56 protein-coding genes and 1 pseudogene (1 of these 57 running past the window's edge) are annotated in these 55,854 nt (G+C 64.0%); 23 read left to right on the forward strand and 34 right to left on the reverse strand.

Translation table 11 applies throughout. The features are described 5' to 3' along the window. Positions 1-37: the final stretch of a GGDEF domain-containing protein gene (locus N0B28_RS14050; protein ID WP_080922866.1), read on the forward strand. The gene continues 1,142 nt to the left of window position 1, outside the view; only the last 37 of its 1,179 coding nucleotides appear in the window; its start codon lies off the left edge, out of view; it ends in the stop codon at positions 35-37. Positions 38-68: 31 nt separating this feature from the next. Next, a complete protein-coding gene (locus N0B28_RS14055) occupies positions 69-590 on the forward strand; it encodes a GNAT family N-acetyltransferase (protein ID WP_043861419.1) in 522 nt (173 codons plus the stop codon). Between the two features lie 35 nt (positions 591-625). Here the strand turns inward: N0B28_RS14055 and N0B28_RS14060 are convergent, their stop codons facing one another. Continuing rightward, positions 626-1,225, reverse strand: a complete 600-nt coding sequence (locus tag N0B28_RS14060; protein WP_058540104.1) for a DMP19 family protein — start codon at positions 1,223-1,225, stop codon at positions 626-628. A gap of 184 nt (positions 1,226-1,409) precedes the next feature. Here N0B28_RS14060 and N0B28_RS14065 point away from each other — a divergent pair. The 7 genes and pseudogenes from N0B28_RS14065 to N0B28_RS14095 all read left to right on the forward strand — a co-directional run. Next, positions 1,410-1,940 (forward strand): annotated as a pseudogene (locus tag N0B28_RS14065) (GNAT family N-acetyltransferase); the annotation flags it as partial. Between the two features lie 81 nt (positions 1,941-2,021). Then, entirely contained in the window at positions 2,022-2,321 is a 300-nt protein-coding gene (locus N0B28_RS14070; RefSeq protein ID WP_258662893.1) for a nuclear transport factor 2 family protein, read from the forward strand. A 90-nt stretch (positions 2,322-2,411) separates the two neighbouring features. After that, positions 2,412-3,035, forward strand: a complete 624-nt coding sequence (locus N0B28_RS14075) for an SMI1/KNR4 family protein (protein ID WP_104572351.1) — start codon at positions 2,412-2,414, stop codon at positions 3,033-3,035. Positions 3,036-3,054: 19 nt separating this feature from the next. Next, positions 3,055-3,573, forward strand: coding sequence for a GrpB family protein (locus tag N0B28_RS14080; RefSeq protein ID WP_043861382.1), 519 nt, complete (start codon positions 3,055-3,057; stop codon positions 3,571-3,573). A gap of 100 nt (positions 3,574-3,673) precedes the next feature. Beyond that, positions 3,674-4,255, forward strand: coding sequence for a hypothetical protein (locus N0B28_RS14085; protein WP_104572350.1), 582 nt, complete (start codon positions 3,674-3,676; stop codon positions 4,253-4,255). 174 nt (positions 4,256-4,429) lie between these two features. Beyond that, a complete protein-coding gene (locus N0B28_RS14090; RefSeq protein ID WP_275726848.1) occupies positions 4,430-4,726 on the forward strand; it encodes a hypothetical protein in 297 nt (98 codons plus the stop codon). 97 nt (positions 4,727-4,823) lie between these two features. After that, the gene (locus N0B28_RS14095; protein WP_275726849.1) at positions 4,824-5,348 is read left to right on the forward strand and encodes a M15 family metallopeptidase; all 525 of its coding nucleotides are present in this window, start codon (positions 4,824-4,826) and stop codon (positions 5,346-5,348) included. A 1-nt stretch (position 5,349) separates the two neighbouring features. Here the strand turns inward: N0B28_RS14095 and N0B28_RS14100 are convergent, their stop codons facing one another. Beyond that, positions 5,350-6,555 (reverse strand): MFS transporter, encoded by a 1,206-nt coding sequence (locus N0B28_RS14100; RefSeq protein WP_275726851.1) that lies wholly within the window; start codon positions 6,553-6,555, stop codon positions 5,350-5,352. Positions 6,556-6,692: 137 nt separating this feature from the next. Between N0B28_RS14100 and N0B28_RS14105 the strand changes: the two genes are divergently transcribed. After that, complete coding sequence (locus N0B28_RS14105) at positions 6,693-7,280, forward strand: TetR/AcrR family transcriptional regulator (protein ID WP_275726853.1); 588 nt, start codon at positions 6,693-6,695, stop codon at positions 7,278-7,280. Between the two features lie 48 nt (positions 7,281-7,328). Here the strand turns inward: N0B28_RS14105 and N0B28_RS14110 are convergent, their stop codons facing one another. Genes N0B28_RS14110 through N0B28_RS14125 form a run of 4 tightly spaced genes read right to left on the reverse strand, consistent with a single transcriptional unit; the run spans position 7,329 to position 13,396 of the window. Further along, on the reverse strand, positions 7,329-7,814 hold the full coding sequence (locus tag N0B28_RS14110; RefSeq protein WP_244988634.1) for a DUF2165 family protein: 486 nt from the start codon (positions 7,812-7,814) through the stop codon (positions 7,329-7,331). A 13-nt stretch (positions 7,815-7,827) separates the two neighbouring features. Beyond that, positions 7,828-9,264, reverse strand: coding sequence for an efflux transporter outer membrane subunit (locus tag N0B28_RS14115; protein WP_213605686.1), 1,437 nt, complete (start codon positions 9,262-9,264; stop codon positions 7,828-7,830). Then, positions 9,261-12,362 (reverse strand): MexW/MexI family multidrug efflux RND transporter permease subunit, encoded by a 3,102-nt coding sequence (locus tag N0B28_RS14120; RefSeq protein ID WP_275726858.1) that lies wholly within the window; start codon positions 12,360-12,362, stop codon positions 9,261-9,263. The genes N0B28_RS14115 and N0B28_RS14120 overlap by 4 nt, the downstream gene beginning before the upstream one ends. Then, a complete protein-coding gene (locus N0B28_RS14125; protein WP_275726860.1) occupies positions 12,359-13,396 on the reverse strand; it encodes an efflux RND transporter periplasmic adaptor subunit in 1,038 nt (345 codons plus the stop codon). The genes N0B28_RS14120 and N0B28_RS14125 overlap by 4 nt, the downstream gene beginning before the upstream one ends. A 215-nt stretch (positions 13,397-13,611) precedes the next feature. Here N0B28_RS14125 and soxR point away from each other — a divergent pair, with 215 nt between their 5' ends. Continuing rightward, positions 13,612-14,064 carry a redox-sensitive transcriptional activator SoxR gene (gene soxR / locus N0B28_RS14130; RefSeq protein WP_058540094.1) on the forward strand — a complete coding sequence of 151 codons (453 nt, stop codon included), beginning with the start codon at positions 13,612-13,614 and terminating at the stop codon, positions 14,062-14,064. A gap of 245 nt (positions 14,065-14,309) precedes the next feature. On the opposite strand, the gene N0B28_RS14135 is transcribed toward soxR, so the two are convergent. The 7 genes from N0B28_RS14135 to N0B28_RS14165 form a co-directional block, all read right to left on the reverse strand. Then, on the reverse strand, positions 14,310-14,453 hold the full coding sequence (locus tag N0B28_RS14135) for a hypothetical protein (RefSeq protein WP_275726863.1): 144 nt from the start codon (positions 14,451-14,453) through the stop codon (positions 14,310-14,312). A gap of 31 nt (positions 14,454-14,484) precedes the next feature. Continuing rightward, positions 14,485-15,705, reverse strand: coding sequence for a hypothetical protein (locus tag N0B28_RS14140; protein ID WP_210015375.1), 1,221 nt, complete (start codon positions 15,703-15,705; stop codon positions 14,485-14,487). A 29-nt stretch (positions 15,706-15,734) separates the two neighbouring features. Continuing rightward, on the reverse strand, positions 15,735-15,878 hold the full coding sequence (locus N0B28_RS14145) for a hypothetical protein (protein WP_167400193.1): 144 nt from the start codon (positions 15,876-15,878) through the stop codon (positions 15,735-15,737). Continuing rightward, on the reverse strand, positions 15,875-16,693 hold the full coding sequence (locus tag N0B28_RS14150; RefSeq protein WP_043861395.1) for a zinc-ribbon domain-containing protein: 819 nt from the start codon (positions 16,691-16,693) through the stop codon (positions 15,875-15,877). Before N0B28_RS14150 ends, N0B28_RS14145 begins: the two co-directional genes overlap by 4 nt. Positions 16,694-16,718: 25 nt before the next feature. Beyond that, entirely contained in the window at positions 16,719-17,336 is a 618-nt protein-coding gene (locus N0B28_RS14155) for a helix-turn-helix transcriptional regulator (protein ID WP_043861396.1), read from the reverse strand. Between the two features lie 108 nt (positions 17,337-17,444). Next, the gene (locus tag N0B28_RS14160) at positions 17,445-18,245 is read right to left on the reverse strand and encodes an aminoglycoside phosphotransferase family protein (protein WP_210015376.1); all 801 of its coding nucleotides are present in this window, start codon (positions 18,243-18,245) and stop codon (positions 17,445-17,447) included. Further along, the gene (locus N0B28_RS14165; protein ID WP_275726871.1) at positions 18,238-18,852 is read right to left on the reverse strand and encodes a hypothetical protein; all 615 of its coding nucleotides are present in this window, start codon (positions 18,850-18,852) and stop codon (positions 18,238-18,240) included. The genes N0B28_RS14160 and N0B28_RS14165 overlap by 8 nt, the downstream gene beginning before the upstream one ends. A 217-nt stretch (positions 18,853-19,069) precedes the next feature. On the opposite strand from N0B28_RS14165, the gene N0B28_RS14170 reads away from it, so the two are divergent. Further along, on the forward strand, positions 19,070-19,759 hold the full coding sequence (locus N0B28_RS14170) for a B3/4 domain-containing protein (RefSeq protein WP_275726873.1): 690 nt from the start codon (positions 19,070-19,072) through the stop codon (positions 19,757-19,759). 17 nt (positions 19,760-19,776) lie between these two features. Here N0B28_RS14170 and N0B28_RS14175 read toward each other — a convergent pair whose 3' ends face one another. From N0B28_RS14175 to N0B28_RS14190, 4 genes are all read right to left on the reverse strand, one after another. After that, the gene (locus tag N0B28_RS14175; RefSeq protein ID WP_275726875.1) at positions 19,777-20,262 is read right to left on the reverse strand and encodes an ATP-binding protein; all 486 of its coding nucleotides are present in this window, start codon (positions 20,260-20,262) and stop codon (positions 19,777-19,779) included. Between the two features lie 69 nt (positions 20,263-20,331). Next, on the reverse strand, positions 20,332-20,763 hold the full coding sequence (locus tag N0B28_RS14180) for a carboxymuconolactone decarboxylase family protein (protein ID WP_043861401.1): 432 nt from the start codon (positions 20,761-20,763) through the stop codon (positions 20,332-20,334). Between the two features lie 27 nt (positions 20,764-20,790). After that, entirely contained in the window at positions 20,791-21,411 is a 621-nt protein-coding gene (locus N0B28_RS14185) for an NAD(P)H-dependent oxidoreductase (protein WP_275726879.1), read from the reverse strand. Beyond that, positions 21,408-21,854, reverse strand: a complete 447-nt coding sequence (locus N0B28_RS14190) for a GNAT family N-acetyltransferase (RefSeq protein WP_275726882.1) — start codon at positions 21,852-21,854, stop codon at positions 21,408-21,410. Before N0B28_RS14190 ends, N0B28_RS14185 begins: the two co-directional genes overlap by 4 nt. 89 nt (positions 21,855-21,943) lie before the next feature. Here N0B28_RS14190 and N0B28_RS14195 point away from each other — a divergent pair, with 89 nt between their 5' ends. Both N0B28_RS14195 and N0B28_RS14200 read left to right on the forward strand, forming a co-directional pair. Beyond that, positions 21,944-23,341, forward strand: coding sequence for a PLP-dependent aminotransferase family protein (locus tag N0B28_RS14195; protein ID WP_100632831.1), 1,398 nt, complete (start codon positions 21,944-21,946; stop codon positions 23,339-23,341). A 95-nt stretch (positions 23,342-23,436) separates the two neighbouring features. Continuing rightward, on the forward strand, positions 23,437-24,306 hold the full coding sequence (locus tag N0B28_RS14200) for an AraC family transcriptional regulator (protein WP_229589495.1): 870 nt from the start codon (positions 23,437-23,439) through the stop codon (positions 24,304-24,306). Between the two features lie 124 nt (positions 24,307-24,430). On the opposite strand, the gene N0B28_RS14205 is transcribed toward N0B28_RS14200, so the two are convergent. Next, positions 24,431-25,378, reverse strand: coding sequence for a FecR domain-containing protein (locus N0B28_RS14205; protein WP_275726887.1), 948 nt, complete (start codon positions 25,376-25,378; stop codon positions 24,431-24,433). Beyond that, entirely contained in the window at positions 25,375-25,890 is a 516-nt protein-coding gene (locus N0B28_RS14210) for a sigma-70 family RNA polymerase sigma factor (protein WP_043861406.1), read from the reverse strand. Before N0B28_RS14210 ends, N0B28_RS14205 begins: the two co-directional genes overlap by 4 nt. A gap of 187 nt (positions 25,891-26,077) precedes the next feature. On the opposite strand from N0B28_RS14210, the gene N0B28_RS14215 reads away from it, so the two are divergent. Then, positions 26,078-28,525: a TonB-dependent receptor gene (locus N0B28_RS14215; RefSeq protein WP_275726889.1), complete on the forward strand. Its 2,448-nt coding sequence runs from the start codon at positions 26,078-26,080 to the stop codon at positions 28,523-28,525. A gap of 173 nt (positions 28,526-28,698) precedes the next feature. Here the strand turns inward: N0B28_RS14215 and N0B28_RS14220 are convergent, their stop codons facing one another. The 4 genes from N0B28_RS14220 to N0B28_RS14235 all read right to left on the reverse strand — a co-directional run bounded on the left by N0B28_RS14220 (position 28,699) and on the right by N0B28_RS14235 (position 31,442). After that, the gene (locus N0B28_RS14220) at positions 28,699-29,922 is read right to left on the reverse strand and encodes an amidohydrolase family protein (RefSeq protein ID WP_275726891.1); all 1,224 of its coding nucleotides are present in this window, start codon (positions 29,920-29,922) and stop codon (positions 28,699-28,701) included. A 61-nt stretch (positions 29,923-29,983) separates the two neighbouring features. Continuing rightward, positions 29,984-30,223: a DUF2790 domain-containing protein gene (locus N0B28_RS14225; RefSeq protein WP_078480313.1), complete on the reverse strand. Its 240-nt coding sequence runs from the start codon at positions 30,221-30,223 to the stop codon at positions 29,984-29,986. A 77-nt stretch (positions 30,224-30,300) separates the two neighbouring features. Continuing rightward, positions 30,301-30,771: a cyanase gene (gene cynS / locus N0B28_RS14230; protein WP_043861410.1), complete on the reverse strand. Its 471-nt coding sequence runs from the start codon at positions 30,769-30,771 to the stop codon at positions 30,301-30,303. A gap of 29 nt (positions 30,772-30,800) precedes the next feature. Then, positions 30,801-31,442, reverse strand: a complete 642-nt coding sequence (locus tag N0B28_RS14235; protein ID WP_054914637.1) for a carbonic anhydrase — start codon at positions 31,440-31,442, stop codon at positions 30,801-30,803. Positions 31,443-31,553: 111 nt separating this feature from the next. On the opposite strand from N0B28_RS14235, the gene cynR reads away from it, so the two are divergent. The 4 genes from cynR (at position 31,554) to N0B28_RS14255 (ending at position 37,314) form a co-directional block, all read left to right on the forward strand. Further along, positions 31,554-32,453, forward strand: coding sequence for a transcriptional regulator CynR (cynR, locus tag N0B28_RS14240; RefSeq protein ID WP_043861412.1), 900 nt, complete (start codon positions 31,554-31,556; stop codon positions 32,451-32,453). Positions 32,454-32,589: 136 nt separating this feature from the next. Beyond that, positions 32,590-33,594, forward strand: a complete 1,005-nt coding sequence (locus N0B28_RS14245; RefSeq protein WP_275726939.1) for a sensor domain-containing diguanylate cyclase — start codon at positions 32,590-32,592, stop codon at positions 33,592-33,594. A 210-nt stretch (positions 33,595-33,804) separates the two neighbouring features. Next, complete coding sequence (locus tag N0B28_RS14250; protein ID WP_078480310.1) at positions 33,805-34,173, forward strand: hypothetical protein; 369 nt, start codon at positions 33,805-33,807, stop codon at positions 34,171-34,173. Positions 34,174-34,878: 705 nt separating this feature from the next. Continuing rightward, complete coding sequence (locus N0B28_RS14255; protein WP_196932442.1) at positions 34,879-37,314, forward strand: membrane-bound PQQ-dependent dehydrogenase, glucose/quinate/shikimate family; 2,436 nt, start codon at positions 34,879-34,881, stop codon at positions 37,312-37,314. A gap of 65 nt (positions 37,315-37,379) precedes the next feature. Here N0B28_RS14255 and N0B28_RS14260 read toward each other — a convergent pair whose 3' ends face one another. From N0B28_RS14260 to N0B28_RS14280, 5 genes are all read right to left on the reverse strand, one after another. Continuing rightward, entirely contained in the window at positions 37,380-38,834 is a 1,455-nt protein-coding gene (locus N0B28_RS14260) for a TolC family protein (protein WP_275726944.1), read from the reverse strand. Further along, on the reverse strand, positions 38,831-42,007 hold the full coding sequence (locus tag N0B28_RS14265) for a multidrug efflux RND transporter permease subunit (protein ID WP_275726946.1): 3,177 nt from the start codon (positions 42,005-42,007) through the stop codon (positions 38,831-38,833). The genes N0B28_RS14260 and N0B28_RS14265 overlap by 4 nt, the downstream gene beginning before the upstream one ends. Then, entirely contained in the window at positions 42,004-43,161 is a 1,158-nt protein-coding gene (locus N0B28_RS14270) for an efflux RND transporter periplasmic adaptor subunit (protein ID WP_213605698.1), read from the reverse strand. Before N0B28_RS14270 ends, N0B28_RS14265 begins: the two co-directional genes overlap by 4 nt. A gap of 120 nt (positions 43,162-43,281) precedes the next feature. Further along, on the reverse strand, positions 43,282-44,184 hold the full coding sequence (locus N0B28_RS14275; RefSeq protein WP_054916663.1) for a GGDEF domain-containing protein: 903 nt from the start codon (positions 44,182-44,184) through the stop codon (positions 43,282-43,284). A 177-nt stretch (positions 44,185-44,361) separates the two neighbouring features. Further along, complete coding sequence (locus N0B28_RS14280; protein ID WP_043859950.1) at positions 44,362-45,234, reverse strand: universal stress protein; 873 nt, start codon at positions 45,232-45,234, stop codon at positions 44,362-44,364. Positions 45,235-45,567: 333 nt separating this feature from the next. Here N0B28_RS14280 and N0B28_RS14285 point away from each other — a divergent pair, with 333 nt between their 5' ends. The 3 genes from N0B28_RS14285 (at position 45,568) to N0B28_RS14295 (ending at position 47,525) form a co-directional block, all read left to right on the forward strand. Next, positions 45,568-45,990, forward strand: coding sequence for an NUDIX domain-containing protein (locus N0B28_RS14285; RefSeq protein WP_104572328.1), 423 nt, complete (start codon positions 45,568-45,570; stop codon positions 45,988-45,990). A gap of 310 nt (positions 45,991-46,300) precedes the next feature. Beyond that, on the forward strand, positions 46,301-46,948 hold the full coding sequence (locus N0B28_RS14290; protein WP_275726950.1) for a hypothetical protein: 648 nt from the start codon (positions 46,301-46,303) through the stop codon (positions 46,946-46,948). Further along, a complete protein-coding gene (locus tag N0B28_RS14295) occupies positions 46,941-47,525 on the forward strand; it encodes a hypothetical protein (RefSeq protein ID WP_143516649.1) in 585 nt (194 codons plus the stop codon). The genes N0B28_RS14290 and N0B28_RS14295 overlap by 8 nt, the downstream gene beginning before the upstream one ends. Before the next feature lie 100 nt (positions 47,526-47,625). Here the strand turns inward: N0B28_RS14295 and N0B28_RS14300 are convergent, their stop codons facing one another. Continuing rightward, entirely contained in the window at positions 47,626-48,852 is a 1,227-nt protein-coding gene (locus tag N0B28_RS14300) for an MFS transporter (RefSeq protein WP_043859956.1), read from the reverse strand. A gap of 353 nt (positions 48,853-49,205) precedes the next feature. On the opposite strand from N0B28_RS14300, the gene N0B28_RS14305 reads away from it, so the two are divergent. After that, entirely contained in the window at positions 49,206-49,454 is a 249-nt protein-coding gene (locus tag N0B28_RS14305; RefSeq protein ID WP_231390615.1) for a hypothetical protein, read from the forward strand. A 59-nt stretch (positions 49,455-49,513) separates the two neighbouring features. Here the strand turns inward: N0B28_RS14305 and N0B28_RS14310 are convergent, their stop codons facing one another. The 5 genes from N0B28_RS14310 to N0B28_RS14330 form a co-directional block, all read right to left on the reverse strand. Continuing rightward, positions 49,514-50,083 (reverse strand): DJ-1/PfpI family protein, encoded by a 570-nt coding sequence (locus tag N0B28_RS14310; protein ID WP_275726954.1) that lies wholly within the window; start codon positions 50,081-50,083, stop codon positions 49,514-49,516. A gap of 86 nt (positions 50,084-50,169) precedes the next feature. After that, positions 50,170-51,504, reverse strand: coding sequence for a di-heme oxidoredictase family protein (locus tag N0B28_RS14315; protein ID WP_275726955.1), 1,335 nt, complete (start codon positions 51,502-51,504; stop codon positions 50,170-50,172). After that, positions 51,501-52,802, reverse strand: coding sequence for an extracellular solute-binding protein (locus N0B28_RS14320; protein ID WP_275726958.1), 1,302 nt, complete (start codon positions 52,800-52,802; stop codon positions 51,501-51,503). The genes N0B28_RS14315 and N0B28_RS14320 overlap by 4 nt, the downstream gene beginning before the upstream one ends. After that, positions 52,789-54,831: a TonB-dependent receptor gene (locus N0B28_RS14325; RefSeq protein ID WP_275726961.1), complete on the reverse strand. Its 2,043-nt coding sequence runs from the start codon at positions 54,829-54,831 to the stop codon at positions 52,789-52,791. Before N0B28_RS14325 ends, N0B28_RS14320 begins: the two co-directional genes overlap by 14 nt. 316 nt (positions 54,832-55,147) lie before the next feature. Next, positions 55,148-55,600 carry a hypothetical protein gene (locus N0B28_RS14330; protein WP_275726964.1) on the reverse strand — a complete coding sequence of 151 codons (453 nt, stop codon included), beginning with the start codon at positions 55,598-55,600 and terminating at the stop codon, positions 55,148-55,150. Between the last annotated feature and the right edge of the window lie 254 nt (positions 55,601-55,854).

The following is a 55,854-nucleotide window of genomic DNA, read 5'->3' on the forward strand; positions in this document are numbered from 1 at the left end:
CACCGCAGCCGCTGGCGAACCCCTGCACACGCCTTGAGGCAGTACCAATGGACAAGGTGAACAGCAGCATGATCGCCACAACAGCACTCGAACCCTCGCACTGGCCGCTGTACCGCGACCTGCGCCTGCAGTCACTGCAGGACTCGCCGGATGCGTTCGGCAGCACCTACGGCTCGGAGGCCACGCGCACCGATGAAGACTGGTCGGCGCGCTTGCAGGCGGCGGCAAGCTCCGGCCAGGGCCGTGCGTTTGTTGCGCTGGAGGGCGAAGCGCCCTGTGGGCTGGTGTGGTGCAAGCTGGCCGGTGCAGGGCCCGGCGTTGCCGAGATCTTCCAGATGTGGGTCGACCCGGCCTGCCGCGGGCGCGGCGCCGGACGGGCACTGCTGCAGGCAGCGCTGGACTGGGCCCGCCGCCACGACATGCAGCGGGTACGGCTGGGGGTCACGATTCAGGACAGCCCTGCCATGCACCTGTACACCGCGCTGGGCTTCAAGCCGATTGGGCCACCCGAACCGCTGCGCGCGGGCAGCGCGCTGATGTCCCAGGGCATGGAGCTGGTACTGGATACCGTGCAGGCCCGCAACGACTGACACCGCGCGCCCCTGGCAGAACAGGATCCCGAAACCTAATCGGCAGCAAACAGCTGCTGTTGCCGCGCATACGCCACCAGGCGCTCCTCCAGCTGGTCGGGGTCGAGGTAGAAGCGAGTGTCCAGTGCATCCAGCGCGGCCTCGCAGGCCAGGTCGGGCTCATCGGCATAGGTGGGCATGCGCAACTGACGCTCGCCCTGCTCGGCAGGCACTGCCTGGGCGCCGAACAACAGGCCCTTGGCCTCCTCCAGCAGCGCGAGGGTCTGCAACGCGCCGAGTTCGCGCAGCCCCGCGCACGCGCTGGCGTAGTGATCGCCCGAGGAGTTGCCGAAGTACTGGTCGAAACCGCCGTTGTACACCTCGCCCTGCAGCACGTTGACCGCGTAATAGTGCTGCTCGGCCAGTGCCAGCCCGGCAAACCCCTGGGGCGTGCGGAACACCCGGTCGACCAGCGCAGACCAGTACAGCGCCTGCGGGCTGGCCAGGTACTGCTTGCGCTCCTGGGCGTAGCGCTTGCCGTTCTCGATGTTCTCCCGGTAGCCGCCCTTGCAGGGCATGCACAACCCGCCGGTGCGCGCTGCGGTGCTTGCCAGGATCACGTTGCCGCAGACGCGGCAGGGTTGGTTGTCGCTCATGCGCCCCCCATGGTCATTGCGTGGTGAGGGCGCGCCCCTTGCGCGTCGCGCCCAACGTGGCGCACATGCTACAGCGTGCCGGCCTGCGCGATCCAATCGCCTTGGCGCATGGGTTTGGTTTACCCTCGGTGCCGACACCTTGCCCACCCTCGCCCACCCCATGCATTACCGCTTCGAGGCCAAGATGAACCGCATCCCTACCTTCACCACCGCGCGCCTGCAGCTCACGCCCCTGCAATTGAGCGACGCTGCGGCGATCCAGCAACTGTTCCCGCAGTGGGAGGTGGTGCGTTATCTCGACAGCCGCGTGCCTTGGCCGTACCCGGACGACGGCGCACTGACGTATGTGCGCGACCTGGCGCTACCCGCCATGGCGCGTGGCGAGGAATGGCACTGGATGATCCGCCTGGTGCAGAACCCGCTGCAGTGCATCGGCAGCGTGTCGCTGCACGATACCCCCGGTAACCACCGCGGTTTCTGGCTGGCGCCGCAGTGGCAAGGCAAGGGCTACATGCGCGAGGTGTGCGAGGTGATCAACCGCTTCTGGTTCGACACCTTGAATCGCCCGACCCTGCAAGTGCCCAAGGCCGTGAGCAACCTGGCGTCACGGCGCATATCGCTGCGCGAGGGCATGCACCTGCTGCACGTGCAGCCCGGCAATTTCGTCAGTGGGCCGATGCCCCAGGAAACCTGGGAGCTGACGCAGGATGAATGGCGCAAGCGCCGCGGCGACGCCAGCCCCGCAACGCAACCCGCTGGCGAGCTGGAAGCCACCCTGCACTACCTGGAGCAACGCCTGCTGCAGCAGGACGTACGCTGCAACACGGCCTTGCTGTCGACGCTGCTGGCCGATGACTTCATGGAGATTGGCGCCAGCGGCAAGGCCTGGCACAAGGCGGATGTGCTCTCCAGCCTGCCCGTCCAGGCATTCAGGGTGCGCACGATCAGCGATTTTCAGGTACGCCCCCTGGCGCCGGACGTTGCGCTGGTGACCTATACCTGCCACAGCGACACCGCGTCGCTGCGCAGCTCGGTATGGCGCAGGCTCGATGGCCATTGGCAGATGACCTTTCATCAAGGCACCCCGGCCGCGTAATGCCGCAAACGGTGCGGCCCCACCCGCGCCGTTTGCCTGCGGCGCCCATGCGCGGCATCATCTGCCGCCCCTGTACAGCGAGCCACCTCGATGACCGATTACCGCGGGCTGATGCTCGAAGACACCCGGCAAGGCGCCAGCGACGCTGCGCTTGCACAGCTGGAGGCCAGCCTTGGCGCGCCCCTGCCGGCTGACTACCGTGAATTTCTCACGACCTGCAACGGCGCCTACGTCGAGTACGACGTGGCGGTCACCCTGGCCAGCGGCGAACGCGAGCTGATGAGCTTCTCGCTGTACGGGCTGGACCTGGACGGCGAATGGGAGTCGAACCCCTACGAGCTGGAACGCGCACGCCAGCGCCCTGGCTACCCTGCCCACGGCCTGCTGCCGATCGGGCGTGACGGCGGCGCCAGCCTGTTGCTGCTGGACCTGCGCGAGGGGCGCCAGCAGGTGGCCGCGATGGTCGCCGCCCTGCCCGCCTGGACCGGCCGCCGCCAGCAAGGCGACGAATACGTGGTGCTGGCCGAAAGTTTCAACGACTACCTGGCCCTGCTGCATGTGGCCGAAGAGACCATCGTCAACCATATCGACAGCTTCATCATCAGCCAGGACAGTGTGCAGGCCACCCTCGCCTGGCTCGATTCCGGCAGCCGCGGCTGGCGCGAACGCCACCGTGAGCGCTGGAACGCACGGGTAAGCGACTGGCCAATATGACTCCCAGGGAAACACCGCAATGAAGCTGACCAGTCAGATCCGCCCCTACGACAACCAATGGCCCGAGCGCTACCTGGCCGCCAGGGCAGGCATCGCCCAGGGTTTTGGCAGTGAACTGATCGACATCCATCATGTGGGCAGCACGGGCGTACCCGGCCTTGCCGCCAAGCCGGAGATCGACGTGCTGGTGGTGGTCCAGGCGCATCGGGAAACCGCAGCACGCCACGCCCACATGCAGGCTCTGGGGTACGTGCGCGGCTCCGACCTGTCGCCGGGCCACCACTTCTACCGTCGTGATGTCGACGGTATCCGTACCCACAAGGTGCACGTGTGTGCCCAGGGCCACCCACAGATTGCCTGGATGCTGCGCTTTCGCGACCTGCTGCGCAGCGATGACGACCTTCGCCAGCGCTACCAGGCGTTGAAGCTTGAGCTTGAAGCAACCAATCGTGACGGTATCGGCGAGTACCTGGCCGGCAAGGCGCCATTCATCGAGGCCGCGATGCGTGGCCAGGTGCAGTCGCAGGGCGGCGTCTAACGGGCATATCCGCAATCAGTGGCTATGCTTTGCGCGTGATCCACGCACGTTGCGTCATGCGTTGTTCCGCTCATTCAGCCATTACATGGAATGCAGGCTTATGAAATCGATTCGCTCCCTCGCCCACGCCGTTGCCCTCGCCTCACTCATGACCACTGCCAGCTTTGCGGCCCACGCCGCCGAACTGCCGCTGGGCAGCGAAGCGCTGCAAGACCACATCAGCACCCAGGTGCTGGCCGTGGACCCGGGCAACTTCCGGGTCACGATCGAAGGCCCGAACAACAGCCAGGTGCCTATCCAGCTGACCAAACAGGCCAAGGACCTGCACAACCTGAAGGTGGGCGACAAGGTCGACATCACGGTGACCCGTGCCGTGGCCTATGTGCTCAACACCAGTGAGGGCGGCGCGCCGAAGGTCACCGACGAGGCCGGCACCGTGCGCGCCACCAAGGACAACCCCAACCCGGGCGGCGAAGCTTTCCGCCAGGTGCGCGTCACCTCCAAGATCACCGCCATCGACCTCAACGCCCATGAAGTGACCCTGCTGCCGCCCCAGGGCAAGGTGAAGGTGGTGAAGGTCGAGGACCCTGAACTGCAGGCGCGCATGAAGAACCTCAAGGTCGGCCAGACGGTCGACGTGGTGTACACCGAAGTGCTGACCGTGAAAACCTCGCGCCCGTGAGGTATGCTCGCCGAGTCGACTGACTCGAACGGCTCTGGCGCGCCGTTCCCGGCCGGATTTCCCCGGCCAGGAACGCACCGCCCACCACCCGATGGCCAGCCGCGCCTGCCACGGGTATTCCATTGGAACACCCCCCTTTTTCACGTCGCTTGACCGTTGCACAGGGGAACCGGGATGAACGCAAAAACAGTGCCTGGCCGCTTGTCATGGGGCCTGCCCTGCCTGCTTGCATTCGCCCTGCTGCTGACCGGCGGCTGCGCCGGCAAGACGGCCGCCAATCGTTATGCCGCCCAGGGTTCCAACTGCTACGCAAAGGCGGTGCCCAGCACTGGCGAAGGCGGCCTGGCCTGGGGCTCGACCCTGGGCCAGGCCCGCAAGAAATCCATGGTCAACTGCATGCGCTACGCCAGCCGCTCCGGTGGCACGCCCAGGACCTGCCAGGTGGTACTGGCCCAGTGCAAGGGCCAGTAACGCATCGGCAAGGCGAACCTGTTTGAACGGACGACGCCCCATCGCACCACGTCTTCACTGCTAGGCTGGATTGATACCCACTGCCCAGGTCAGCCCCATGCCCTACTCCCCCGCCGCATTGCAGATGCTCGAACAGCTCGGCATACCGTTGAACGCGGTGATCGAGCGCCATCTGCAGGAGTTCGTCGAAGCCAGCCTGCTGCAGTGGGCCGAGACCGGCCAGGACAACCGAAGGCACGAACTGGTCGCCGTGGCCGCTCAGGCCTGGCGCCAGTTGAAAGCGGCTGCCGGTGCCGAGGGCGTGGCGCTTTACCTGGTGTCGGCCTTCAGAAGCGTCGAACGGCAGAAGAGCATCATCCAGCGCAAGCTGGACAAGGGGCAGAGCATCGAGCAGATCCTTGCGGTCTCGGCCCCGCCGTTCTTCAGCGAGCATCACACCGGGCGTGCCGTCGACATAGGCACCCCCGGCTGCACCGACCTGGAGCCCGAATTCGAAGCGACACCGGCATTCAGATGGTTGACCCGCAACGCAGCGACCTACGGCTTCGAGCTGTCGTACCCGCCCGACAATGGCGCAGGCTACGTGTATGAGCCCTGGCACTGGCGCCATGTAGCCAGCTGATTCAGGCGGGCTGCGACGTCGCCGCCCGTGCAACCAGGCGCCGGTGGGCCCACACAGCCACCAGCAGCACCAGGGCACCGGCCACCAGCGCCACACCGAAGCCGGCCCGTGCACCGCTGCCATCCACCACCTGCCCCGCTACCGCCGCCCCCACGGCCACACCGATGTTCAAGCCGGCCAGCAGCCAGGTCATGCCCTCGGTCAGACGATGTTCGGGCACCAGCCGCTCGACCAGGGTCATGGCCACGATCAGGGTCGGCGCAAAGAACAGCCCCGCCACCAGCACCGCCACACCCAGGCCCGGCAGGCTGGCGACCAGCAACAGCGGCAGGGTCGTGGCAGCGGTTGCCAGCCCACCCAGCAACAGCAGGCGCGGCAAGGGCACCTGCAGCTTGAGCGCACCGAACAGCAGCCCCGCCACGCACGACCCCACGGCATAGGCCGACAGCACCAGGCTGGCCGCCGCCGGCTGGCCGCGTTGCTCGGCAAAGGCCACGCTGACGATATCCACGGTGCCGACGATCATGCCCATCGCCACCATCAGCAGGGTCAGCAGGCGCACGTTGGCCAGGCGGATCACCGAGCCCGAACGATCCCCGGCAGCTTCCCGGGGCTGGATCGGCGGCTCGGTACTGCGCTGGATGACCAGGGCGAACACACCCAGCACCAGCAACAGTGCGGCCGCAAGCAGGCCCGCCTGAGGCAATACCACCACCGCCAGGCCCACCGACAGCGGCGGCCCGGCAATGAAGCTGACCTCATCGAACACCGTCTCCAGCGAATACGCCGCTTGCAACTGCGGCTGGCCACGGTACAGGGCCGTCCAGCGCGCGCGCACCATCGCCGACACGCTCGGCATGCACCCTGCCAGCACCGCCCCGATGAACAGCGCCCAGTCGCCAGCCCGTTGCCAGGTGCTGGCCAGCACCAGCAGCAGGCCGAGGAGGCTGATGGCGGTGGCCGCAGGCAACACGCGGCGTTGCCCGAGGCGATCCACCAGGCGCGATACCTGTGGCGACAACAGCGCATAGCTCAGCACGAAGGCCGCCGCCACTGCCCCGGCCAGTGCGTAGCTGCCACGCAATTGCGACAGCAAGGTGATGATGCCGATGCCTGTCATCGGCAGTGCGGTACGCGCCAGCAGCCCGGCCAAGGCAAAGCCCAGGGCGCCCGGCGCGGCAAAAAGGTCTCGATAAGGGTTGGCCATCTGATGCTCCAGGGCGGTGAATTGGCCGCTGACACGGCAGCGCGACAAGTTACATACGGCATGTATGTATAAAAAGCGTATATTCATACGCACCGAATGTAAATAATCATACGCACCGTATGTAAGGAGACACGCCCATGGCTCGCCGCACCCGTGCCGAAATGGAAGAAACCCGCGCCACCTTGCTCGCCACCGCCCGCAGCGTGTTCAGCGACCGCGGCTATGCCGATACCTCGATGGATGACCTGACCGCCCAGGCCGGGCTGACCCGCGGCGCGTTGTATCACCACTTCGGCGACAAGCAGGGGCTGCTGGCGGCCGTGGTGGCGTCGATCGACGCCGAGATGGATGCACGCCTGCAGGCGCTCTCCGACACTGCCCGCACGCCCTGGGAAGGCTTTCGCCAGCGGTGCCGGGCGTATCTGGAAATGGCGCTGGAGCCGGATTACCAGCGCATCGTGCTGCGCGATGCCCCAGCCGTGCTGGGGGGCACCTCGACGGACGCGCAACGCCATTGCATCGCGTCGATCCAGGCACTGCTGGAACGGTTGATCGAACAAGGCGTGGTGGCCGAGGCCGACCCGCAGGCCCTGGCCTCGCTGGTCTACGGCAGCCTGGCCGAGGCTGCGGTGTGGATCGCCCAGGGTGATGACGGCGATGCGCGACTGGCGCGCAGCACCGGCGCACTGGAACTGCTGCTGCGCGGGCTGCTGGCCAAACCATAGGGCATCAAGGCCACGCGAGGGTGGCCCGATTGGGGTGACAGCGGCGCACTAGCCCCACTGCAGGTTGAACACCATGAAGTTCAGCACCACCCACACCACCAGTGCCAGGTGAGTGAGCTGCAGGCCCTCCTGGCGTATCCAGTAGCCGAACCACAGCCCCCCGAGCAGCATGGCGAAAAGAAAGCCCAGGGCTGCGCTAAGCGCCAGGTTCAACCAGGGCCGGGCTGCGTCCAGGCCGCTGCCCAGCAGCAGGTGGTAGCAGCCCGCCCAGGCGGCCAGCACCGCCCCCGCCTGCAGCAGCACCACGACCATCAATGCCGCCCGGTGCACGGCGGGCGAGTGGATGGCCCGCGAGCACAGGGGCAGGTCGATCGCCGGGGCCTGGCGCAGGGGCGCCATCGACAGCGTGCCCCCGACGGCCGCCGCCGAACTGGTAAAAGCCTGCAGGTTGTTGACCAGGGCAATGCTCAACCACAGGGTGAACCCTGCGGCCAGTACCATCTGAAACATCAGCAGTGAAGTTGCAGTATCCACGAAGCGGTCCTCATCAGTTGTTCAGGGTGTTTGCGCTAAGCGTCCTGCCGGCAGGCGCGCGCCAGGCCAGGGCCTTGTACAGGTCCACCGCGTTGCCATAGGAGGCGGCCTGTGCCCGCGCGATGTCCTGGCGCAGACGCAACAGGTCGCGCTGGCTGTCCTTGACCGCCAGGTAGCTGCCCGAACCTGCGCCATAGCGCTGCTGGGCGATGGCGAACGCCGCCTCGCCATGCCGCGCCGCCTGCACCAGGCCGAGCAGGTGGCGCTGGTGCTCGGCCAACTGCGTGACTGCGCCCTCCACCTCTTCCACCGCCACCAGCAGCACCTGCTCGAAGTGCGCTGCCTCACCCTGGGCCAGCGCTTGGGTACCGCGCAGGCGCGCCCGCACCGAGCCCAGGTCGAACGCTGGCCAGGTCAGGCCGGGCGTCAGCTCGAACGCCCGCGCCGCACTGCCCAGGTCGCCGTCACGCAAGGCAAAGAAGCCGATGAACCCACCCAGGTTCAAACGTGGGTACAGGTCGGCAGTGGCAGCGCCCACATCCTGCACACGGGCAGCCAGCAGCCGTTCGGCCTGGACCACATCGGGCCGGTTGCGGATCAGCTGATCCACATCCCCCAGTGGCAACTGGCGCGCCAATGGCATCGGCGGCATGTCACCCAGCGCGATGGCGAAGCTGCCGGGGCGCTGGCCTGTGAGCACCTGCAGCCGGTACAGGCGCCGCTGCAGCTGGCTGCGCAGTGGCGCCACAGTCGATTGCGCCAGCAGCAGGTTGCTCTGCGCGCTCTCCAGCGCTTCGGGCAGGCCGGCGCCGGCGTGCAACTGCGCCTGGGTCAACTGCACGGTCTCCTGCCAGCTGCGCACCGCCTCTTCGGCCAGCAGCCCTTGCTGGCGTAGCCCCTGGGCCTCGAAGTAGGCCTGGGCCACCTGGGCCGCGATGCTCAACTGCACCTGCTCCAGGTCGGCCGCGGAGGCCTGCGCACGGGATTGGGCGGCGCGCTCCAGGTGATCGAGGCGGCCGAACAGGTCAAGCTCCCACTGCAGGTCCAGCCCCGCCCGCCACGATTCGGACAGGCTGCGGGCCGGCGGCTGCCCCTGCCTGGCCTGCTGCGCCAGGCTGCGCTGGTAGCTCGCGCTGCTGGTCACCGTCGGCAGGCGCTCCAGCGCCTGTTCATCCACATGAGCACGGGCCAGCAGCAGGCTGGCACGCGCCTGCTCGATGGCGTGGTTGTGGGCCAGGGCGGTTGCGATCAGGCGTTCCAGCTGCGGGTCGTCGAAAAAGGTCCACCAGGCTGACGTCGGCTGCACCGGCGTCGCAGCGAAGGCCTGCGCCTGCGGGCTGACCACATGAATGGGCGCCACCTCGGGGGCGTGATATTGCGGCCCGACGCTGCAGGCGGCCTGCAACGCCACGGCGCCCAGCAACAGCGGATAACGGCTGAACCCCTTCATGGCCTTGCCTCCCTGTGCCCAAGCGCAAGGCCCTGCTCGGCCTCCTCCAATTGCTGCTTGCGCGGGCTGTGCACGCGATGGTCACGGGCCAGCCAGGCATACACCGTGGGCAGCACGAACAAGGTGAACAGCGTGCCTATCAACATGCCGCAGACAATGACCACACCCAGGCCGAAACGGCTGTTGGCACCGGCGCCGCTGGCGAACAGCAGCGGCATGACGCCGAAGGTCATCGCGGCGGTGGTCATCAGTACCGGGCGCAGGCGAATCTGCGCGGCGCGGATGATCGCCCCGGCACGGTCGAGGTTCTCGCGCAGCTGGATCTCGTTGGCGAACTCCACCATCAGAATGCCGTGCTTGCTGATCAGCCCGATCAGGGTCACCAGCCCGATCTGCGTGTAGATGTTGAGGGTGGCCCAGCCCAGTGCGAGCGGCAACAGTGCGCCGCAGATCGACAGCGGCACGGTGACCAGGATGATCAGCGGGTCCACCAGGCTTTCGTACTGGGCCGCGAGCACCAGGTAGATGACCACCATCGCGGCGAGAAACGCCAGCACCAGCGCATTGCCTTCCTGCACGTACTGGCGCGACTCGGACTGCCAGTCATGGCTGAACTCCGGCGGCAGTTCGCTGGCCAGTTGCTGCAGAAACGCCACCGCCTGCCCCTGGGAAACCCCCGGTGCCGGGATGGCCTGCAGCGTGCTCGCATTCTGCTGGTCGAACTGCAGCAGCCGGTTGGGCTCGACCGTCATCTGCAGCCGCACCACGGCAGACAACGGCACCAGTTGCCCCGCTTCGCTGCGCACATACTGGCGCTCTAGCGCCTGGGGCGTCAGGCGCTGATCCTGGGTGCTCTGCGGGATCACGTCATACGAGCGGCCATACAGCGCGAAGCGGTTGATGTACTGCTCGCCCACCAGCACGGCCAGGGAGTCGCCGAGGGCCTGCATGCCGATGCCCAGGCTGGCGGCCTTGGCGCGGTCGACCGTCACCTTGACCACCGGGTTGTTGTAGTCCAGGTCGCTGTCCACCACCGCGAACAGGCCGCTGTCGCGGGCACGCTGCTTGAGGGTTTCCATGGTCTGGTACAGCACCGGGTAGTCCTGCGCGCTGCGCAGCACCATCTGCACCGGCAGGCCACCGCTGGAGCCTGGCAGCGAGGCCACCTGGAAGGCAAAGATGCTGCTGCCCTCCACTTCGCTCACGGCCTGCTGCAGGTCGGCCTGGACCTGATCGGCCGAGCGCTCGCGGGCCTGCCACAGGCTGAGGTTGATGCCGCCGAAGCTGCTGGCCGGCCCGTCGGTGCCGTTGATGATCCAGGTGTCGGTGGTTTCCGGCAGGCTGTGCATCACCTGGTCGAGCTTGCTGGCGAAGCGCTCGGCATAGTCGAGGCTGGCGTACTGCGGCGACTTGATGGCGGTGAGCACGGCGGCCTGGTCCTCGGGTGGCGCCAGCTCGCGTTGCGGCTGCAGGTACAGCCACGGCAGGCTCAGGCACACCAGCAAGGCGACGCCACCGCTGACCCAGCGACGCGACAGCGAGTGCGCCAGTGCCCGCCCGTAGGCGCTGGCCAGCCCGCCGAACACCTTCTCGGCAAGCCTGGCCATGCGCCCCTCCTGCTGGCCGGGCTTGAGCAGCAGCGAGCTCATCACCGGCGACAGGGTCAGGGCCACCACCCCCGAGACGATCACCGCCCCGGCCAGGGTCAGGGCGAACTCGCGAAACAGCGTGCCGGTGAGCCCGCCGATCAGGCCGATGGGGGCATACACGGCGGCCAGCGTGAGGGTCATGGCGATCACCGGCCCGGCGATCTCGCGGGCACCGACCAGCGCGGCGGCCACCGGCGTCTGGCCCTCCTCGATATGGCGGTGCACGTTCTCCACCACCACGATCGCGTCGTCCACCACCAGCCCGATGGCCAGCACCATCGCCAGCAGGGTCAGCAGGTTGAGGCTGAAGCCGAACGCCAGCATCAGCCCGGCCGCGCCGAGCATCGACAGCGGGATCGCCAGCACCGGGATGGCCACGCTGCGCAACGAGCCCAGGCACAGCCAGATCACCAGCACCACGATCACGATCGCCTCGACCAGTGTGTGCAGCACTTCCTGGATCGAGGCCTCGATAAAGCGTGCAGTCTCGTAGGCCAGCGCCACGTTGACCCCTGGCGGCAGGGTCTGCCGGATCTGCGGCAGCAGCTTGCGAATGCCGTCGACGATCACCAGCGGGTTGCCCGCAGGCGTCGGGAACAGGCCCAGGTGCACCGCCGGGCGGCCATCCATGGTGGCGCTGGTCTGGGTGGCCGCGGCGCCCAGTTCGACCGTGCCCACATCGCGCAGGCGCACCAGCGCCGTGCCGTCATTGCGAATCACCAGGTCGCGAAAGGCCTCGACACTGGTCAGGTCGGTATCGATGCGTATGTCGGCCAGCACGAACTGGCCGCGTACCTGCCCGGGCGTGGCCTGGTAGTTGTTGCTGCGCACGGCATCGGCCACCTCGGCGGCGGTCACGCCGCGCCCGGCCATGCGTTCGCTGTCCAGCCACAGGCGCATGGCCAGGGTCTGGCCACCGAAGGTCTGGATCTTGGCCACGCCGTCGATGCCGGAAAGCTGCGGCTCGACCACCCGCGACAGGTAGTCGCTGAGTTCGGGAATCGACAGCGTGTCGCTGGCAAAGCCCACATAGGCCACGGCGGTGGAATCCCCGGCCGATAGCTCCACCACCGGGTCGTAGGCCTTGTCCGGCAGGCGGTAGCGCACCTGGTTGACCTTGGCCATGGTCTCGCTCAGCGCCTGGGTCGAGTCGCGGTTCAGCTCCATGCGCAGGGTCACCAGGCTGCGGCCCTGCACCGACGACGAAGACAGGTAGTCGATGCCTTCCACCGACGACACCGCCTGGGTGATCGGCTGGGTCACGAAGCCCTGCATCAGTTCGGCCGATGCACCCGGGTATTCGGTGCTGACGGTAATGGTGGCGGTTTCCAGTAACGGATACTGGCGGATGGGCAGCTTGCCCAGGGCGAACAGGCCGGCCAGCACGATCAGGCTGCTGACCACCAGGGCCAGCACCGGGCGACGCACAAAACTGTCGGTGAACCTCATGAGGCGTCGCCCCCGTCGGCGTTGTGCAGCGTGTCATTGGCCACCTGCTCCACCTGCATGCCGTCACTGAGCTTGAGCTGGCCCGAGACCACCACGCGGTCGCCCGCCTTGAGCCCGGAGGTGACTTCCACCTGGCCCTTCCAGCGCTCGCCGGTGGTCACCTGCACGCGGTGCACGCTCAGGCCGCGTTCCGGGTCGTGGGTGGCGATGAACACGGTCTGGCCGTAGGCGGTGTAGGTGATGGCGGTTTCCGGCACAGCCATCACCCGGGTCGGCTGCGCCGCCACGAGCTGCACGCTGGCGTACATGCCGGCCTGCAACTGCCCGTCCGGGTTGGCCAGGGTGGCCTGCACCCATACTGCGCGCGCCTTGCCCACCATCGGGTCGATGGCGTTGATGCGCGCCGCAAAGGTCTTTTGCGGCAGTGCATCCACCGCCAGGGCTGCGGTCTGCCCCACCTGCAAGCCCGGGGCGGCATGCTCGGCCAGTGAGAAGTTCACCCGCAGTTGCGTGGCGTCCACCAGGCTGGCCACGGCGTCACCGGCATTCAGGTACTGGCCTTGATGCACGCGGCGGATGCCCAGCTTGCCGGCAAAGGGGGCCCGGATCGCCTTCTGCGCAATCCGTGCATCGACCTGCTGCAGTTCGCCCTCGGCCATCTGCACGGCGGCGGTGGCGTTGTCGAGTTGCTCCTGGGTAGTGACATTGGCGGTGCGCAGCTTGCCGATGCGCTGATGCAGGGTGCGGGCATTGCGCAGCTGTGCGCTCAGGCGCACCCGGTCGGCCTGCTCGGGGGCATCGTTGAGCTGCACCAGCAGTTGCCCGGCCTTGACCCTTTGCCCCGACTCGAAGGCGATGCGCGTGATGCGCCCGGTGGTTTCCGCGGCCACCTGCACCTGGTGGGCGGCTTCCAGCTCGCCGGCGGCGAAGGTCTGGCGGGGCGCCTCACGCGAGGTGACGGTGGCCAGCGCGACCTTGGTCACCGGCCACGCCGCAGTGGCGTGCGCCGCCGAGTCCTTTCTGGTCAGCAGCATGACGACGGCCAGCACGCACACAACAGCGGCGCCCCCTCCCAACAGCATCCTCTTGCCCATCTTTGCTCCGCTCATCGGTGTGGTGTGTTCGCTGCACAGCGCATCCCGTGCCGACGGCTGGCATCGGCACGGCAAAGCGGTTGCAGGAAAGATCGGGCCGGACTATAAAACCTCAACTTAACTTGAGGTCAACACACGTGGCGGCAGAAAAGACGATGGATGGTGCGCGCTCGCTCACCATCGGCGAGGTGGCCAGACGCAGTGGCGTGCCGATTTCCACCTTGCACTTCTACGAGTCCAAGGGGTTGATCGCCAGCACGCGCAATGCCGGCAACCAGCGGCGATTTCCGGCGTTGGTGCTGCGCAGCATCGCGATCATCAAGGTGGCGCAGCGCACCGGGATTCCGCTGGAAGAGATCAAGCACGCGATGAGCCGCTACCCGCCCAACAGCAAATTGACGGCGGCGCAGTGGGGTGAGATGTCATCGGCCTGGCGCGAGAACCTGAATGCGCGCATCCGGACGCTGGAGGCATTGAGGGATAGCCTGGACAACTGCATCGGTTGTGGCTGCCTGTCGCTGGATGATTGCCCGTTGCGCAACCCGGGGGATGCGCTGGGGCAGGATGGACCGGGGCCGAGGATTCTGGAAGGGGCTGCCGGGGGGTAGGCGCAGGAGTTGCGGGTGGTCTGGCTGATGCACCGTGCACGCAGGTTCTGCGACCGCTTCGCGCTCGTTCGCCAGCAATGCTGGCTCCTACAGCCGTGTGGCTTCTGCCCGGAGGGCGTAGGAGCGGGCCTTGCCCCGCGAACTGGCGCGCAGCGCCAGCAAAACCTGCGAACGCGATCTGGCTGATGCACCGTGCACGCAGGTTCTACGACCGCTTCGCGCTCGTTCGCCAGCAATGCTGGCTCCTACAGCCCTGTGGCTTCTGCCCGAAGGGCGTAGGAGCGGGCCTTGCCCCGCGAACTGGCGCGCAGCGCCAGCAAACCTGCGAACGCGATCTGGCTGATGCACCGCGCACGATCGTCGGCCAGCAGCAGCCCACCTGCACGCATGTGGTTGAGCTACCGCTTGAGCCCAGCCAGGTCAGTAAGGCACGTTGACCTGCAACTGCTGGATCTGTACCGAATGCGGGTGGATCAGGTGGGTCAACACGCGTCGCTCCTTGACCGCGGATTTTTCCGCGTAGTCGGCGAACCGGTCATTGCTGACGATGTAGGCGGCCTGGTCGAACTCGGCAGCGGCCAGCAGGGCCTCGTCCGCTTTCACATCGCGGGGCATCACCACCACCTTGGCCCCGGGGAACAGCGCCTGAAGCCCGGCATGGTTGCTCGACACCCGTGCATAGATGCCCGGGTCGAATATCACCGTCACCTTGTACCCCTGGCACAGGACCGGCACCAAGGCAATCAGTGCACCAAGCCCGATGAAGGTTCCCTTGCCGTTCTCCGAAGGCAGGTAGCACAGGTTGTTGCCATCGAGGATGAGCGTTTCGATGTGGTTTTCCATCAGCCGTGTGATGTCGCGCAGGCGTTCCTGGATTTTCTCGATATCCCGCTCGAGCTTGCGCCGCTTGGCATTCAACCCGCTCAGTACCATGCCCGGCTTGCTGTTTTCGAAGAAGCTCTCGCACTCTTGATGTATGAGCGCTTTTTCCCTGCCGCTCGACGCATTCGAGAGCGCCCACTCAAACCCTTGCGCCTTGGCGATGTCGTTGTCGATCTGCTGCAGTTGGCGCTGCTGGCGTTCCCATTGGCGCGACACGTCGCCGGCCATGGCTTCCCATTTTTCGCTGGCACTGCGGGTATGCTCGATCAACTGGTGCAGGTGCGCCAGTTCCTCGTTCAAGCCGGCGATGGTGGCCGTTGCTTCCAGCGGATTGAACTGGCGATACCGGCGCAAGTTCGCCGCCAGCCGGCGCTCTTCGGGCTCATGGCTGGCCAGCTCGGCCTGGGCCTCCTTGCGCGACAGCTCAAGCATCGCAAGGCGCTTGTCCAGTTCACTGGCCTGGTGCTGCGCCACCTTCTGCTCGGTGGAGCGCCACAGGCCCGACAGCCAGCCACCGGCCACGCCCTGGCAGGTCTGCTTGCTCTGGCTGGTGCTCTGCAGGGTGGCGCTGAGCTGATTGAGCCGTTGCTTGATATCCAGGGTGATGCGGTTGCGCTGGGCCAGTTGAGCGCTGGCGTGCTCGCAGTCGAATGCGTCGTACCACTGCATGTCGAGGGTCAACTTCTGGATATCCAGGTTGATCGATGCGGTCTTCTGGGTCAGGGCGACCACCCGGGCCGCGTGTTCATTCCTATACATGATCGTTCCTTGTAATCGACAGGCCAGGGTTACACGGGGTCTTGCGCATTGCGCTGCCCGCTGCGGTAGGCCGCCCTGCCCGCCCATTGCAATGCCAGTACGGTAACGGCACCGGCAGCAACGCAGATGGCATTGGTCAGCAGAAATTCGAGCGGCGAGATCGTGGTGTTCATGCCAGCCCCCTTTCACCCAGGCGTACGCCGCAGTGGCCGCAGAACCGGCTCGATGCCTCAACCGCTGTACCGCAGGCGGGGCACATCTTGGCAACCAGCATTTTCTGGCGCATATGGCCGATCTGGATAACGCAGGGCACAGTTACCCGGTAGGCCGGGCTGGCCAGGTCGAACGCGGTCCACAGACCCGTGATGGCCCAGCCGACCGGGCCTGCGAGCACGGCCAGCCCCCTGCCCAGGCCCGCACTACCTGCCAGCATCACGCCACGTCCCACCAGGCTGCTCATGGTCGCGCTGGCCACTACCGCGGCCAGGCGGTAGGAGGTCAGCCCGGAGGCGCTGAGGCTGGCGATCAAGCTTGCCAGTGCAGTGGGCCCCATGCCCGGCCGGTAACCCGCCCCGACCGATTCGAAGAAGGTCTTCTTGTCGTCTTCGCTCATGCGCCCCACCGACTGCTCGACCACCTTGGCGATGATCGCCATCTCCATACTGGCGCAGTCTCCGAGGCCGCTCTTGGCAACCCCGACGTGAGAAGCCACGTCGGTGAGCAGTTCCTTGTAGGGCACGCCGCTGCCGCCGCGAAACACGTTCATCAGCGAGTTACCGCCAAAGCGCGTGAGTTCCTCGACCACCAGGCCGCGATCAAGGTCGGTGATCTCACGCTCCTTGGCAGCGCTCAACTGGCGGCAGACCGAGGACGACAACGAGATGCGTCCCTTGCCGCTGTCGGTGATCACATCGATGAGCAGCCCGATATCGTCGCTGCTCGCGCTCATCATTACGTCTGCCAGGTCGGCATCTTGAATCATTGACATGGGGGGTTCCTTTGATGACCAGGGGTCAGTCGATGATGGTCGGGGCATGCGGGGTGCTGCGGCTGACGAAGGCCCCCGCAATGGCTGTCAGCCAGGCCCGGGGCTGGTCGGAGCGCACCTGGCGCAGCATCAGTGCGTCCAGTTTCAGGCAACTGCGCCGGCGCCATTCGTCACGGGCATTGACACGGCTGACTTCGGGCGACGCACCCACGCCGATGGGACGCACGTCGGGATGCACCTTGCATTCGCGCAGCACCTTCTCGACCGGGTTGCCCTGCTCGAGCTTGCCTTCGCTCTGCAGCTTGACTGCTGCTGCCAGGTAATCGCGGCTGCCACCCACCGCCTGCCCCAGCGCCAGCCAGTCTTGCGGGCGCATCAGCAGGAACGCAGGGGGTACCCCCAGTGCATCGGCAATGCGGCTGAGCGTGTGCAGGTCCGGGTTGGGGTCGAGCTGCTCGCGAGGTGACTTCAATGCCCTCAGCGTACTGCGAGCGATGCCGGTTTCGCGTTGAATGCAGGCGGCAGTGACAGGGCCTGGCCGGCCGTCCTCGCGCTGCTTGCCACCGATGGCAAGTACCGCGCTGAGGTTGTCACTGAAGTGCGCTCCCAAACTTTTCGGTGGTACGGAGACAGGACTGTTCATGGGGGCCTCTTGCGTGTGGCGATGACGGCAAGACTATCCATGGCAATGTGCCATATCAACCGCAAACGGAGCGACAGCGCTCCATCAATCGATCCATATGGAGCGCAGTCACTCCATATAACCAAGCCCCGCTGCGGCCAGTTTCGCCACCTCAAGGGTGCCGCCCGGCGGTTGATGGTCTTCGAGCAGCCAGCTGACCGACAGGCCCGTCCACGCGAGCACCCACTGCAACAACCGACGAGGTTCCATGCCGCTGGCCTTGGCGACGATCTCGACCCGGTGCGCGAAGCGCCCCGGTACCAGCGCCTGCTCACCATCGGGATTGCAGAAAATGTTCGCGTAATCGAAGCCCCGCTCGCCATACAGCCCCTTGGGGTCGATGGCGAGCCAGCCGGCTGCGCCGAAATCGAGCACGTTGCCGTGGTGGATGTCGCCATGCAGTACCCCCACATCGCGCGGCGCGGCCAGCAGTTCGCGGGCGGTGCTGGCGCAGTGCAGCAGAAGACCGCCGTGCCTGTCGGCCCCGTGCCACAACCCCTCGAACCACTGCTCCAGTGGCACCAGAGCGGGCATGGGCGTGGCGCGCGGTGCGTGCAGGCGGGCGGCAACCGCGCAAAGAATGCGCGTGGCCTGCTCGTCGTGCCCGTCCTTGACCATCTGCGTCAGTGCATCCGTACCTTGCGCGCGCACCATAAGAAGGGCTTGGCCGTCGTGAGCCAGTACCGGCGCTGCCCCCTCGCCCTGCCACCACGCCATGAGCAGGCTCCCCGCCTGTTCTTCGGCAACGTGCGAAATCTTCAGCATGGCTGGCCTGCCCTGCTGGCGCACCGGCAGCAGGGTGCCGTTCAGCGAGTCGAACGGCTCGCCATCGACAGTCAGTTGCCAGCGCTTGAGATAGTCGTCAAACATGCCGTGGCCTGGGTAGCGAGGCGATCATCTGGTCAAAGGCCTCCAGCGCATAGCGCCCTTCCAGGCGCTGCAACGTGGGCAACTGCGCGGGCAAACCGAATTGCACCCTGCCGGGCAGCACCTGCTTGATGGCGCCGTACCAGTTCAGCACTGCTTCCTGCAGGCGCACGTGCAGCTCGAACCTGCTGCGCCGACGCGTGCTGTCGGCCCGGGCCCGCTCCCGTGCCAGCTGTGGGTCGATGCGCGCAACCAGGTAGGCGTCGGCAAAGCCGATGCGCCCTTGCGCGAAGGTCTGCCGGGTGGCGTCCAGTTCCACCTGCCAGTCGCGCTCACTGGCCTCGCCGATCTGCCACAGGCTCCAGATGTAATGCAGCTTGAGCGGGTCGCTGTCGCATACGGCCCGCGAATGGCGCTGCTCCATGGCCAGCGCCGCCTGCCAGCGATCGACGTTGCGTTCGGCCCAGAACCCAGCCGCCCCGAGCGGATCTGCCGCGCGATCGGGCTCGTTCTCAAAACGCCCGTTTTCGGCAATCAACTGTTGCTCGGCGTGACTTGTGCACCAGGTGGTCTTGCCACTGGCGCTGATACCTTCGACTACCACAATCATTGCAACTGCCACTCCGTTGAACAGGGCTTGCCGCAAAGCCCAAAACCGGCCGACATCATACAAGCCGCCGAGCGTGTGCAATACACAGGTGCGTACACCACCCCATCTGCAGGATAAGAAGAACTGATAAGGCATGAGGCCTAATCATTGGATCTGATAAGGCTCACCGTTCAAGAATGCGCACCTGTTCTGCTCCCCCTGCCTTCTGGAGAAATACATGTCGTTTGTCGTGCCTGTTCTTGACCCGCAGATTGCAGAGATAGCACCTGGGTTCCGTGCCATGAGCATCTGCGTCAAAGCCACGCCGATCACCCGGCCCGAGGTGGCGACCAACGCCCTGACGCAGGCCTGTGAGGCGGTCACGGCCGGCGCCCCGGACTGGGCAGAGGCGCACCTTGCGGCATGGGCACACACCTTCCGGCTGTTCGGCGCCAAGCCGCAGCGCACGCCGTGCTCGGCCGAGGCACTGCGCAAGCGCGTGCTGCGCGACGCCGTGCTGCCGAGCATCGACCCCATTGTCGACCTGTACAACGCCATCAGCCTCAGGTTCGCCGTGCCGGTCGGCGGCGAGAATTTCGCTGCCTACATAGGTGTGCCGCGTTTGACCGTTGCCACCGGTACGGAGCTGTTCGACACCATCAAGGACGGCAGCGCCGCCAACGAATCGCCCGACAAGGGTGAAGTGATCTGGCGCGACGACCTGGGTGTGACGTGTCGGCGCTGGAACTGGCGCCAGGGAACCCGAACGCGCCTGGACGCCGATGCAGAACAGATGTGGTTCATCCTCGAAAGCCTGCCTGCAATGCCCCTGGAGGCACTGCAAGCCGCGGCTGACGAACTGGGCACCGGGCTTGAGCAGATGATGCCGGGTGCCACGATCGACCGGCAGTTGATCGAACTCTACTGAGTTGTGCGCGCCGAGGGTCAGAGCCGGTGAACGCTGATCTCGACCCCCTCCTCGGGGTCGGGCACCCGAAAGTGGCTGGTGATCAGATCGAACTCGGCGTCGGTCGCGGCGAACTCATGCTCGGCGCGGCCGTTGCGAAGGTGCAGCCTGGCCCGGCAAGTCTCATCGCTTGCCTCGATGTAGTGAACGCAGTGCGGCACCTGTGCGGCGTCGGCCAGGGCGCACAGCCATTGGCGATCGGCAGGCGTGTTGGCCGGAAAGTCCAGCACCACGCTGGTGCCCGCCCTGAGCATGTCGGTAACCAGCGGCCCCATCACCGCCCGCACCTGGCGGGCAAGGCGCACGTAGTCGGCCACCGAGTGGATCTGCTGCGGGTACAGCCTGGAGAGCCAGTGATCCTCGCTCAGCAAGATCGCCGCGTGTTCGGTTGCCAGGGCCTTGGCCAGTGTCGACTTGCCGGAGGCGATCTTGCCGCACATCAGATGAAGCGTCGGGGTGGCCATGGCGTTGTCCTGATTGATGAGCCGCCATGATGCCGTGCCGGCGCTAGCACCCACAACAGTAGAACGCGCTCAGAGGTTCATGCCGATGGCCAGCCGGTTGAACGCATTCATCAACGCCACCGCCAAGGTCAGGTCGGAAATCTCGACGTCGGAAAAATGGGCTTTCAAGGGCTCGTACAACGCATCGGGGGCGCCCTTTTCGCTGACGTGGGTCAGCGTCTCGGCCCAGGCCAGTGCGGCGCGCTCGCGCTCGTTGAACAGCCCACTGATGCGCCAGCCGGCCAGGCAATCGAGCTTGGCTTGCGCCACCTCGCTGTCACGCAGGGTTTGCGAATGCTTGCCCAGGCAGAAGGCGCAGCCGTTGATCTGCGAAATGCGCAGGTACACCAGTTCGATCAATGGCAGGCCCAGGGAACTGGCGGCCAGTGCGTTGTTGGTGGCGAGCAGGCCTTGATAGGCCTCAGGCGACAGGGAAGCGAACGGCAGTCTGAGTTGGCTCATGGTGAAACTCCAGTGAAGTGAAAGGGATCAGGCGCAAACCTGTGGGTTGAACAAGGGCTCCAGCGCCAGGCGCGCGCGGCCGGCGTCGATTGCGCTACGCACCGCCTGCTCGCTGCCCACCAGGCCCTGCAGGTAGGTGAAGTGCAGGTCGAACAGCCCGAGGGTGTTGAGTACATGGCGCAGGTACGGCGTGAGAAAGTCTGGTTGGCGCGCCGCCTCGCCCTGGTGAATGCCACCGGAGCCCACCAGCACGTACACCGGGCGGTCGCGCAGCAAACCGACCTTGCCCTGCGGGCCGGCACTGAAGGTACGGTGAATGCGCAGCACGTAGTCGATCCACAGCTTGAGCGCGGCCGGCAGCATGAAGTTGTGCATGGGCGTTGCAATCAGCAGCACATCGCTGCGCTCCAGTTCCTGGATCAACGCCTCGGACACCGCGAAAGTGGGTGCGTCGAATGGCGTGCGGGTGGTCAGGGCGCGGGCGTAATCGGTATCGAGCGGGGGCAGCGGGCTCGCGCCCAGATCACGCTCGATCAGTTGCAGCTCGGGGTGGCGCCGGCGCAAGGTGTCGACCAGCTCCAGCGCCAGTTGGTTGGCATGGGACACCGCCCCCTGCGGGCTGGCGTTGAGCAGCAGTACGTTGTTCATTGCGGGTTCCCCGGCTTAAGGCTTTGGGTAAAGTGCATGCCACGGGCCAGCAACCCCTGGCGAAAATAGAAGCGCTGGGCCAACGGCATGTGCAGGCCGGTATCCAGCACGAAGTGATCGCAACCGCGCTGCAGCGCCTCGTCACGCACGGCGCTCAGCAACTGCGCGCCCAGGCCGCCGCGTTGCAGGTCGGGGCTTACCACCAGGTCATCGACATAGATGAAGCGCCCGTACAACAGGTTTTCCAGCGGACGGTAGCCCGCCAGGCCCACCACCTGCTCACCCTCCCATGCTGCCAGCAGGCGATAGCCGTGGGCGGCCTGGCGCTGCAGTTGCGCCACATAGGCGGCCAGGTCAGTGAGGTGCGGGCGCAGTACACGCATCAGTTCAAAGCTGGCTTCAAAGGCTGCGTGGCTTTCGAGGTGTTGAAGGGTGTAGGCCATGGTCGTCGTCCGCTTTTCAAGAGCGCCCACTTTAAGCAAGCAATGGCTTAAGCTACAGGGCCGAAAAATGAATAAACGACTAGGCCAAGATGCTTTCCTTCGAACTGGACCGCAGCCAGCAGGCGCCGATCTATCGCCAGCTCTACCAGCGCTTTCGCGAATCCATCGCCGACGGCCGCCTGCGCCCAGGTGATCGCGTGCCGGCCGTTCGCGCCCTGGCCGCCGAGCTGAACCTGGCGCGGGGCACCGTGGAGGCGGCCTACCAGTTGTTGATCGGCGAAGGCTACCTGATGGCGCGCGGCGCCGCCGGCACGGTGGTCACCCCGCAACTGACCCCGGTTGCCCCACCCCAACTGGGCCATGGCCTGGCCGCCAGCACCTACCCGACCACCCATTCCGGCGAGCTGCCACTGCCCTTGCAGATGGGCCTGCCGGCCCTGGACGCCTTCCCGCGCAAGCTGTGGACGCGGCTGGCCGGCCGGCAACTGCGTCAAGGCGGCCTGGAAAGCCTGGTGTACCCGGACCCACGCGGCCACGCACCGCTACGGGCGGCGATTGCCACTTACCTGGGCATCTCGCGGGGCATCACCTGCCGCCCCGAGCAGGTGTTCGTGTGCGCCGGCTATCGCGCCTGCCTCGACCTGATTTGCCATACGCTGATGCAGCCGGGCGACCGCTGCTGGCTGGAGGAGCCCGGCTACTTCATGGCCCGCAACGCCCTGCAGGAAGCCGGCGCGCAGCTGGTGCCCGTCAGCGTGGACGACCAGGGCCTGGATGTGGAACAGGGCATCGCCCGCGCGGTGGATGCGCGCTTTGCCGTGGTCACCCCCACCCACCAGAGCCCGCTGGGCGTGTCGCTGTCGCTGCCGCGCCGGCTGGCGCTGCTGGCGTGGGCCAACCGGCAAGGCAGCTGGATCATCGAGGACGACTACGACAGCGAATACCGTTATCGCGGCAAGCCCCTGCCCGCCCTCAAGAGCCTCGACCAGCAGGGCCGCGTGCTCTACACCGGCACCTTCAGCAAGGTGTTGTTCCCCGGCTTGCGTCTGGCCTACCTGGTGGTGCCGGCGCAGCAGTGCGAGGCCTTCGCCCGCCAGGCCGACCGGCTGCACAACCACTGCCCTCACCTGCTGCAGGCCACCGTGGCGGCGTTTATCAACGAAGGCCACTTTGCGCGGCACCTGAACAAGATGCGCAATCTGTACGCCCGGCGCCGGCAATGGCTGATCGAGGCATTGCAGCAGCAGTTGGGCGAGCGTTTGCTGATCGATACCCAGGCAGGCGGCATGCACCTGGTAGCCGGTTTGCCCGGCGTGGACGATGTAAAACTGGCCAAGCGCGCACGGGCCGCCGGGCTGGCGGTGGAGCCGCTATCGCAGTGGTACCTGGCAGGTGCGCCCAGGCACGGGCTGGTAATGGGGTTTACCAATGTTGCCAGTGCGCAGCAGGCGGCGATGGTGGCGCGGGAACTGGCTCGGCTTGCATAGGGGCAGCAACCCCTATCAGAGCAAACCCGGCTAGGCACGACGAGGGGGCAAAGGCGGATGCTATTGCTCACCGCATCTTCAGGAGGTTTTGTTCGGTGACCGACTCAAGCAACAGCCATGCCTACGCAAAACGGTTCGACGCCGTACTCGCCTATATCGATACCTGCCTCGAGGGCGATCTCTCGGTGAATGCACTGAGCCGCGTCGCCAACTTCTCGGTGTTTCATTTTCACCGGCAATTCACGGCGTATGTAGGCGTGCCGGTTGCACAGTATGTGCAGTTGATGAGGCTTCGGCGCGCTGCGCATCAACTGGTCGGTTCACCGGGTCAGTCCGTGCTGGAGACAGCACTGGGTGCTGGCTTCGAAAGCCCCGAGGCCTTTTCAAGGGCGTTCAGGCGCGCCTTTGGCATGGCGCCGAGTGCGTTCGCCAAGGCACCGAGCTGGCAGGTCTGGAATGCGGTCTTCGTTGTCCCTCACTTTTCCAGGAGTATCACCATGCAGATCCGTATCGTGACGTTCGCCGAAACCCGCGTGGCGGCGCTTGAACATTGCGGGGCGCCCGGCCTCGTCAGTCAAAGCGTCAGTCGTTTTCGTCAGTGGCGCATGCAGAGCGGTCAGTCGCCAGTAGCCGTGAGCCGCTCGTTTGGCATCCCCTATGACAATCCCGATACCACGCCCGCAGAGGCCTTCAGGTTCGCGATTTGCGGCGAGATAGACGAGGCCGTGCTGCCCAACGAATTCGGCGTGCATGAACGGGTCATCCCGGCTGGGCGTTGCGCCGTGATTCGCCATACGGGGTCGCCTGATTACATCGGAGAATCCATCTACCCGCTTTACCGCGACTGGCTACCCTCCAGTAACGAAGAGCTTCGGGATCACCCGTTGTTCTTCCATTACCTGAGCGTGTTTCCCGAAACACCGCAGGATCAATGGCAGACGGATATCTACGTTCCGTTGAAGTAGGCGAAGCTGGCGTGTGAAACGGGTTGCCGCTCGGTGGGTGAGTTGCCGGCCGAGCGGCAGTGGTGCCAAAAGCGGACCGTGCGAGCCGATGTCTGAGCCACCGGCCTTCGAAAGTCGTAAATCATCAAACCGGCAGGATGCGCGTCCAGTAACGGGTAATCTGCTGGATTCGGATGGGTAACGAACGGGCGATAGTGTTCAATGTCAGCTCGATGTTGCCAAGCGAGTACGAGCCCGACACCCGCAAGTGGCTGACCTCCGAGGCGCAGCCCAGATAGCCGGGGCAATAGCGCTGCAACTCGTTGATGAGTGTATCCAGCCTCCAGCCCTCCACTACCAGCCGCCCCTGAGCCCAGGCCTCTTCGCCTTTTTTCAACGGCTGCGTGGCAAAGAGTCGCTGACGATCAAATGTCACCGATTGCCCTTGCTCGATCACGACCTCGCCTTCAGCCTGCTCAGGACGGACCGCAACGGCATGCTGGTAGACGCTGAGACGTGTCAGCCCGTCGAGTTGGCGCACGGCGAAGCGAGTGCCCAATGCGCGCAGATCACCCTGTGCACTGCGCACCAGCAACGGACGTGAGTCCTTGCCGGTGGTTACATGGACCTCCCCCGCCCGAAGCACCAGCAAGCGCGTGCTGGCATTGAACATGACATCCAGCGCGGTATCGGTATCCAACACCAGCAGGGTGCCGTCGGCAAGAGCCGCTTGGCGCTGTTCTCCGGTGCGCGTTCTGAGGTCGGCCATCCATCTGGGCGCAACGTCATATCCCTGCCATGCCAATGAACTGGCGCCGGCGCCCAGCAACAGCCCCTTGAGTAGCGTGCGGCGATTCGGGCCGCTTTCGCGCAGCGTGGACTTTTCCATGACGTTCCAGGCCAAATGCTGCGGCATGCCGCCCAGGCGCGCCTGCAATTCGGTCAACTGCTGCCATGCCCATTCATGCTCCGCCCTCCGGCAGTGCCAGCGTTGCCACTGCGCGCGCAGCGCCGCGTCTTCAGGGTTCGCGCACAGCTGCGCGAACCACTGCGCCGCATGGCGAAGTGCTTGGCGCTGGGCGTCGGTGGTCACCACGGATTGTCCACCAGGTACAGGAGGCAGCGTTCGGTGGCCCGGGCCATGTACTTGGTTACCGAGCTGGCGGACACCTGCAGGTGCTCGGCGATTTGAGGGTAGGTCAGCCCTTGCACTTGCGACAACAGGAACGCCGTTTTGGCCTTCACGCCCAGGCCGTCAAGCATGCGATCCAGCTCCAGAAGTGTCTGGAGCAACGAAAGCTGTTCTTCGGCAGAAATCTCGAACGACTCGGGCTGCGCGGCGAGCACTTCCAGATAGGCACGCTCCACCGACTGACGGCGAAAACTGTCGATCATTACCCGCTTGGCGATGGTTACCAGAAAATGCCGAGGCTCATTGAGCATGGCCGCCCGGGGCTCACGGCGCTCGGCGAGCAGCACGCGAACAAAGGTGTCCTGGGCGAAGTCTGCCGCCGCCTGCGAACACCCGGTGCGCTTGCGCAGCCAACTGATGAGCCAGGGTTGATGGTCGTTGTAGAGGGTCGCGATAAGGTTGCCAGACGGCATATCCAGGCCAAGCAGTGAATAAGAATTAATCGCAATATAGTGAAATGATGGCCTGAGAGCAATCGACTTCTGGCCGTGAAAATCAGGCCAGGAAAAAATTTCGAAACGCGTTGTCACTTTCCTCTCGGCTACGCGACTCCTTTTGCAGACACCTCACAAAATGCCAACAACCGCATCAGGAGTAAGCATGCAGCATCCCCTTCCAGGCTTCTGCACCGCCACGTTGAACACCCCAAGCGCGCTATGCCTTGCCCTACTTGGCGCATCGTTGTTGATGGCCACTCCAGCACTTGGCCACGCGGCTGAAGGCCAGGTAACAGCCCGTACGCTGCATCAGCAGGAATTTGCCATTGAAGCCGGGGCGCTGGCCACTGTGCTGAACAGCTTTGCCACCGAAGCAGGCGTGGTGCTGTCGTTCGACAACGGGCTGACCGAAGGCAAGCAGAGCCGGGGCATCAATGGCCGCTACAGCATCGACCAGGGCTTTGCCGTGTTGCTGAGCGGGTCCGGGTTGCAGGCGGTTGCAGGTGGGGACAACAGCTATGTGCTGCTGCCGGTTGCACCGTCGGGTTCATTGCAACTGGACGCGACCAACGTGACAGGCTCGGGGCTGGGCACCATCACCGAGGATTCGGGGTCGTACACCACAGGTAACACCACCACAGCGACGCGGATGAATCTCTCGCTGCGCGAAACGCCGCAGTCGATCAGCGTCGTCACGCGTCAGCAGATGGACGACCAGAACATGCAGTCCCTGGAAGACGTTGCAAGGGCAGCCACGGGCATCAGCACGGTCAAGGGGTTCGGCACTGAGCGTCCGCTTTACTACTCGCGAGGGTTCCAGGTCGACGACCTGCAATTCGACGGCCTGCCGAGCAGCGTCACGGAAAGCTTCTCGATGGACGTCATGTCGGTGAACAACATGGCCATGTATGACCGGGTGGAGATTGTCCGAGGCGCAAACGGCCTGATGCAAGGGGCAGGTAATCCGTCTGCGGCCATCAACATGGTTCGCAAGCGACCGACACGTGAGTACCAGCTCAAGGCAGAGATCGGTGCTGGCTCGTGGGACAACTACCGCACGCAACTCGACGTTGGCGGCCCCTTGAACGCAGAGGGCACCGTGCGTGGCCGTACGGTCCTGATGTACAACAGTCGAAACAGCTATCAGGACTACGCTGACAAGGACAACCAACTGTTCTACGCCATCGGCGAAGTCGACCTGAATGACTCGACCACGGTTGCAGTGGGGGCGTCCTTCCAGCAGGACAACAGTGGCGGCTACGATTGGGGCGGTTTGCCTACCCACCTGGATGGCAGCTCATACAACTTCTCGCGGTCGAAGTCGTTCGCTGGAAAGTGGGCGTACCTGGACAAGATCAACCGCAACGTCTTTGCCGATATCAAGCACAGCTTCAATGAGGACTGGAACCTCACCGTCGCCACCAACCTGATTTGGTCCAATTCGGATTTTCTCGCTCAGGTTGGGTACCACACCAGGGACACCGACTCGACGATGCAGTACTGGCCGAACAGCGCCCGCTACGATGATGAACAGATCAATCTCGACGCGGCGCTCAACGGTGCGTTCAACCTGCTGGGGCGCAAGCATGAGGTGGTGATCGGTACCAACTTGCGGCGTGACAGGCTGCAATACGTCACAGGCTCGTCCAGCGTGAACCCTATCGTCGACATTCTGGACTTCGATACCTCGACATTCCCGAAACCGCAGATAGTCGGCAGCCTGACGCCCAGTCGACATGTGCGCAAGGACAAGGGGATCTATGCAGCCACTCGCCTGAACCCATTCGATGATCTGCACGTGATTCTGGGCAGCCGCTTGAGTTGGGTCGACTACGACACCCAGGGCCCGTGGGAGACGGACCGCTTCAGGGAAAACCGCAAGATCATCCCCTATGGCGGCATCGTCTACGACGTCAATGACACTACCTCGGTGTATGCCAGCTATACCGAGATCTACAAGATGCAGAGCAACTACAGCGTCGACAACAAACTGCTCGAACCCACAACGGGCAGCAACTACGAAGTGGGCGTAAAAAACGAACTGTTCGATGGCAGGCTCAATACCTCCCTGGCGCTGTTCCAGGTGGATCAGACAGGCCTTGCGCAGGTCGTGCCCGAGGCTGGGCGCGTGTGTGGGCCCACGCGCGATTCGCGGTGCTACACCGAGGGCGCCAAAGTACGAAACCGCGGGTTCGATGCCGAGGTCTCGGGCGAGTTGATGCCCGGGTGGAATGCCTCCATGGGCTACACCTACAGCCATCCAGAATACGTGGCGGGTAGCAGGAAGGGTGACACCTATGGCACAGAGAACTCGCCACAGCGACTGTTCAAGGCCGCCACCACCTACCAGTTGCCAGGTAGCCTGGACCAATGGCGAGTCGGAACCAGCGTGTACCATCAGAGCAAGCTGTACCTGAACAGTATTTCGCAGAGTGCCTACAACCTTGTGGACTTGAATGCCAACTTCCGGATCGACCAGAACCTGAGCGTTCAGTTGAACCTCAACAACGTTTTCGACGAGAAGTACTACACCGCGATTTTCAGCCAGGACACCGGAAACTATTACGGCGAACCCCGCAACTTTGCCGTCACGCTGCGCTACGAGAACTAGCCGTGAGCAGTGGTCGATAGGGCGATTTCAAGCGGCTGTAACGGCCGCTTGGACGGACCCTGTGCTCACCAGTATCTTCATGTTGAACGGCCAGGGAGTTCGTGCGGGGTGAGCCGGGTGGTGGGCGAGCGAAGTAACAGCTCCCCACGACCAGTCGCTTGCATCGAACTGGATCAGAAAGCCACCGAACGCTGACAGGCCGACGTCGCCACGATCTTCCCGCGCTTTAGCACCATCAACCGTGTGGGCAGGTCGAGAATCACGTCACCCACCGAATGCGTCTCCAGCAACACCACGTCAGCAGGCGCACCCGGCACCAACCCATAATCCTTCAACCCCAGCGCTTTCGCCGGATGGGTAGTGAGCATCGACAGTACCGTGGCCTGGTCATCCGCCCCGCCCAGGTGACAGGCCGGAATCGCCAATTGCGCGATGTTGAGCAAGTCGCCGGTGCCAAACGGGGTGAATGCGTTGCGAATATTGTTGGTGGCAAGGCACACATTCACGCCGCCATCACGCAGGGCCCGCACCGGCGTCAGGGTACGGCGCACGTCATGGCTGTCGCCGCGCGCACCGAGGTGCAAGTCGGTGGCGGGCAGGCACATGACGCTGATGCCGGCCTCGCGAATCAAGGCAATGATCTCCCGCTGTTTGTGCGGTGCCACGGCACCCAGGCTGGTCAGGTGACCGACGCATACGCGCCCTTGATAGCCTTGCTCGATGGTCTTGCGCGCCAGGTACTCAATGGTCATGTGCTCGGCGTTGTCGGCGAAGTCCTGATGGAAGTCGATGTCCTTGCCGTAGCGCCTGGCCAGGTTGAATACATAGTCGATGTGGTCATGGGCCGAGTCGTCGTTGTAGGGAATGCCGCCCACTACATCTGCGCCCTTCTCCATGGCCTCAACCATCATTGCCTGCATGCCCGGCAGTTTCAGTATTCCCTCCTGCGGGAAGGCCACCACCTGGATGTCGATGGCGTCGCGCAGCTTGTCGCGCAGTTCCAGCACCACATCAAAGCCGGTGAAGCCTTGCACCGGGTCGAATTCGGCGTGGGCGCGTACGTGGGTAGTGCCGGACTGCACCAACGCACGTAGTGCTTGAGTGGAGCGCGCGAGAATGTCGTCGCGAGTCAACGTGGGTTTGAGCTCGGCGGTAACCGCTATCGCCTCCTTCAACGTGCCGGAGCGATTGGCCTTGCGGTGCATGATGTTGGCTTTTTCCAGGTGCAGGTGCCCTTCGACAAAGCCCGGGATCAGCACGTGGCCGTGGCCCTGGATTTCCTGCACGGCCTGCACTGAAATTGTCGGCGCGATCTCGACAATCTTGCCGTGGTGCACCGCTACGTCCATCAGCGGTTTTGTATCGTAGATGCGCACATTGCGAAAGATCAGATCCATGACGTTGGCCCTCTATGATGCTGCCCCAAGGCGCATCGGTAAAAAACGAACCATGGGCAGCTCAACCGTTGGAACAGCCGTTACCCATCACTCGGTATTCAAGAATGTGTTTCTGGCCCTTGGAGTCTTCATACGTCATGAGCACAGGTACCACGGCGCAGACGTGCGCGACTTCGCTGATGGAAATGACGCGGGCGATGTCCAGGTGCTGGGCATAGCTGTATTGCTCAACCGGTATCGGTTCGTCGGCCATCGCCGCAGAACAGAAAAAACTCGCTATCAGTACAGGTAACGCGTTCATGTTCAGAGGCCCTCCTCCACATTTTCAAGAACATGGAGCCCGGCAGCCATGCAGCGCCGGGCCCCTGGGTGGGGTGATCAGAACGGTTTGGTCGGCAGGTACTTGCCATCCAGGGTGATCACCGCGCGGGAGCCGCCGTCTGGGTCATCGACCTTCTTGACGTCCAGTTTGAAGTTGATGGCGCTGATGATGCCGTCGCCGAACTTCTCGTGAACCAGCGCCTTGAGCGTGGTGCCGTAGACCTGAATCATTTCGTAGAAGCGGTAGATGGTTGGGTCGGTAGGAATGCCGTTGCCGATGCTGCCGCGCAGCGGGATGCTTTGCAGCAGAAGCACGGCATCGGCGTCGAGGCCCAGGGTGTCGGCAACCACCTGGGCTGCGTTGGCCGGCAGCGGGTGCTGACCAAGCAAGGCGGCGGTGACAAAAGCTTCGTGCAGGCCGGTGCCTTCGGCAATCTGAGCGAACGACAGGTCTTTGCGGGCCTTGGCCAACAGGATGACGTCGGTCAGGGCAAGGCGAGTGTCTTGGCTGATTTGTGATTGGATCATGGGGATATCTCCGTGGGTAGAAACGAGGGTTAGTGGGTAGCAACGCAAGCGGTAGGGCTTTCGGCCAGCGACACGAACTTGCCGGTGCGGCTGTCGAAGGCCTGGATGCAGCCGCTTTCGATGTCGTAGACCCAGCCATGCAACGTCACGCGCTTTTCTTCCAGCGCGAGGCGTACCGAGGGGTGTGTCTGGATATTGGCCAACTGCGCGATGACGTTTTCGCGCACCATCGAGGCGACCTTGGCATGCTGGTCGACATGCTGGCGGGCCTCGTTGACCACCCGACCGGAATCGGCGTAGCGCAACCAGCCGGCCACGGCGGGCATGTTGTCCAGGCATTTGCAGGTGGCGATGGCGGTCATGGCGCCGCAGTCGGAATGCCCGCAGATCACGATGTCGCTGACTTTCAAGGCTGCGACCGCGTACTCCACCGAGGCGGACACACCGCCTGGCTCAGGGCCGTAGGACGGCACGATGTTGCCCGCATTGCGGATGACGAACAGGTCGCCCGGCTCACGCTGTGTGACCAGCTCCGGCACCAGCCGGCTATCGGAGCAAGAGATGAACAGCGCCCGCGGGCTCTGCTGGTTGGCCAGGTCTTTGAACAGGCCGGCACGTTCAGGAAAGGCATTGCGCTGGAATTTAAGGAAACCGTCGATGATGTCTTGCATGGTTGACTCCGTTGGTTCGCGATGCGATGAGGCAAAGGTTACGGAGGCCGTGCAATAAGGTAAAAGTCTCATATATGATTATCTGCATCAGATAAACTTATAGGTACAGGCATGCTGGCGCGCCATATTCAGTATTTTCTTGCGGTCGCCGAACATCAGGGCTTTACCAGTGCCGCGGCGGCACTGCATGTTTCGCAGCCCGCGCTGTCGCAGCAAGTGCGCCAGCTGGAGGAAAGCCTCGGGGCGCAGTTGTTCGATCGCTCAGGGCGCAAAACACGCCTGACCGATGCCGGGCAGGTGTACCTGCGTTATGCATTGCGGGCGGCGCAGGAGCTGCGCGAAGGCAAGCGGGCGATCCATGATGTGGGCGATCTCAGTCGAGGAACGCTGCGCATAGCGGTGACGCCAACGTTCACGACCTACCTGGTCGGTCCGTTGGTGGAAGCCTTTCACAGCCGTTACCCGAACATCACGCTGAACGTGCATGAACTGGCCCAGGAGCAGATGGAGAACCTGCTGCTGAGGGACGAACTGGATGTGGGGATTGCGTTTGATGAGGTGCATGCGCCAGACATCGAAGCCTATCCGCTGCTGGTTGAAACGCTTGCCCTGGTCGTTGGTAGCCGACATCCGCTGGCCGGGGCGCGGGCTGTCGGCCTGGAGACGCTGAATGCGCAGTCGCTGATTCTGCTCAGCAAAGCGTTCGCCACCCGCGAACAGATCGACCGCTATTGCAACCAGCACGGCATTCGCCCGCGCGTGGTGATGGAGGCCAATGTAATTGGTGCGTTGATTGAGGTGGTGCGCAGAACCACGCTGTCGACCTTGCTGCCCGCCGCCATAGCGCAGGAGCACCCAGAGTTGGTGTCTGTCGAGTTGGGGCCGCATCGGCTAGAGCGTACAGCGGTCTTGATGCAGCGCAAGAATGTCTATCAATCCGCGGCTGCCCGGGCGTTTATGGCGCTGGCCAAGGAAGTGGCGGGTGATCTGACGACCAAGACAGATGAGTAGCAGAATACGAAGGGCTTTCAGCGTGCCCGCAACCTCTTCCATGTCGCCATGTACCGACCCATGGCTCGGTACTCAGTACTTGCCCTGCCAGGGCTGCTAAAGTGGCTTATCCATAGGGTTCCGAGGGCTATCGTGTATGTCCGATGCAAGCGAGCTTGTCAATGACAGTGAGGTGTACAGAACCCTTCTGGAGTCGACCAAGGCGATTCCCTGGAAGATTGACTGGGCCTCGATGAAATTCACCTACATCGGCCCTCAGATCGAGGCGTTGCTGGGCTGGAGCCCTGAAAGCTGGGTGAGCGTGGAAGACTGGGCCATGCGCATGCATGCAGAAGATCGCGAGCATGTGGTGAACTTCTGCGTGACGCAATCCAAGGCTGGCGTGGACCATGAGGCGGACTACCGAGCGCTGACCAAGGACAACGGCTATGTGTGGATCCGCGACGTTGTGCACGTGGTGCGCAATGACAGGGGCGAAGTCGAAGCACTGATCGGCTTCATGTTCGACATCAGCGAACGCAAGAAGACCGAGGACCAGTTGCTGAGTTTGCAGAAGGAACTGGAGGTGCTCTCGTTCAAGGACGGCCTGACGAATATCGCCAACCGTCGTCGCTTCGACAGCTGTTTCGAGTTGGAGTGGGAACGTGCGCGCCGCGAGCGCCGGCCATTGTCGCTGCTGTTGTTGGACGTCGATTTTTTCAAGCAGTACAACGACTTGTACGGCCATATTCAAGGCGACAAATGTTTGATAGCGATTGCCCAGACCCTGAGTTTGGCGTTGGATGGCCCACGCGACCTTGTGGCTCGCTATGGCGGCGAAGAATTTATCGTGCTGCTGCCCGAAGCCGATGCCGAGGTGGCGCGTAAAGTGGCTGAGCGCTGCCAGCGGTTGATCCACAAGCAGTCCATCGTGCATGCGCTATCGCCACATGACCACCGCCTGACGGTCAGCATAGGCGCGGGTTCGGTGGTACCAGGCGAGCGGGACAGGCCTACAGACTTCATCAAAGCCGTGGACCAGCAGCTCTATGCGGCTAAAAACAACGGACGGCACCGCATTGAGTATGTGCAGTTGGAGGGGTTGTCGGGCTGTTCAGCAGTTGAAGGTGCAGAAGAACAAACAACTGCCCGTCCTTCATAGAGGGTCATCAACAGCCACGGTGATGCTGGAGAAAACGCAGCGGCGAGTGCGATTCGAGATTACTGGGCAAACACGGTCTCGGCCGTCGCTAACGGACCCAAGGCTGCCGGTGGTTAACGGCAGCAATTGGCCATAAGCGGACTGTAGACAGATAGCTGGCATTCCTACGCTGGCATTCTAGTAATCTCACAACGCTAAAAAGGAACATTCATGTTGGTCATTCAAATTGATCGGGATAGCGTGCATGCAGGGGATGATCTGGAAAGTCACAGGACATCAATCAGGCTTGATCCTGCAGTAACACTGCGCGCTTTGTTCGAAGCGATCCAAGGTATGGGTTACCTGCCTGACATCAGTGGAGGCAAGGCGACGTGGATTATTTGTTCGTCTGGCAAACACATAGGTGTTTTAGCTCAGCAATGGCCAGAAACTAAATTGTTAATCCCCGCCGAGAGCCTCCTGAGTCAGTATTTTGGGGATACCGAACCTCGCCTTCTGTTCAGATATTGGTGCCAGGCAGATCCAGACCATGTCTTTTCACAGATCAAAGCTGGAAATGAACCGCCGTCTCGATTTTAGGACTGGCGGGGGCTACCTACTGATCCAGAAGCTAATATGCCTGCTTTGGGTTGTGGCGGCCTGTTGCAAAGGTGGGCTACCGAGCTATAGCTGCATCCTTTCGGGTTTGCTAGCCCGAGCACCTTAGGACGTGCAAGCGTCCATCCGTCTCAGCTGACACCTTTTTGCACCCGCTGTTTCGTTTTATGACGGCTGTACGCAGGGCGCATTCGTGCGCGCTGGGTTCCTGGAGTCCCGGTCTACCATCCTGCTTACGGCCGTCACCCTTTGTCGTCGGGTGTTATGGCGACTGTACGCGGGGCGCATTCATGCGCGCCGGGGTCCTTGATCCCTGGTCTGCTAACCCGCGTACAGCTGCCTCCCTTTCGTTCCACGGGCCGCACACGCGGCCTACCGACCGTCCCCATTGTTACTGTTTCCCCAACAATGCTTTTCGACCTTGAGCATTTATCCGCCCCGCCTCGCCCGCCTAAACTGGCCACCGTTTTCAGGCAGCCCTACCGCGCCGACTCCGCAAAGGCCATCCCAACGCCAACACCCTTTCCCAGAGCCTTCGGCGCCCCCCGTATCGAATGATCGCGCACGCCCTTGCGCGCTGATCGCCACACCCCACGGGTTCGATCTTTACCGCTGCCGACTGAATGCCTTGACCCCTGCGCAGAGCCTGCGTGCACTTTCCATTGACTAACGGAACGTATGAAAAAAATGACGGATGACCATCAACCGCAAACTCGGAAGTTTGCACTCGGCACCACCGCAAGGGTGCTGTTTGCCCTGCTGGTGCTGCTCGTATCGCTGGCGATGATCTACGGCGGCTTCAAACTGGTAGCACTCGATGGCTCGCCGTACTACCTGATCGCAGGCGTTGCATACCTGCTGCTGGCAGCGCTGATGTTCCTGCGCAAAAGCGCCAGCATCGCCCTTTCGGTAGCCATCGCCCTGGCAACCTGTGTGTGGGCATTCTACGAAGTCGGCCAGTTCAGCTACTGGGAGCTGCTGCCACGCCTGGTGGTACCGGCAATCATCCTGACCCTCAGCCTGTGGGTCGGCGCAGCCTTGCCCGGCACCTCGGCAAGCACCCGACGCCTGGCCAACCGCTTCGGCTTTGCGGTGTTCGCGGGGCTGATCGCGACCTTCGTGGCGGCGTTCTACCCGCACGGTGCAATCTCCACCCCGCTCGCCTCCACGGCCAAGCCTGCGCCAACCGAAGCCCCCGCCGCGCCGGAAAACTGGGAGTTCTTCGGCCGCAACGCCTCGGGCACGCGCTTTGCGCCGTTCAGCCAGATCACCCCGGCGAACGTCAAGGACCTGCAAGTGGCCTGGATCTACCGCACCGGCCGCAGAACCACGGGCGCCGGTGCCGGCGTGGACGAGAACACCCCGCTGCAGATCGGCAACGTGCTGTATTCATGCACGCCAGAAAACCTGATCACCGCCCTCGACGCCGACACGGGCAAGCCGATCTGGAAGTTCGACCCGCACGCGCGCAGCGCCGAGCACGTGACGTGCCGCGGCGTGGGCTACCACGACATCGACAAGGACGACAGCCTGAGCGCCGAGGTCAAGGCCTCGTATGGCGAGCAGCAGTGCCGCCAGCGCATCCTGGTGTCGTCGGTCGACGCCCGCCTGTTTGCCCTGGACGCACACACCGGCACCCTGTGCCCGAGCTTTGGCGACAACGGTTATGTCGACCTGAAAAAAGGCATGGGTCCCACCGAGAACAGCAAGCGCTACCACCCCACCTCCCTGCCCGTGGTAATGGGCCACCTCACCGTGGTCGGCGGCTGGGTGCGCGACATCGTCGCCAAGGAGCCGTCGGGCGCCGTGCGTGCCTTCGACGTGGTGACCGGTGCGCTGGTGTGGGCCTGGGACATCGGTGCGCCTGAAGGCCAGGACGCAACCGCCAGCGACCACCAGTTCACCCTGGAAACCCCCAACGTGTGGACCGTGCCCACCTACGACAAGGCACTGAACCTGGTGTACCTGCCCACCGGCAACGGCCCACCCGACTACTGGGGTGGCGACCGCAACCAGGCCAAGGAAAAGTACGGCTCGGCCGTGGTGGCCGTCGATGCCTCGACCGGCAAGGCCAAATGGGTGTACCAGACCGTGCACCACGACGTGTGGGACTACGACCTGCCGTCGCAACCGGTGCTGTACGACATCAAGAACGCCCAGGGCGAAAAGACCCCGGTGCTGATCCAGACCACCAAGACCGGCAACATCTTCGTGCTGGACCGCCGCACCGGCCAGCCGGTGACTGAAGTTCAGGAGCTGCCCGTACCCACATCCCCCGCCGCCGAAGGCGAACACCTGGCACCGACCCAACCGCACTCGGTGGGCATGCCGGTGATTGGTGCCGAGCCCCTGACCGAGAAGTCCATGTGGGGCGTGAGCACCTTCGACCAGCTGTACTGCCGCATCATGTTCAAGGACTCGGTGTATGTGGGCCCCTTCACCCCGCCGACCGAAAAGCCCTACATCGAATGGCCGGGCCTGCTGGGTGGCATGAACTGGGGTGGCATCTCCATCGACGAAAACACCGGCATGATGTTCGTCAACGACATGCGCGTACCGCTGCGCATGGCGCTGGTCACCAAGGAAAACACCAGCAAGTTCAAGGTTTCCACCGATGAGGTGCCGGGCTTCATGGGTACGATTCGCCCACAAGTGGCGGGCATCTATGGCGGGGTAAAAATCGACATCCTGCAATCCCCCCTGGGCGTGCCGTGCAACACCCCGCCGTTCGGCAGCATGAGCGCCATCGACCTGAACACCCAGAAACTGGTGTGGCAGGTACCGCTGGGCACCGTGCAGGACACCGGCCCCCTGGGCCTCAAGACCCACCTGCCGATCCCGCTGGGCATGCCGACGCTGGGCGGCCCTACCTCGACCGCCTCGGGGCTGGTGTTCTTTGCCGGCACCCAGGACTACTACCTGCGGGCCCTGGACTCGGCCACCGGCAAGGAGGTGTGGAAAGCCCGCCTGCCGGTAGGTGCAGTGGCAGCACCGCTGATCTACCAGTCGCCGGCGACCGGCAAGCAGTATGTGGTGATCTCGGCGGGCGGCATGAGCCATTCACCTGATGTGGGCGACTACATCATTGCCTATGCGTTGCCCGACGCTACTGAACAGCAGTAAGAAGCTGGCGGAAGCCGTATGAAAATAATCCCCGGTTTCGGGGATTATTTTTGTCTGATGGAAGGCTAGAGAGAGGCGCCGTCGCACGGCTGCCGGGCCTGCGCGCAGACTTCCCAGCCACCACCCAGCGCCTTGTAGATGCCCACAACCGCCAGGCGTTGTCGGGTACGTGCAGCGGTCAGGGCGCGTCGGCTGGCGTAATCGGCGCGCTCGGCCTCAAGCACATCCAGGTAGACGCCCTCGCCCTCCGAGAACCGCGCCCGGGCAAGCCGCGCCGCCTCGCCGTTGGCCGCCGATTCGAGCAATCGCAGCCTCAGGGTATTGCTCGCAGCCCCGTGGGCCTTGAAGGCATCATCGGTTTCCTGCAACGCGCGCAATACCGTCTGGTCGTACACGATCAACGCCTCCCTGGCGCGTGCCTCGCTGGCGGCAATGCGGGCACGCACACGCCCGGTGTCCAGCAGCGACCAGCGAATCATCGGGCCGATAAAGCTCGACAGCGCGCCCGCGCCACTCATCCCGTCGAGGCTTCCGGTGACCACACCGATGGAGCCCTGCACCTGCACCTCGGGATAGAGGCCCGCCGTCTCGACCCCGATTTGCGCCGTGGCGGCCGCAAGGGCGCGTTCTGCGGCGGCAATGTCGGAGCGTCTCCAGAGTAACGCCGTGGGCTCACCGACGGCGATCGTGCGCAGGGCCAGCGCCTGATCCCCAGGCTCGGCGGCCGGTGGTGTGAACCGCTGCGGCGGCTCGCCCAGCAGGATCGCCAGGGCGTTGACCGAGGCATCACGCCGACGCTCCAGCTCGGGCACGCTCACCTCGACCGAGCGCAACAGGGCTTCGGCCCGCAGCCGGTCGAACTCGGTGGCCGCCCCGGCGTTCACCTGGCGTTCGACCATGCTCAGGCTGTCGCGCTGGCTTTGGCGGGTATCGGCGGCAACCGCCAACTCGGCCTCGATGCCCCGCAGCTCGAACCAGGTGGCCGCCATCTCGGCCGCCACACTCGCCTGCACCCCGCGCAGCAACGCCTCGCGCGAACCGGCCTGGGCGCGTGCGGCCTCCACCGAGCGGCGCACGCGGCCGAACAGGTCGATTTCCCAGGACGCATCGACCGCCCCCCGATAGGTTTCGTTCTGCCGCGACTGGCCAGCCGGTGTCTGCACTTCGCTCCAGCGGCGGTTCTCGTAGCTGAGCGCAGGGCCGCCACGCGGAAGGAAACCCTGGCGGCTTTCGCGCAACATCGCCCTGGCTTCTTCGAGCCGCACGGCAGCAATCGCGATGTCATGGTTGGCGGCAAGCGCCCGCTGCACCAGCCCGGTCAATGCGGGCTCGTCAAAGGCACCCCACCACCGAGCCTCGACGCTACCGGGGCCAAGCCCGGCAGGCAGCTCATCGAAACGTGCGGGAAGCTGCGCTGCCGGCAGCGACGGCGCAACGTAGTCGGGGCCCACTGCAGCACACCCGGCCAGCAGCATGAGGGTGGCCAGGGGCGCCAGAACAGCTCGATAGCAAAGGCTCATGAACGGCGCTCCTCCAGGGCAGGCTGGGCTGTGGGCGTGTGCCGCTCGAAGCGGGCCGCCAGGCCACGGATCACCACATAGAAAACCGGGGTCAGGAACAACCCGAACAGCGTCACCCCGAGCATGCCGGCAAACACCGCCACCCCCATGGCCTGGCGCATCTCGGCACCTGCGCCGCTGGCAAGCACCAGCGGCACGACGCCAGCGACGAAGGCCAGGGACGTCATCACGATCGGGCGCAGGCGCAACCGGCAGGCCTGGACAACCGCCTCCAGCGCACTCGCCCCCCGCGCTTCCAGGGTGCGGGCGAACTCGACGATGAGGATCGCGTTCTTGGCGGCCAGGCCCACCAGCACGATCAGCCCGATCTGCACGAACACGTTGTTGTCGCCCTCCATCAGCCACACCCCGATGATCGCGCTCAACAGGCACATCGGCACAATCAGCAGCACCGCCAGGGGCAGCAGCCAGCTGTTGTACTGCGCCGCCAGAATCAGGTAGGCCAGCAACACGCACAGCGGGAAGATGAACAGCGCCGAATCGCCGGCCAGCTTCTGCTGGTAGGTCAGGTCCGTCCATTCGAAGGTCATGCCTTCAGGCAGCATGGCCCCGGCCAGACGCTCCATCAGCGCAACCGCCTGCCCTGAACTCACGCCCGGCATTGCGCCCCCCGAAATGTCCGCCGAGGGGTAGCCGTTGTAGTGAATCACCCGGTCCGGGCCGGAGCTTGGCGTAACGCTGACAAACGCCGACAACGGCAGCATGGCCCCGGCCGCATTGCGCACCTGCAGGCGGCCGATGGCTTCGGCCTGCATGCGGTGGTCCGTGTCGGCCTGCGCCGTGACCTTGTAGGTGCGGCCAAAGCGGTTGAAGTCGTTGACGTACAGCGAACCCAGGTACACCTGCAGTGCCTCGAACACATCGGTCAGGCGCACGCCCTGGCTCTTGACCTGGGCCCGGTCGATGACCACGTCGAGCTGCGGTGCATTGATATCGAGGCTGGTCATCAGCCCGGCCAACTGCCCCGACTCGGTGGCCTTCATCATCAGGATGCGGGTGTGCTGCACCAGGGCCTCCAGCCCCGCGCCGCTGCGGTCCTCGACTTGCATCTTGAAGCCGCCGGTGGCACCCAGGCCGGGCACCGGGGGTGGCGGGAACACCCCAAGAAAACCATCGGGAATACCCGCGAACCTGGCCTGCAGACGCCCGGCGATGGCGGTTGCAGCCAGGTCCGGCGAGGCACGCTCCTTGAACGGGTCGAGCATGATGAACATCACCGCGGCGTTGGGCACGTTGACGAAACCGTTGATCGAAAGCCCCGGGAACGCCACCACGCTTTCGACGCCCGGCTCGGCCAGGGCCAATTGCGACATCTGCCTGGCCACCGCTTCGGTGCGGTCCAGCGACGACGCGTTGGGCAACTGGGCGATAGCCACCAGGTAATACTTGTCCTGCATCGGCACAAAGCCCGGTGGCACGGCATTGAAGCCGAACGCGGTCAACCCCAGCAGGCCGACGTACACCACAAGCACCAGGCCGCTGAGCCGGGCCACCTTGCGCACCGTGTTGCCATAGGCCTGCGGTGCACGCTGGAACGGCCGGCCAAGGGTGCCGAGCAACCGCCGGGCACGCCCGCGCAGGCTGCGGGGGTCGGGCGTAATGCCGTGCTGGCGTGGCTGCAGCAGCAACCCGGCGAGTGCGGGGCTGAGGGTCAGCGAATTGACCGCCGACAGAATCGTCGAGATGGCAATGGTGAGCGCGAACTGGCGATAGAACTCGCCCTGCAGGCCGCTGAGGAACGCCGTGGGGATGAACACCGCAGCCAGCACCGAGGTGATCGCGATGATGGGCCCGGTCACCTCGTCCATGGCAAGCCTGGCGGCCTGGGCCGGCGCCTCGCCGTTCTCGATATGACGCTCGACGTTCTCCACCACCACGATGGCATCGTCCACCACGATCCCGATCGACAGCACCAGGCCGAACAACGACAGGGTGTTGAGCGAAAAGCCCATCAGGTGCATGACCGCAAAGGTGCCCACCAGCGACACCGGCACCGCCATCAGCGGGATGAGCGACGCACGCCAGTTGTGCAGAAACAGCACCACCACGATCACCACCAGCATGATCGCCTCCAGCAAGGTGATGGCCACCGACTCCAGCGAGGCCTGCACGAACACCGTGGGGTCATAGGCAATGCGCGAGGTGAGCCCCGCCGGGAAGTTCGCCTCCAGCCGCTGCATGGTTTCGCGCACCGCCTTGGCAACGTCCAGGGCATTGGCGCCCGGGCTCTGGATGATCTGCAGCGCAACTGCCGGTTCGCCATCGAGCAGGCTGCGTAGTGCGTAAGAGTCGGCGCCCATCTCGATACGGGCCACATCGCGCAGGCGCGTGACCTGACCGTCGTCGCCGGTGCGAATGATGATGTCGCCAAACTGCTGTTCATCGGTCAGCCGCCCCAGGGTGTTCACGGTTACCTGGAACGCGGCGGTGGCGTTGGGCGCCTGGCCGACCGACCCCGCTGCCACCTGCACGTTCTGCTCGCGCACCGCTTCGATCACCTCGCCTGCGGTGAGCCCGCGCGCGGCGATCAGGTCCGGGTCGAGCCACAGCCGCATGCTGTACTCCCCGGCGCCCCACACCAGCACATCGCTGATGCCGGGCAGGCGCGACAGTTCATCGCGCACCTGAAGGTAGGCGTAGTTCGACATGTAGAGCGGGTCGTAGCGTTTGTCGGGAGACAGCAGGTGAACCACCATCAGCATGTCCGGCGAGGTCTTCTGGGTGACCACGCCCTGGTGCTGCACCTCTGCCGGCAGGCGCGGCAGAACCCGCGAAACGCGGTTCTGCACCTGGATCTGCGCAATATCGGCATTGGTGCCCTGGGCGAAAGTGATGGTCAGTACCATCCGGCCATCGGTGGCAGACTGCGACGCCATGTACAGCATGCCCTCGACCCCGGTAATCGCCTGCTCCAGTGGCGCGGCCACGGTTTGTGCGATTACCTGGGGGTTGGCCCCCGGATAGGACGCCGTCACCTGCACGGTCGGCGGCGTGACCGCCGGGTACTCGCTCAGCGGTAGCTGGAAGAAGGCGACGATGCCGGCAATCATCATCAGTATCGAGAGGACGATGGCAAAAATGGGACGATCGATGAAGAAGCGCGGGAATGTCATTGCGCCGCCCCCAGGGTTTGCTGCGCCTTGACGGGCGAACCCTCGATCGAGGTGGGCTGCGGCGTAACCTGCATGTCTGGGCGCACCAGGCCCTTGACCACGATGCGCTCGCCGGGCTGCAGGCCTTTTTCGATCACGCGCAAGCCCTCCACCATCGGGCCGAGTTCGACCGGGCGGTACTGGGTCTTGTCGTCCTTGCCCACTACCAGTACGTAGCGGCTGCCCTGGTCGGTCGAAATCGATTGGTCCGAGATCAGCACCCTGGCCTGTGGCATGCCGGTCTCAAGCTTCACCTTGGCAAACAAACCGGGCGTCAGCTGCCCGTCGGGGTTGTCGACCACCGCGCGAACACGCAGCGTGCCGGTGTTGCGATCGGCGGCGTTGGCCAGAAAATCGACGCGGCCGGGCCGCGCGTACTGCTTGTCGGTGGCCAGCGCCACGCTCACCTTCGCCGCCTGCGCGCCCGCGCCAGGGCGGCTTGACGCGAGCGAGCGCAGGTACGTGCGCTCGTCCACATCGAAGTACACATGCAGGGGGTCGACAGAGACGATGGTGGTCAGTGGCGTCACCCCATTGGTGACGTAGTTGCCTTCGGTGACCAGGGTTTGCCCTACACGCCCACTGATCGGTGCAGTGACCCGTGTGAAGCTCAGGTCGAGCTTTGCAGCGTCCAGCGCGGCCTTTGCGGCATCGACCTGGGCCTGGCCCGCATCGAGCGCCGCAATCGCGCTGTCGAGCCGGTCCCGCGCAACGACCTTTTGCGCATACAGTTGCCGGGCTCGGGCATGGTCTGCCTGGGCCAGCAGCCACGCCGCCCGGGCCTCCTGCAGGCGTGCGGTGGCGGCGTCGAGCGCGGCCTGGAAGGGCCGCGGATCGATGACAAAGAGCTGGCTGCCCTTCTCTACCATGCGGCCCTCGGGCACGCTCACCGCCTGAATATAGCCGGCCACCCGCGGGCGCAGTTCGACCCGCTTGATCGCGGTCAGCGACCCGGTGAATTCGGCATGGGGCGTTACCGGGCGCACGATCACCTCGGCTACCGGAACACTGGGAGGCTTGGCGGGTTCAGTCGCGGGTGCCGTCTCCTTGCACCCGACGCTGGTGAGCGCGACGCTTAGCGCCGCAGTGAAAAGGGTTACGCGTTTGACGTTCATCACATGGCCTTTCGCACGAGTGTCGACCTGCTTTGCGGGGGCAAAGCAACGTTCGCGTACTTATCCGACTTGCCACGTCTGGAAGGTCAAGGGTTTTCTGACATTGGCCATACCCTGGCGTCAGAGCCACACAATCCGGTCCTTGCCCATGCTCTTGGCCACGTACAGGGCACGATCGGCCCGTTTCAAGGTGTCCTCGTAAGCGTGGTCCTCGGGCAGCATGGCCGTTGCGCCAATGCTCACGGTGACCACCGTGTCGCCTGCCCAATAGCGGCTCAGCTCTTTGCGAAAGCGCTCATGCAGACGCTCGGCAAGCTGCAGCGCCTGCTCTCGCTCGGTATTGGGCAGGCCCACCACAAACTCGTCGCCACCCAGGCGGCAGGCGAAATCCGTTGCGCGCAGCGCGCAACGACAGATCTCGGCCACCGCCTGGATGATCTGATCGCCGGCGTGGTGCCCCTGGGTATCATTGATTTTCTTGAGGTTGTCCAGATCGAACAGGAACACCGACGTCGGCACGCGATAGCGTGTCAGGGACTCGTGGTGCAGTTTCAGGTCATGTTCGAGCTTTCTGCGGTTGAACAGACCGGTGAGCTGGTCGGTATCGCTCAGTTCCCTGAGCCTGACTTCCAGTGTGTGCCGTTCGGAGATATTGCTGGCGACCCACAGCACGACCTCCTCTTCGTCCACCCTGAAGTTCAGGGCCTGGATGCGCCCCTCGAACCAGATGGGGTCCTTGGGGCCCTCATCGGGCAGGCCCTTTACGTCCCTGTTGCTCAGCTCGTACTCGGCGACCAGCAGGTTTCCCGTGGCCAGTGCCCGGGCAATCTGCTCCAGAAACCAGTTCGCCTTGTCGGCATTGATCAGGTCTGAAATATACAGGCCGATCAGGCCGGACCCATCGTGGTAATAACGCGCGTCGCGGCCACCAAACACCGCAACGTACTTGCCACTGCGCGACAGAATGAAGGCAGGGTCGGGCAGCGCATCAAGAATCAGGGCCATCTGTGCGGTGTCGATCATGAAGCACTTCTTCTGTGCCGATTGATGAATGGCGTAACGGTAGCCAACAATACCATTACGCCATCATCCGCAACATGGGCCTTGCGGATGCCACCAACGCCGCACGGCGCTTGCGACAGAACCGTTATCGCGTGTGCTGTGCCAAGCGTTTCCGGCCCCCTGCCCTACGTACAGACCCTAGATCGACACCAACACATCGCACTGCGATTCGCTCAGCACGTGCTTGGTGACGCTGCCCACCAGCAGCTCTTCCAGCGCGCTTTCGCCCTGCTTGCCGACCACGATCAGGTCGCAGTCCAGCTCCTGCTCGGTTTCCACGATCCGCCAGGCTGCGTCGCCGTGTGCAATGATCTGCCGAGCATTGGGCAGGCCGGCGGCTTCGCTCAGGGCCGCAAGTTGCTCCACGGCATCCTTCTTGATGGCGTTGCGGTAGTGCGTGAGGGTGTCCTGGTCGATGTAGGCAAAGCGCATGCTGCCCTCGAAGGGCGCTTCGAACGCGTGCATCAGAATGATTTCGGCTTGCGGGGCCACGGCTTTTGCCAGCTCGATGGCACGCAGCGACGAAGGCGAAAAATCAACCGGCACCAGCACGCGGCGGTACGCCTCGCGCGGGGCCTGTTTGACCACCAGCATCGGGCAGTGCATGCGGCTCAGCATGCGCTGCACGGTGGAACCCAGCAGGCGGCGCGCCAGGTTCTGCCCCTTGGCCCCGCATACCAGCAGGTTGGTGTGTTTGTCTTGCACCACACGGGTGATTTCGGTAGCCACCGAACCGGGCGCGACCTGTGTGCCAGCGGAGATGGCGTAGCGGTGGAACAGCATGGCAGCCACTGCACGCAGGTTTTCGCCGGCACTTTCCAGCACGCGATTCAACAGGTTGTCATCGGGTACCACAACCTGCTTGAGGCGCTCGTAAGGCGCGGGGTTGGCAACGTAGAGCAGGTCCAGCGCGGCATGCTGCGCCTGGCTCAGGAGTGCGGCCCGCTCTGCTGCGTTGCGCGCAGAAGTGGACAAATCGGTGGCAACCAGTACGTGCTTCAACGGGCTCATGTGGGGCTCCTTATGCAATGTGGCACATGCGGATCGAGGCGTTGGCCTGCTGTCGATCCGCTCCTTTCGTGCCGCCATGGTCTCCCGAACCCCATAGGCAGCAGCTTGATTTGCGTCAACCTCAAGGCCAGGCATCTGGCTGCGGCAACAAACTGCAACATGTGGGCAGGGTTCATCAGTGTGCTGCCTGGTTTGTCCTGAACTTGGGAGGGAGGCAAAAACCCGGCAGAGCCGGATGGATGCTTTAAGATCGTGCAGTGTTGAAGGCAGCTGACATCGTTCAGCTTTCGACGCGCTCAACACTCAACAGCAATGAGCCAAGGGGAGAACAACATGGCAGTGGATAAAGCTTGCCCGGTGGTGCTGCGCAGCCGTGAAACGTTGGAGGTTCTGGCGTTCGCGCATCCGTTGGCGGGCCTGCAGTTGGTCAAGGGAAGTGTGGAGCCAGGTGAGCCGAGTGAAGACGCTGCTGTACGAGAACTGTTCGAGGAAGCCGGAATTAATGGCACGGTGGGACGAAATCTTGGCGTGTGGCGCGCTGAGGTAACCGGGCATGTGTGGGCATTTCATGAGTGTCACGTCACCCACGAGCTTCCCGACACCTGGGTTCACTTTACCCAGGATGACGGAGGGCACGCGTTCAGGTTTTTCTGGCATCCACTCCATAGCGAGCCATCCGACGCATGGCACCCACTCTACAAGGATGCATTGAGCTTCCTTCGACTTGGCCTCACTGAAGCACCCGTGCCCGGCTAGGCGCCATGTCGGCTATTGGCCGAGCACAAACGGGCGGTAGACACGCTGATGGCAAAGTAAACAACGTCAACTACGCTGCTCGCAGTTGCCGCGTAATAGCCGGATCGAGTCCATCTTGTGGCGCCCTGCTACTTCAAACGTCGGCACCTTGGGAGGATTGATGAGTTGCTTACCCCGTCACGGCAGAGTCTCCTGCTCGCGTTGCCACACCGAGAGTGCGCCAGCATTCGATGTAGCCACTCGCACCGAGGGCGAGTGGCGTATTACGGCAAACCCGCTGGCATGGGGCAGTACTACGCCAGAGGTGGTTGTGCTGGGCTTCTCCAAGGGCCCCACTCAGGCGGGGGCACTTGCCAGCACACCTCACGACGACATCGCCTACAAGGGCAGTCGTCTCAATGTGGGCAAGATTCTGGCCCACGTGGGCCTTATCCCCGCCGCCCCGCCTGACAGGCTCAAGCAACAGGTGGACCGCCTTATTGCGGACAACAACGGGCGCTTTCATTTCGCAACGCTCATCCGTTGCACCGTAGAGCGCCACGACCGCAAGGCTGGTACCTGGAAAGGATCAGGCGGCGGGATGCTGGACAAGTTCATTGCCAGCCCGTTCGGCAAGTCGGTGGCCAGCAACTGTACAACGGCCTTTCTTCGCGACCTGCCGCAAGAGACCCGACTGATCGTGATGTTCGGCCTGGGCACGGGGATGAACTATGTCGCGTCTGCCTACGCGCTGTTGCGCCATGCCCGCCCCGGCGCATGGAAGATGATCAACGCCGTGGCCTACACAGACGGCAGAATCACCGTGGTGCATGTCGAGCACTTTGCGGCGCAAGGCGCCTTGATCCCCAACTGGCTTGGGGAAAGGGATCACCCGAGAAGCAGGCTTGGCCTGCTCTCGAAAGCGGCTGTTCAAGCATCAGGGGTCGGCAACTTCAGCGGGGGGAATGGGCATGGCTGATCAACCGGTGCTGGCGGGCAAACACTTCCAGGCGATTCTGGCAAGCGCACCGCTGAACCAGGCGACGTTCCTTTGCCAGGGTTCGAGCAGCATGCTGTTCGAGCACGGTACCAGGCTCTATCGCCTCACGCTCGAAGGTTGCGGCCACAATTTTCTTGCCCGGCAGTGGGCCCAGGGCAACCGTAATGTCGTCGAGGTCATTCACGACTATGGCGCCGTGGGTCCCTCTGACGCTTCACTCAGGGGAAGCGAAAACGAGTTCTACTGGCTGGCCGAAGTGGAAAGGTTGATAAGCGTGGATGAGGCCAGCGAGCCGTTACTTGCCAGCCTGCTGTCGGGGTTGCTCGACGACAATGATGATCTGCCGGCCAACGCCGTGCTTGCTGAACAGTGCCTGGCCTTGGCCGGTGAGCATCCCGCGCTGGCGGGGGTGTTGATCACACTCGCCAGGGCGGCGGAATTTGCGCAGCGCCATGAATGTGACGTGGATGCCAAGCTCGACAACCTGATGCGCCGCCCCGCTACCGGGGAGCTGGTGTGGACTGACCCGCTGGGCGGGTGTTTCTATGCGCCGTAGATCAGCAATGAAGTGCTGATTTGGGCTATCGAATCTCAGCGATCTGCAAGGCCGCACACGCGGCCCCCTCAAGATTGACGTCAGCCCATGCGCCGGGCTGCTAGCAAGGCTGAACCGCCATTCGGTTACTGACCTTGCGCCCCAGCACCAGCACCGTGACAAACCCGCAGCCCACCAGTGCCGTGGCCAGGCTCAGCAGCACCGAGCTGCCCATCTGGTCGACGATGCGCCCGCCAAAGAACGACCCCAGCGCAATGATCACCTGAAACAAAGCCACGAACAGCGGCATGCCGCGCTCGACATCCTTGGGCGCTACCACGAACATCCAGATACTGGCGCAGGCCGGAAAGGCACCGAAGGCAAAGCCCCACAGCGCGATCAGCATCACCGCACCGGTCATGCCGGTGGCGAAGTAAGGGAACAGCGCCGTGCTGACGGCAATCATCAGCGCCACCAGCATCAGCGTGTAACGCACGCTGCGGTTGGCGGCAAACCCGGCGAAGACATTCCCCAGCACCCCGGCCACGCCATACAGCAACAGCAGCGAGCCAATGGTCGGCCCATCGAAGCCGGCGCTTTGCTTGAAGAACGGTGCCACATAGGTGTACGCGGCAAAGTGCGCCAGGCCGATCAGCAACACCGCAATCAGGCCGACCCGGGCTTGCGGATTGATGAACAGTGCCGGCAGGTCACTGATGCGAATGGCCTTGTCGGGGTTGAGCCGCGGCAGCAGGAACACCTGGGCCAGCAGCACCGGTACACCCACCAGCGCGGTCACCAGGAAGGTCATGCGCCAGCCCATCAGGCCGCTGAGCCAGGTGCCGACGGGCACGCCCAGCACGGTGGCCAGGGTCACACCCACCATGATGATCGAGGTGGCCTGGGCTACCCCCACACCCTTGGGGGCCAGGCGGCCGCTGAGGGCGATGGCCGTGGCCCAGAACCCGCCGATGCTCACCCCCAGCAGCACACGGCCGAACAGCAGCAGGCTGAAGTCGGTGGCGTAGGCCACCACCGCATTGGCGATGATCATGATCAGGGTCAGGCCGATCAGCAGGTAGCGCCGGTCCATCGCGCCGATGCCCACCGACAGCAAGGGCGCGGCGAGTGCGGCCATGATGCCGGGCAGCGTCACCATCAGGCCGGCATGACCGGCACTGATGCCCAGGTCGCTGGCGACATCGTTGAGTACGCCCACCGGCAGAAATTCGCTGGTCACCAGGGCAAAGGCGCCCACCGCGACCGAGAGAATCGCCAGCCACTGCTGTTTGACGCTCTGTTGATTGTGTTCGGGAAGGCCGCTAGGGGCCTGGCTTGCGCTTGGCATGGTGCTGGGTTCCATGGGGGAAATGACGCCTTGAGCAGGCGCGGGAAGCGGGGAAAAATCGAAGGCGATTATACAAGCGGGTTTTGCAGCGCCGACAGGCGGGCCCTTTGATAGTAATCATCAGCGCTATCGATGAAAGGCCCGTAGTAGAGCAACTGCTGCAGGCCCATGCAAGCTTGGCCCAGCTTGCCGGGCATGCCAAGCCCCGGTACCTGACGCAACATCCGCCAAGGCCCTGCCCAGCGCCTCAAATAATTTGAACCGCCTCTGGGCGAACTCGCCTAATGATCAGCATGTGGATGATCCCACAGGCAACGTGCCAATACCGGCAAGCGCTATCAGAGGTGGTCAACGTGGCTAAGGACGAGAAGAAAAGCAAAGACGGGTCTTCAAAAGCCAGCAAGGATTTGAAAGACAAGAAGTCATCATCGGCAAAGAAATCAGCTGCGGCATCGGCTCTTTCCAAAGCCTCTGAAAAGAAAGAAAAGAAAGACAAGAAAAAAGATGCCGAACCCAAGAAATCTGCAAAAAAATCGGACAGCAAGCCCGAGAAGGCCAAGAAGTCGGACAAGGCAGATAAACCTGCGAAAAAGAAAAAGTGACTGCTGCTGTTGGCTAGGGCTTCATGCCCTAGCCTTCTCATGCTGAGTTACGCTGCGGGTCAACCGTGTTCCGCTGCCAGCATTGCCCTGAACTGAGTGACAGCCTCTGCAGACAGCCCGGCGCCTTCGAACACGGCGCAGGTGAAGCTGACGGGCGCAGGGCCTGGGGCAGTAATGATGCGGTCTGCAATCACCGCTACCGGGCTGTTTCTATAGTGTGCTTGCCCTTCATACCCTGCGGCGTTCTGTTGCAGGAAGCCCGCGCTGTTCGAGGTATGCGCAACCGTGTTCAGAAGCCCGGCCCTCGCAAGCGCCAGTGTTCCCCCGCAGATACCGGCAATGGTCGCCCCACTTGCACGGCTTGCCCGAAGAAAGCCCGAAATATCCGGTGCCTGTTCGCCTTTCCAGGCCGTGCCGCCAATAACGACTACAACGTCCGGCTTCCAATCAAGGCAGTCCTGCAGCGTGCTGTCGACCCTTGCAGCCAGCCCGCCCTGCGAGCTTAGCTGCCCGGCAACTGGGGTGAAAAATCGGGTGTCTATTCCATAAAACGGGGATGCGGTCCCGGCAATAAAGGCATATTCCCAGTCCGCAAAACCGGGTGTCAGTATCAAACCTATCCGTGCCATCAGTCAGAACTCTCCCTATTTCGCGAGACCATAAAGGGGCAGCCCGCAGATTTCAAGGATCGCTTTCGTTGCGCAGGCACAGGCCCCTACAACGATTCAAGAAACGCCCGAATCGCCGCCCGCTCCTTCGCCCCCAGCGTTACATAGCGTTCCCGGGCCATTTGCGCTTCACCTCCATGCCACACGATGGCTTCCTCCAGCGTGCGCGCTCGGCCGTCGTGCAGGTAGCCACTGCCGGGGTTGATCCGCTCACCCAACCCAAGCCCCCACAGCGCAGGGGTGCGCCACTCGCGGCCATTGGCGAGAAAGTCCTCACGGCCATCGGCCAACCCCTCGCCCATGTCGTGCAACAACAAATCGGTGTACGGCGCGATCCGTTGCTGGCTCAGCGCCGGGTACAGCGGGTGTGTGCCCGTGACCAGTTCGGGCCGGTGACAGGCCGTACAGCCAATCGCGGCAAACAGTTTTTTACCCTGCACAACCGCAGGCTCGGCCTGCTGCCGGCGCGCAGGCACGGCCAGGTGGGCGAGGTAGAAATGCAGGTCACCAAGCTGCATCGCGTCCAGCTCCGGCTCGCCGCCGTGGGGCGCCTGCGCGCAGGCCTGTTGGGCAGGGGTGCAGTTCTGCTCAGGAGCCAGCGTGGAGGTGATGCCCAAGTCGCCCAGCATGGCGTGGGCGATCTGTTGGCGCAGGTCGGGCTGGTTGGCCTTGAGGCCAAAGCGGCCCGCCTCGGCACGCTGTCGCTCCACACTCCATACCTGATTGACGCGCCCGGTCACGCCGTCGGGCTTGGCTTCAGCCGCCATGGCCTGCAGCGTGCTGGCCTCGATGGCCTCCAGCAAACCGAGACCGAATACCGGCGAGCCCACCCGCGCCGAGGTCAACACCCCGTCCAGTGGCCCATAGGCCAGCTCGCGCAGTTCGACACGCGGCGTGCGCAGCGTCACGGTTTCGCCATCGCCCAGCGGCACCGCGTGGTCCTGCCAGTACACATGGGCCCGCCCCTCCCCCGGCACGCCGGGCACACCTTGGTCGTTGAGCTGGTCGCCATACACAGGATGAGGCTTCGGCCCGCCGTGGGCATCGCGGCCCGGCACGGACAGGCGCAGCAACAGGCTGCGCATCGCCTCCCCCTGCTGCGGCGCCTGGCCACGACCGTTCTTGGGGTGGCAGGCGATGCACGACACCCGGTTGTACAACGGCCCGAGCCCATCCACCGCTTCGTCGCGAGACGGCGCGACCACCCACGCCTGCCGGAACAGGCTGCGCCCGCGAAAGAAGCGCTCCAGCTGGCCTTCGTCCAGCCCGGCGAAGGGCTGGGCATAGGCTTCACGGTTGACCGCGGTGTGGGTGACATCGGCGCTGGCGAGCGCGCTCACCAGCAAACCGATCGACAGCCCGGCGATGCGCACAACGGTCACTGACCCAGCCCCTCCAGCAACCGCGCCGCCTCTGCCCGCTGCAGCGCGGCCTGGAACTGCCAGGTGATCTCGGTGCGGCCCAGTGCATCCTGGTCGGTTGCCGGCTCGTGGGCCATGCCCTTGTCCTGACGTGCCGCGAACAGGCCCAGCAACGGCTTGGCCTCGGCTTGCCCGGCAGTCAGTGGCGGCGCGGTCAACAACTGACGTATGGCGGCTACGTCATGCCCCGCCGCTTCGGCCGCGTGCAGCCGCGTCCAGAGTTCGTTCAGCGCCTCGTGGGGCAGGCCCAGCCATTGGGTGAACAGCGAACTGATCAGCGCCAGGCGTTCGCGCGAGCTGCCGTTGCCGTAGTCATAGGCGCCGTGCCCCGCGGCAACGAACGGGTTGTGGTACTGCGTGGGCAGCTGCGCATACACGCTCGGGCGCACCGGCAGCTTGCGAATGTCGGCATCGGCCAGCAGCGTTTGCCCGGCGTCGGACAACACGTACCGTGCGAACGCCCGGGCACCGGCCGGCGCCTGGGTGCTTGCGGTAATGGCGATGAATGCCGGGTTGAGCCCACTGTGGGCCGGGTACACGAAGTCCACCGGCTCGCCGTTGGCCTTGGCCGAGGCGACGAAGAAGTCAATCGACAAGCCAACCGCTGCCCGCCCGCTGGTGACCTCGTCACTCACCAGCGTGCCGCCGCGCGTGACCAGCCGCGCCTGCCCGGCCAGTTCGCTCCACAGGGCCCAGCCGCGCTCCCAGCCATAGGCGCGCAGCACGATATCCAGCAGCACCGGGGCAAACCCGACCCGGCCCGGGTCGGGCAGCGCCACCCGCCCGCGCAATCGGGCGTCGAGCAGGTCGGGCCAGTCCTTGGGCGTGGGCACGCCCAGCTCGGCCAGCGACGCGGCGTTGATGGCAAAGCCGTAACCTGCCAGCTCGGTCGCCTGGTACAGGTTTTTTTGATCACGCAACGCCAGGCCGCCGATCTGCGCCGGCAGGCCCTCCAGGCTGATACCCAGCGGCTGCCAACTGCCCGCCTTCGCCAGCCGGGTGAAGTTGCCCGGCGACGGCGCCCAGTACACATCCACCCCGCCCTGTCTGGCTTGCAGCAGGTAGGGCAAGGCATCGAAGCCCTGGCGCCAGAGGACCTGCAGGCGATACTCCGGGTGGGCCTGGGCGAAGCCATCCTCCACCCGCGTCATCACCTCCTCGGGGTAGCTGGTCATCACCACCACGCTTTGCGGGGCCGCGCTCAGCAGGCCGCTGAACGCCAGCAGCAGGCCCGCCAGCCAGCAGTTACAGCGGCACATTGAATTGCACGAAATATTGACGGCCCATTTCCGGGTAGCCCTCGCTGTACTCGTACAGGCGGTCGAACAGGTTGCGCACGCCGCCCTCGATCAGCACGTCGTTGCTGAAGCGGTAGCCGGTCTTGAGGTTGTACACCGCGTAGCCCGGTGCCATCTGGGTGGCGTCGGAGGTGTTGTAGCGACGCGAGGCCGCCTCCACGCTGGCGGTGTGCTTCCAGGCGTCGAGGTTCCACGAGGCCGAGCCGAACAGGCTGTGGCGCGGGGTGTCGGTGGGGTGCAGGTCGCGGTCGCTGCGGTTCTCGCGGTCGAGGAAGGTGTAGTTGGCTGCCAGCTCCCACTCGCCCAGGTCGCCGTTGATGCCCAGCTCCACCCCCTGGTTGCGCGCCTTGGCGATGTTCTGGAACTGGCCGCAGGGCGCGGCGCAGTTGTCCTGCGCGGGCACGGTGACCTTCTGGATGGAGTCTTCGATATTGGCCACGAACAGCGCCGCATCCAGCTGCCATTGCGGGGCAACCTGGCCGCTGTAGTCGAACTCGTAGTGCGTGGCGCGTTCGGACTTCAGGTCCGGGCTGGGGATGACCGTACCGAAGCGGGTCGAGTAGCGGTCCTTGATGGTCGCAAAGCGGCTTTTGCGCGCCACGGTGAGGCGCAGTTGGCCGTTGTCATCGGTGCCCAGCAGCGGGTTGGTGTTGGCGAACAGGCCGAGCTGCGCGTTGACCGCGTCGTTGCTGCCGGTGGGTTCGTCGTACAGCACGGCCTGCTTGGGCGAGCTGGCGGTGGTGCCGTAGTTTTCGGCATCCAGGCTCTTGCGGTAGTTGTAGGAAACGCCGCCCACCACGCTGAAAATCTCGTTCAGGCGCAGGGTATCTTCCAGGGCAATCGACTGGGTCTGGTCGCGAAAGTGAGTTTGCGGGCTGTCGCCATCGCGGGAGCGGTGCACGTCATCCTTGAAGTGGTAGGCGATGCCCAGGCGGTTGTTCTCGGTCAGGGCCAGGTCGCCTTCCACCGAGAAGCCGGTGCTCTCGTCGTCGTACTTGCTCGGGAAGCCCTTCTGCAGGATACCCACCACGCCGTTGCGGTAGGCGAAGCTTTCCAGCGAGTTCTTGAAGGTGTCGTGGTACACGCGGGTTTTCAGAAAGTGCTCGCCAAAGCCGGTTTTGGTGGCGATGAACACACTGGTGTTGTCCGAGCGCGGCCACTCCCACCAGCGTGCGCGCTGGCCGGTCGGCGGCAGCTTGCCGGCATAGGTGGGCTGGCCCTTGCTGCCCTCCTGCTGAACGTAGCCGAGCACGTATTCATCGGTTTCGTTGGGGGTGAAGCCCAGCTTGAAGCTGAACTTGGTGTCGCGGTGGTCGCTGTTCTCGCGCCGGCCGGTGCCTTGCTGGTTGTTGGTGGGTTTGAAGTCGTCGGGCAGCAGGGTGTAGTCGTAATCCACATACGACACCCCGCCCTGCATCCACCACGCGCCCTGGTTGGAACCCACGTTGGCGTAGGTGCGGTAGGCGTTCACGTTGCCGTGATCGGTCAGCTCAAGCCCCCCGCCCACTTCGCCTTCGAATTCCTGCACCGGGCGCCGGGTAACCAGGTTGATCGCCCCGCCCAGGGTGTTGGGGCCGTACAGCAGCGAGGCAAAGCCCTTGTCCACCTGAATGCGCGACAGGTCGTAGGTGGTGAAGCGGCCCAGGTCGATGTTGCCGTCGTAGGGCACGTAGGTGGGGATGCCGTCGATATACACCGGCACCTGCAGGCGATCGAAGCCGCGCACGAACACCACCTGCTCGGCGCGACCGCCGATATAGCCCAGGTTGACGCCGGGGGCCAGGGTGAGCGCGCTGGCGACGGTTTCGCGGTCGTGCAGGCGGATGTCCTTCAGGTCGATGACCGAGCCGCCGGTGGACAGGGTTTCGTCCTGGGGCGCGGAGATCTGGATTTCGCCGAGGGTGAAGGTGTTTTTCTGCTCCGCGAGGGCGGATTCAGCGCCCAGGGCTGCGACGGCAACCATCAGGGCGTGCGGTGTTAGCGGCTTCATTGCTGCTCCTGTGTCGGCCTTGACGTAGGCGGCGCCCGGACGACGTTGTGTATTATTTTATATAGCGACCGACGGTTTTTCTGGTCACGACCTCCCCAAAAGGTGATCAGCCGGTGGTTGCTATAGGGGGAAAGCGGGATGGCGGGTGGGCCAAACGGCAGGAATGCTAGCGTTGTTCACAGGACGTTACAACGCTGTACACAAAAATATATAGCGAATTGACCAACCCAGAAGCGGGGCTTCTAGCTGCGCTCGACGGCAAGGTGTCAGCGGAGTGCCGGCAAGCGCATCGAACCCCCTACCCCTCAGGCACGCGCTACATCGTCTGTCGAGGGATGGCATAAATACGTACAAGTTCCTCGTTGCAGGCGTGGTCAAAGAACCTGCTCTCTAGAAAAACGAAGCTCTCAACGAAGCCGCAGGTCGTGAACAGCTGCTTGACCTTGGCCATTTCCATTGAGTCCGTTTCAGGTTGATTCTTGATAAGCGTTTGGCGAAGTGCGCCGGCTGCGGTACTTGGGTATATGAAGAGTCGGGGCACCAACGTGGAGCCACCGCTGGCATCGAAGCGTGTGAAGGTGATGGCAGTCAGCTCTAACTGCCTTTGATTGCTGCGGGCGAGTGCACGTACGGTATTCAATACGAAAACAGCAAGCCCCAACAGAAAATCCGAGATGTCTTTTTTCTCGAGTTTCCTTTGTAATTTTTTTAATCTGCTGTCCCGTGAAATGATGGGAAATTCTTCAAAATCGTCGAACGCGCCCGCCATGGAACGCAGATCATTGTAGGCTTCTTTTTTTATTATCTTTGCGTACAACCCATGTAACTTCATCTATTTGAATCTCAGCATACGTATTTTTAATGTAAAACACCGGGGCGCGGCATTGCATATTCAATCCACGCGAACAACTAATCGGGCTCTGCCCACTAAATCGCCTTACCACGGATCATAGTACCGATACCGGTTGTAATGCAGCCTGGTCTCACGGTTGTGATACTGCCCCTGAAACCGTAGCGGGTTAC

This window comes from Pseudomonas sp. SD17-1 (genome assembly GCF_029201585.1).
GTDB classification, from domain to species: Bacteria; Pseudomonadota; Gammaproteobacteria; order Pseudomonadales; family Pseudomonadaceae; genus Aquipseudomonas; species Aquipseudomonas palmensis.

Coding starts and splice junctions, on each gene's coding strand:
- N0B28_RS14250 (WP_078480310.1), top strand. CDS start 33,805: ATGTTGGTCATTCAAATTGATCGGGATAGCGTGCATGCAGGGGATGAT.
- N0B28_RS14235 (WP_054914637.1), bottom strand. CDS start 31,442: ATGCAAGACATCATCGACGGTTTCCTTAAATTCCAGCGCAATGCCTTT.
- N0B28_RS14255 (WP_196932442.1), top strand. CDS start 34,879: ATGACGGATGACCATCAACCGCAAACTCGGAAGTTTGCACTCGGCACC.
- N0B28_RS14060 (WP_058540104.1), bottom strand. CDS start 1,225: ATGAGCGACAACCAACCCTGCCGCGTCTGCGGCAACGTGATCCTGGCA.
- N0B28_RS14280 (WP_043859950.1), bottom strand. CDS start 45,234: ATGAGCCCGTTGAAGCACGTACTGGTTGCCACCGATTTGTCCACTTCT.
- N0B28_RS14265 (WP_275726946.1), bottom strand. CDS start 42,007: ATGACATTCCCGCGCTTCTTCATCGATCGTCCCATTTTTGCCATCGTC.
- cynR (WP_043861412.1), top strand. CDS start 31,554: ATGCTGGCGCGCCATATTCAGTATTTTCTTGCGGTCGCCGAACATCAG.
- N0B28_RS14195 (WP_100632831.1), top strand. CDS start 21,944: ATGCTTTCCTTCGAACTGGACCGCAGCCAGCAGGCGCCGATCTATCGC.
- N0B28_RS14215 (WP_275726889.1), top strand. CDS start 26,078: ATGCAGCATCCCCTTCCAGGCTTCTGCACCGCCACGTTGAACACCCCA.
- N0B28_RS14095 (WP_275726849.1), top strand. CDS start 4,824: ATGCCCTACTCCCCCGCCGCATTGCAGATGCTCGAACAGCTCGGCATA.
- N0B28_RS14145 (WP_167400193.1), bottom strand. CDS start 15,878: ATGAACACCACGATCTCGCCGCTCGAATTTCTGCTGACCAATGCCATC.
- N0B28_RS14125 (WP_275726860.1), bottom strand. CDS start 13,396: ATGCTGCTGACCAGAAAGGACTCGGCGGCGCACGCCACTGCGGCGTGG.
- N0B28_RS14135 (WP_275726863.1), bottom strand. CDS start 14,453: ATGCGTGCAGGTGGGCTGCTGCTGGCCGACGATCGTGCGCGGTGCATC.
- N0B28_RS14165 (WP_275726871.1), bottom strand. CDS start 18,852: ATGATTGTGGTAGTCGAAGGTATCAGCGCCAGTGGCAAGACCACCTGG.
- N0B28_RS14330 (WP_275726964.1), bottom strand. CDS start 55,600: ATGGCGGGCGCGTTCGACGATTTTGAAGAATTTCCCATCATTTCACGG.
- N0B28_RS14115 (WP_213605686.1), bottom strand. CDS start 9,264: ATGAAGGGGTTCAGCCGTTATCCGCTGTTGCTGGGCGCCGTGGCGTTG.
- soxR (WP_058540094.1), top strand. CDS start 13,612: ATGGATGGTGCGCGCTCGCTCACCATCGGCGAGGTGGCCAGACGCAGT.
- cynS (WP_043861410.1), bottom strand. CDS start 30,771: ATGATCCAATCACAAATCAGCCAAGACACTCGCCTTGCCCTGACCGAC.
- N0B28_RS14225 (WP_078480313.1), bottom strand. CDS start 30,223: ATGAACGCGTTACCTGTACTGATAGCGAGTTTTTTCTGTTCTGCGGCG.
- N0B28_RS14085 (WP_104572350.1), top strand. CDS start 3,674: ATGAAATCGATTCGCTCCCTCGCCCACGCCGTTGCCCTCGCCTCACTC.
- N0B28_RS14190 (WP_275726882.1), bottom strand. CDS start 21,854: ATGGCCTACACCCTTCAACACCTCGAAAGCCACGCAGCCTTTGAAGCC.
- N0B28_RS14180 (WP_043861401.1), bottom strand. CDS start 20,763: ATGAGCCAACTCAGACTGCCGTTCGCTTCCCTGTCGCCTGAGGCCTAT.
- N0B28_RS14120 (WP_275726858.1), bottom strand. CDS start 12,362: ATGAGGTTCACCGACAGTTTTGTGCGTCGCCCGGTGCTGGCCCTGGTG.
- N0B28_RS14285 (WP_104572328.1), top strand. CDS start 45,568: ATGGCAGTGGATAAAGCTTGCCCGGTGGTGCTGCGCAGCCGTGAAACG.
- N0B28_RS14260 (WP_275726944.1), bottom strand. CDS start 38,834: ATGAGCCTTTGCTATCGAGCTGTTCTGGCGCCCCTGGCCACCCTCATG.
- N0B28_RS14270 (WP_213605698.1), bottom strand. CDS start 43,161: ATGAACGTCAAACGCGTAACCCTTTTCACTGCGGCGCTAAGCGTCGCG.
- N0B28_RS14155 (WP_043861396.1), bottom strand. CDS start 17,336: ATGAACAGTCCTGTCTCCGTACCACCGAAAAGTTTGGGAGCGCACTTC.
- N0B28_RS14080 (WP_043861382.1), top strand. CDS start 3,055: ATGAAGCTGACCAGTCAGATCCGCCCCTACGACAACCAATGGCCCGAG.
- N0B28_RS14310 (WP_275726954.1), bottom strand. CDS start 50,083: ATGGCACGGATAGGTTTGATACTGACACCCGGTTTTGCGGACTGGGAA.
- N0B28_RS14055 (WP_043861419.1), top strand. CDS start 69: ATGATCGCCACAACAGCACTCGAACCCTCGCACTGGCCGCTGTACCGC.
- N0B28_RS14210 (WP_043861406.1), bottom strand. CDS start 25,890: ATGCCGTCTGGCAACCTTATCGCGACCCTCTACAACGACCATCAACCC.
- N0B28_RS14220 (WP_275726891.1), bottom strand. CDS start 29,922: ATGGATCTGATCTTTCGCAATGTGCGCATCTACGATACAAAACCGCTG.
- N0B28_RS14320 (WP_275726958.1), bottom strand. CDS start 52,802: ATGTGCCGCTGTAACTGCTGGCTGGCGGGCCTGCTGCTGGCGTTCAGC.
- N0B28_RS14140 (WP_210015375.1), bottom strand. CDS start 15,705: ATGTATAGGAATGAACACGCGGCCCGGGTGGTCGCCCTGACCCAGAAG.
- N0B28_RS14075 (WP_104572351.1), top strand. CDS start 2,412: ATGACCGATTACCGCGGGCTGATGCTCGAAGACACCCGGCAAGGCGCC.
- N0B28_RS14170 (WP_275726873.1), top strand. CDS start 19,070: ATGTCGTTTGTCGTGCCTGTTCTTGACCCGCAGATTGCAGAGATAGCA.
- N0B28_RS14150 (WP_043861395.1), bottom strand. CDS start 16,693: ATGTCAATGATTCAAGATGCCGACCTGGCAGACGTAATGATGAGCGCG.
- N0B28_RS14245 (WP_275726939.1), top strand. CDS start 32,590: ATGTCCGATGCAAGCGAGCTTGTCAATGACAGTGAGGTGTACAGAACC.
- N0B28_RS14300 (WP_043859956.1), bottom strand. CDS start 48,852: ATGCCAAGCGCAAGCCAGGCCCCTAGCGGCCTTCCCGAACACAATCAA.
- N0B28_RS14160 (WP_210015376.1), bottom strand. CDS start 18,245: ATGTTTGACGACTATCTCAAGCGCTGGCAACTGACTGTCGATGGCGAG.
- N0B28_RS14090 (WP_275726848.1), top strand. CDS start 4,430: ATGAACGCAAAAACAGTGCCTGGCCGCTTGTCATGGGGCCTGCCCTGC.
- N0B28_RS14295 (WP_143516649.1), top strand. CDS start 46,941: ATGGCTGATCAACCGGTGCTGGCGGGCAAACACTTCCAGGCGATTCTG.
- N0B28_RS14175 (WP_275726875.1), bottom strand. CDS start 20,262: ATGGCCACCCCGACGCTTCATCTGATGTGCGGCAAGATCGCCTCCGGC.
- N0B28_RS14275 (WP_054916663.1), bottom strand. CDS start 44,184: ATGATCGACACCGCACAGATGGCCCTGATTCTTGATGCGCTGCCCGAC.
- N0B28_RS14185 (WP_275726879.1), bottom strand. CDS start 21,411: ATGAACAACGTACTGCTGCTCAACGCCAGCCCGCAGGGGGCGGTGTCC.
- N0B28_RS14325 (WP_275726961.1), bottom strand. CDS start 54,831: ATGAAGCCGCTAACACCGCACGCCCTGATGGTTGCCGTCGCAGCCCTG.
- N0B28_RS14105 (WP_275726853.1), top strand. CDS start 6,693: ATGGCTCGCCGCACCCGTGCCGAAATGGAAGAAACCCGCGCCACCTTG.
- N0B28_RS14100 (WP_275726851.1), bottom strand. CDS start 6,555: ATGGCCAACCCTTATCGAGACCTTTTTGCCGCGCCGGGCGCCCTGGGC.